The following is a 57,671-nucleotide window of genomic DNA, read 5'->3' as shown; positions in this document are numbered from 1 at the left end:
GTTATTACGGCGGCTGCCAGTATGTGGACGTTGTGGAAGACATTGCCCGTAAACGCGCCTGTGAGCTGTTTGGCGCGGAACATGCAAATGTACAGCCCCATTCCGGTGCGCAGGCTAATCTTGGCGTTTATTTCTCTATGCTGGAGCCCGGCGACACGGTTTTGGGTATGAACCTGGCGGAGGGCGGCCATTTGACGCATGGCTCCCCGGTTAATATGTCTGGTAAATACTATCATTTTGTTTCTTACGGGGTCAGTCCTGAAACCGGTAAGATCGATTATGATGCATTGATGAAGCAGGCCCTAGAGGTAAAACCGAAGCTGATTGTGGCGGGAGCAAGCGCCTACCCGCGCGTCATCGATTTTGAAAGGTTCCGTGAAATTGCGGATGCCTGCGGCGCTTTGCTGATGGTCGATATGGCGCATATTGCCGGCTTGGTTGCCGCCGGACAGCATCCCAACCCGGTGGAATGGGCGGATATTGTCACCACTACCACGCATAAGACATTGCGCGGTCCCCGCGGCGGCATGATCCTCTGTAAGGAGCAGTACGCGAAGGCCATTGACAAGGCGATATTCCCGGGAACTCAAGGGGGGCCGCTGATGCACGTAATCGCCGGCAAGGCGGTGTGCCTGGGCGAGGCGCTGAAGCCGGAGTTTAAGGACTATGGCAGGCGTGTGGTGGAAAACGCCAAGGCGCTTTCAGAGGGATTGCTGAAGAGAGGCGTCAAGCTTGTATCCGGGGGTACGGACAATCACCTGATGCTGGTGGATCTGGGCGGCCTGGAACTTACAGGTAAAGAACTGGAGCGCCGTTTGGATGCGGTTTATATTACGGCGAACAAAAACACAATTCCCAATGAACAGCGCAGCCCGTTCGTGACCAGCGGCCTACGGCTGGGTACACCGGCAGTGACCACACGCGGCCTCGACACTGGGGATATGGACCAGGTTGCGGAATGCATTGCGCTGGCTATTCACGATTTCGAGCCGAACGAGGATAGGATTCGCGGAATGGTAAATGCAATCTGTGAAAAACACCCCCTGTACGAATAAATTTGTGATGAAGCAACAGACAGGGCAAATGCATGGGCATTTGCCCTGCTTTTATATCCCTGGAGGGAAAGAGAGGGAAGAGAAATGGCGGCACCGCTCGCAGACAGAATTCGCCCGAAAAGCCTGGATGACATTGTGGGCCAGCGGCATCTTTTGGGTGAGGGAAAGGCGCTTAGAAAAATTATTGAGTCCGGCGAGATCCCGAATATGGTCTTTTACGGCCCCTCAGGTGTGGGGAAAACAACGTTGGCCTCTTATATCGCCGCGCGGACGAGCCGTAAGCTCTGTAAGCTGAACGGAACTACCGCGGGAACGGCGGATATCCGTGAAGTAGTCTCAGGCCTTGGCGGCCTGGATACGGTTAACGGCGTGCTGCTCTACTTGGACGAGATCCAGTATTTTAATAAAAAGCAGCAGCAGACGCTTCTGGAATTTATTGAAAACGGCAGCATTACTTTGATTGCCTCGACAACGGAAAATCCTTACTTTTATGTCTATAACGCTATATTGAGCCGCTCCACCGTGTTTGAATTTAAGGCAGTTGAGAAAGAGGAGGTGGAGCGTGCGGTGCGGCGCGCTTTCTGCTTTTTAGAAGCGGAAAGAAACTGCGCCTATACGCTGGAGGAGGGTGTAACCGCCCATATTTCACAGGCCTGCGGCGGCGACGTGCGCAAATCTATGAATGCGGTGGAGCTCTGCGCACTGTCAGCGGACCGCCAAGAGGACGGAAGCTTCTTGGTGACGCTGGAACTGGCAAGGGAGCTGACTCAGCGCAGTGCGGTCCGGTATGACAAGGAGGGGGACGAGCATTATGATCTTGTTTCTGCATTTCAGAAATCGATGCGTGGTTCGGATCCCGATGCGGCGGTATATTACCTGGCGCGGCTGCTGGAGGCCGGGGACCTGCCTTCTGTCTGCCGCAGGTTAATGGTTTGCGCCTGTGAGGATGTTGGCCTTGCCTATCCACAGATTATTCCCATTGTCAAGGCGGCAGTGGATGCCGCGCTGATGGTGGGGCTGCCGGAAGCGCAGCTGCCGCTGGCCGACGCTGTCATTTTAGTGAGTACCAGCCCTAAATCTAATACGGCGGACGTTGCAATTGGGCGGGCGATGGCGGATGTACGCGCAGGAAAGACCGGGCAGATTCCCCGCTGCCTGCAAAATAAGCACTATGATGGCGCTGACAACCCGGTTAAAGGCCAGTTCTACCTTTACCCGCATGATTACCCGGACCGTTGGGTCCCGCAGCAATATCTGCCGGATGTGGTGAAGGATGCCCATTATTATGAGTACGGCATGAATAAAAATGAACAGGCTTCCAAACTATATTGGGAGAAGATCAAAAACGGCCGGGATAAAAAGTAAATTATTTGTTATTTTATCTTGTCTCATACAAGATAAGATGGTATTATTAAAATTAAAAGGAAATTCATACCGGAGGTGCTGCAATGAAAAACGAAACGCTGTTCAAGCTTTCCTATGGAATGTACGCGATCGGCGTCAGAAATGAGGAAAAGGTCTCCGCTTGTATTGTCAACACGGTTTTTCAGGTGACCAATACGCCCAACACGCTGGCGGTCAGCATGAATCATGATAATTACAGCCATGAGTGCATAAAGAAGACAGGCCTTTTTACGGTTTCGGTTTTGTCAGAGGATACACCGGGAACGGTCATCGGCGCCTTGGGCTTTACTTCGGGTAGAGATACGGATAAGCTGGTAAATATCCGCCACCGGGTCCTGGAAGAGGGCCTTCCGGTTATTAAGGAAAATTGCTGCTGCTGGTTCCTGTGCAGAGTAATCAACTGTGCGGAAACACCGACGCATACAGTTTTTATCGGCGAGGTTATTGCCGGCAGTGACGTGGCAAAGGGCGAACCGATGACCTATGACTATTATCACAAGGTTATCAAGGGATCCGCGCCGAAAAATGCACCGACCTACCAGGAGCCGCCCCGGCAGAGCAATGAGGCGGAAAGCTGGGTTTGCACGGTGTGCGGTTATGTTTATAATGACCCGGACGTTCCGTTTGAGGAGCTTCCGGACGATTGGGTTTGCCCTATCTGCGGGATGTCAAAGTCAGCGTTTAAGCGTAAGTAACCGCAAAGTTTCATAAAGCTCATTTCACCGCATCTTTTGCGACGGATGAGCTTTTTTTTCGGGTCTGTTGCAGGACAGGCCCGGCGTTACAGGGGAAGTAAGCGGAAGACAGCTTTTGGCGACCGCTTCAATATAAGAAATGAGGGATGGGAAAATGGCTAAGAAAATCATCCAGGTAAATGAACGGCCTCCACTGCGGCAGGCGATCCCGCTGAGCATACAGCATATGTTTGCAATGTTCGGCGCATCGGTTTTGGTGCCTTCTTTATTTGGAATCAACCCGGCAATTGTACTGCTCATGAATGGCTTGGGCACGCTGTTCTTTATCTGGATCACAAAAGGGAAGGCGCCTGCCTACCTGGGTTCCAGCTTCGCGTTTATTGCGCCGGCCCTAATTATCATCCAAAAGTATGAGGAACAGGGAATGGACCATATGGAGGCCTTCTCCTATGCGCAAGGCGGCTTTGTGGTGGTGGGCCTTCTCGGTTGTGTGCTGGCTTTCATCATCTATAAGTTTGGCTCACGTTGGATCGACATTGTTCTGCCGCCTGCGGCAATGGGCCCGGTTGTTGCGCTGATTGGCCTGGAGCTTGCCGGCAATGCCGCCTCTACTGCGGGGCTTTTAACCACAACGGAATACACACCGGTTGAGGGAACTGCGGATCAGTTTATTCAAACCATTACCAATGTGGATATGCGCAATGTTATTGTATTCCTGGTGACCATTGGCGTTGCGGTGCTAGGCTCCATTCTTTTCCGTAAGTTCCTGGCGGTCATTCCGATTTTAATCGCCATTATATGCGGTTACATAGCGGCTTGCTGCGTCGGCCTGGTCGACTTTCAGGCGGTTAATGAAGCGGGAATTTTCTCTATGCCGAATTTCCAGATTGCAAAATTCAACCTGGATGCGGTGATCACTATGATTCCGGTGCTGCTGGTAATTGCCTCCGAGCATATCGGCCATCAGATTGTCACCAGCAAAATTGTCGGAAAGGATCTGCTGAAGGACCCCGGCCTGCATCGTTCCCTGCTGGGAGATAATATCTCCACGGCGGTTTCCGGCCTGGTGGGCGCTGTCCCGACCACAACATATGGCGAGAACATCGGCGTTATGGCGATGACGAAGGTGTACAGCGTATGGGTGATTGGCGGCGCGGCTGTTCTATCTATTCTTTGCTCCTTTATCGGCAAATTTTCCGCACTGATCGCTACGCTTCCCGGTGCGGTGATCGGTGGAATTTCTTTCCTGCTCTATGGGATGATCGGCGCCTCTGGCCTGCGTATCCTAGTAGATTCTAAGGTGGATTTCGGTAAAAACCGCAACATTACATTGACTTCGGTGATTTTTGTCGTCGGTCTTTCCGGTGTAAGCATCACGCTGGGGGATGTACAGCTTAAGGGAATGGTTCTGGCTTGCGTAGTCGGCATGATCCTTGGTATTCTCTTCTACATCTTTGACCGCCTTCACTGGACAAATGACCGCGAGGACGCAGAGCCGGAGCAGGAAGAAAACGCTGTTCCGGCGGAAAAACAGATTTAAATTTTCCGGCAGGCTTTCAATCATAAAAAAGGCATGCAGCAGGTTTTTATTGGCCTGTCGCATGCCTTTTGTGATACGGGATATATTTTTTTATTGAGCTTATAGACGAAAATCCCTTTATAATTTTCTGTAGACGCTGATAAAACTCTTCAAAACCGTTTGAAATAAAGTTTTTCGGCAATATAAATATTTATATATTAATAGGTGAAGAAACCGATGTTTTAACGGATTTTATGATGGCACATCCATACTATCTTTACCTCATAAAAACGTCATTGGCCCTCCATGTAGGGCAAGGCGCCATAGCGCCCTTCCATGTACTGCTTTTCGAGTGCGGCGTTTGCACGCACAAGCTCGCCCTTGGCATCGCGGATTCCCCACAGCGGATATAGGGTGCTGCTTTCCTGATTATCCAGCTCGGTAAACCAAATCTCATCCCGCCGCAGCAGGCTGCTTGACATGGAGCCCGTGTTCTGTGCAGAGAATAAAAGCTGTGCTCCTTTTGGGTTGCTAACGGATGTTTGAAATAAAGAAATTAGCTTGCGCTGTACCAAAGGATGCAAATGGCAGTCTAAATCATCGACTACGAGGATTCCACCCGTTTTTAGCGTGGTAAGCAATAAGGGGGCCAGGCAGAATAAAACCTGAGTACCGGCGGCCTCCTGAGAAAGGGGCAGCTGCCAGGTCCGGCCGCCTGAATGGTGGACAGTGAAAACCCCCTCGCTGTTCAGCACGTAGTCCTTGACGGAACAGCCGGCCTGCGACAGCAGGCTGCATATGTGCTCCCGGTCGGGCTGCGTGCCGGGCAGAGCGGGGGCGTTTCCATGGTGAGCGTCATAAGAACGGCAGGAGCGGAACCAGCCGGCGGCGTCCTGTGCATCAGCGAGTCCGTTCTCCGCTAAAACCTTCAGATAGGGAACCCCCATCGGCGGCGCCGAAAGCTTGTTGTATTTCTTTGAGATGCTGGGGCCGAGAATCAGCTGATTTCCCGTACGCGTAAATATTTTAGCGGATTTTTTTCCAGTGAAGGAAATGCGGGAAAGTAGCTCGTCCAGTACAACACCATCCGCGAGGATTAAGCGGTAGCGGTATTCATACTGTTCTGTTTGAAAAAAGACTTCAAAGGCGCCGGAGGCTTGAACAGGCGGCTGTAAGATGGCAGTTTGTAGGGTGAGGAAAGCCGATAATAAATTGCTTTTTCCGCTTCCGCTCGGGCCATAGATAGCCGCGACGGGCAAAAGGGGACGTCCCGTTTTTCTGGGGTCGCGCAGGGCTGTTGCATGCTCGTCAATATTAGCGGGCTGCATGCTGATGAGGGCCTGCGACCGGTATGACCGGTAGGAGTGCACGGAAAACTGAGAAAGCATTTTGGTTCCCTCCAAGATGTGGAATTTGTTTAAAGTTATCATACCACAAAATAAAGAGAAAGTCGAATCCTTAATTTTATGGACGGCATAGAAAAACACCCCGCTTACCTTCGGTATACAACTGCGCAAGCGAAGGCCGGCAGGACGATATTGCAGGAAAGGACCGGGCTTACTCTTTTGGTGTGTTAGCTCGCTGTAATAAACGGTAGGCGAGCAAAAGAGAAGGGCTTAAAAGCAAGCCCGGTCCAGCCGTTGGCAGTCAAATAGGCCGGAATATAGCCGAAAAAGCTGCACCGGGCAACAATCACGGCATAGGGGATTTGAATAGAGACATGCTCAATGTGGCTGCCGCCGTTTTATTTACCTTCCAGTCTTGGCGGTCAACGCATCACGGCCTGATGAATCGCCTCTCCGGATAGGCGGTAGGTGGTCCACTCGTCCAAAGCGGTGGCGCCCATGTGGCGGTAAAATTCAATAGAGGGTGTGTTCCAGTTTAGGCAGGCCCACTCCATACGCTCACAGCCACGCCGCTCCGCCTCGGCGGCAACAGCTTGGAAAAGCGCCTTGCCGAATCCCTTTCCCCGCATGGCGGGGTCCACAAACAGATCCTCCAAGTGGATGCCGGCCCGTCCGTTAAAGGTGGAGAAATTTTCAAAGCATAGGGCAAACCCTACCGGGGCCCGCCGAAATTCTCCAATAAAAACAAATGCGGCACGGTCCTCAAAAATAGACTTTTTCAACAATTCTGCCGTTGCGGTAACCTGGTCGGACATATGCTCATATTCCGCAATTTTTTTAATAAAGCTTAGAATTAATTCGGCATCTGCGGGAACGGCGGTGCGGATATTGAAATCTTCCTGCATAAAAAACCTCCTCGGTCGTATAAAAATAGATAGAATTATGAGTGGCTGAAAATAACCTTATCAAAAAAATGGATAATTTTCAATCCATAAATCGATTATAGAAAGGTCTTTTGAAAAATTATCAAAAAAGCGGAGCTTAAAAAATCTTGAGCCTTTGGGGAAGCTAAAGAAGCCGGCAGCCATTACAGGTTTTGCCAGTAGTATCGGTCATTTTAAAGGGGAAGCTATAGAAAAAGAAGGTGAAAAAATGCGTAAATTCCTCTGTTTTCTTTTAGGCGGCTGCCTGATGTTTGCCTGTGCCTGCTCCTCCGGGGAGGAGGAACAGACGAGCAGTGCGCTGAGCAGTACAGCTGGGACGGCGAGTGAAAATGAGGATGAGATCTCAAGCCCGCTCTCCTCGGCCAGGGCGCTTGAAAGCAGTCCGCCTGCCGGGAAATCCGAGCCGGAGAGTAAGGAGGATCCTCCTCAACAGGAAAACCCATACCCGGACCAATTAGCCGCCTTTTCGACAATAACAACCAATGAAGCGGCTGCCAATTACAATATGAGTAAGGCTCTGAACAGCATCAACGAAACAGTAGTGGAACCGGGCGCCGTATTTTCTTTTAATGCCTCGGTAGGCCCTGCGGACGGAGAACACGGATACAAGGAGGGGGATTCCCTCATAAACGGGGAACTGGTTAAAAGCTATGGCGGCGGTATCTGCCAGGCGGCCACAACGGTTTATGGCGCGGCAATCCGGGCCGGAATGAAAATAGTAGCGCGGAGCAGCCACTCTAAGCCGTCCATCTATTGCCCGATTGGCCTGGATGCCGCGATTGCTCAGCCAAACGTGGATTTAAAATTTCAAAATATACTTGCCGATCCGGTAAAGCTGATCTGTACCATGGAGGGAAATACCCTGACGGTTACAATAATGGGAACGCGCCCTCAAGCGTTTGATTCCATTGAGGTGTCCTCGAAATATTTGGGTGATAAGAAAGCCGGCGCGGTGCGTACGTATATAAAAAATGGAGAAGCGGTTTCCTCTGAAGCGCTGCCGGATTCCTACTACAAAAACTATGAAAAATAAACAAACCAGCAGGCAGCTGCAAGGCTGCTTGCTGGTTTATCTGCACAGTATGCCGTCTCAATGCAGTATTTGCCGGTAGAGATCGTCCATAATATGGGCCTGCATTTCTTCCGTCAGCTTTTCCATGCTTTTACTGACAAGCCCCTTCATAAGCTGCAGCCCATGTAAGTCAAGGGTAGATAGCTTTTGGACCAGCTGCTGGAGCTCTTCCGCGTTTGCATACAAAAATCCATTTTTCCCCTCTTTGATAAAAGCAGCATTGGCACATTTCTTGGGCAGAAGGGCCGGAAGCCCGCTAGAAATGGCCTCAAGAGGGGCCATCTTCATGTTTGGGGAACGTGAGGCACTGATAAAAGCGGTACTCAGGTGAAAATAACGGCTAAGCTCCTCGCGGGGAATTTTACCCAGCCACATTATTTGACTATTGATGCCAAGGACCTTGGCTTTTTCGACAAGAGCGGCATGGTCGCGGCCGCTGCCGGCAATGAGCAGACGGACGTCGTCTTTTTGTGTGACAGACTGTGCCCACAGGCTCAGCAGCTCGTCAATACGTTCTGTGTGCTCAAGGTTTCCTACATAGATGAAAAATTTGGTTGAAGAGGAAAGACTGTATTTTGACAGGAGCTCGCCGCTGTTTTGGTCATAGCGGTCGTAGAAGAACAGCCGCTGATCCACGCACAAGGGAATGCCCTCCAGCTGGTAATTGAAGCCGTGTTGCTTCAGCAGCCCCTGAAAGAGCGGGGAGGTGGTCGTAAGCAGCCGGGATCCTTGCAGAATTTTTGAGAGCGCGGAACGGCTTTTTGACGCATTAACCTTTCTGGAGATTGGGTTTGATCCATAGCCTGTAAAGGCGTTTGATAAGCTGTGAAAGGTAGTAACGGCAGGAATTTTATGCTCCCGAGCGTAGCTGAGGCCTGCAAGCCCGAGATGTTCGGTTGAATGGAGGTGGAGCAAGTCGGGATGAAATTCGTCTAATGCTTCCTGAAGCGGGCCCGCCTTTCCAGGGATCAGATCTTGTCCCCAGACGCTTTCGCTGGGGCGCGCGGGACAGAAGACCACACCCTGCTGCTCGTAAAGCCGGTCGGTTTCCGGGTCTGTGGTGACTATTAAGATGGAATGGCCCAGCTTGCTGAGCCCTCTGGCTAAAATAAAGCAATGGATTGCGGCAGTCGTTTCCTGGGCAAGATAATTTTCAATAAAAAGTGCAATTTTCATCTATGCTCCTCCGTTGGCGGAAGTGTTTTTTCTTTTGATTATATCACAGAATAGGCAGGGTTCAAGAAGAATTTATGGAAGAATTCATCGATTACACTTTAAACTTTTCCATTCTTAAGATATAATAATAACATAACAACAAATCCAAATGTTTATTATTGAATGAAAGTAGGTGTGTAGTTTTGGCTACTGCTTTTACCGTTCCGCTTTCTAAGGTGATGAAGGAATTTTCCTTGGAAGTGATTAGCTTGGACGGAAATCCAGACGAAATTTTAATCTCTTCAATGGACGTAAACCGGCCCGGCTTGGAGCTGAACCGTTTTTACGACCATTATGACACCAGCCGAATTATGATTTTCGGCAATGCGGAAACAGCGTTTCTTGACTCCTGCACCAAGGAGTACCGGGCACAGATTTTAGAGGAAATATTTTCTAAAAAGCCGCCTGCTGCTATTATTGCCCGGGATCTGAAGCCGACGGAGGAGATGCTGGAGGCCGCGAAGCGCAACAGGATTCCGTTGCTGAGCACACCGGACACAACATCCAGCCTGGTTGCCGCGCTGGTTTCATTTATGAACGTGGAGCTGGCTCCGCGCATCACCCGGCACGGCGTTTTAGTGGAGGTTTACGGCGAGGGTATTTTACTGCTGGGCGACAGCGGCGTCGGCAAAAGTGAAACGGCTATTGAGCTCATTAAGCGCGGACATCGCCTGATTGCGGATGACGCGGTGGAGATTCGCAGGGTTTCAGCAAAATCCTTGGTTGGGCAGGCGCCGGAAAATATCCGCCATTTTATTGAACTGCGCGGCATTGGTATCATCAACGCGCGGCGAATCTTTGGCATGGGCGCGGTTAAGCTGACCGAAAAAATTGATATGGTAATCAACCTGGAAATCTGGGATAACCAAAAAATCTATGACCGGATGGGGCTGGATGAAGAGTATACCGAAATTCTCGGCATTAAGGTTCCGGTTTTGACCATCCCGGTTAAGCCCGGCCGTAACCTGGCGGTGATTATTGAGGTTGCCGCGATGAATAACCGGCAGAAAAAAATGGGATTCAACGCAGCGACGGAACTGCTGTCCAGCCTGGGTATGGATGTTTCGGTAGTCAAGGAGGAAGAAAAGAAGCTGAAGTTTTAATGGTATGAAGGCCGGATGAGAGTTGAAAAGAATGAATAGGAAGGCGTAAAATAGAAATGAATATTATTGCAGACACCCACACGCATACCTCCGCGTCCACCCATGCATACAGCTCCTTGTCAGAGGTCGTACATGCGGCGGCACTGAAAGGGCTTTATGCGGTTGCAATTACAGACCACGGAGAGGCGATGCCCGGTTCGCCGCAGCCATGGTACTTTCACAATATGCACGTTATTCCGCGCATACTCGAGGGCGTTATAGTTCTGCGGGGGCAGGAGTGCAATGTGCTGGATTATGAAGGGCATATTGATCTGCGGCAGGATGACGAGCCGGTGATGGATTGGATTGTGGCCTCCATGCATACGCCGACCATGCCCAAGGGTCCCCATACGGTGGAGGACATTACCCGGGCTTGGCTGGCAGTGGCACGCGACCCAAGGGTACACGTCATTGGTCACAGCGGGTCGGACCAATATGTGTTCGATTATGAACGGGTGATTCCGGAGTTTGGGAAAAACGGAAAACTGGTAGAGCTAAATGAAAGCAGCTTCATCAACCGCCCTTCCTTTATTCCCAACTGCGCCAGGATTTTGTCATTGTGCAAAAAGTACGGTGTACCGGTAATTTTGAACACCGATAGCCATTTCGCTACCCTGGTGGGGGATTTCTCACACAGCCTGGCCTTGCTGGAGCAGATGAATTTCCCAGAGGAATTAGTGGTGAATTCCAGTATTTGGCGTTTTAACGAGTACCTGAGAGCGCATACACATGTATTGGAAGAACCTATTTTTAATGAATTTGCTGGAGGTAAGAATGGAAGCCATTGAACAGCTGGAACGGACTGCGGTTTCAGCCTGCTGCCTGACGACGCGTGACGAGCCAATGAGCCGCCACACGACATTTCGCATTGGCGGGCCGGCGGATTTGTTTGTAGTGGCGCATACCTATGAGGCGCTGTGCGCAATCCTGCAAGAAGCCGGTCGGTTGGCCTTACCGGTTATGACTATAGGCAAGGGGTCGAATCTTCTGGTTGGGGATGGCGGCATTCGTGGCTGTGTTGTGTCTTTGGCCGGCGATTTCGAAAATATTCATTTGCGCAATGGAAATGAAGTTGTTGCCGGCGCCGGAACGTCTCTGGCGGGCCTGTGCAATTTTGCAAAAAAATGGCAGCTTTCCGGCCTCGAATTTGCCTGGGGTATCCCCGGATCGGTAGGCGGTGCAGCCTTTATGAATGCCGGGGCCTATGGCGGGGAAATGAAGGATGTTGTCCGCACTGTTGTCTACGCAGGCGCCGACGGCGTAAAGCGCAGTGTTGAGGGAGAGAAACTGCGCTTTGCGTACCGGCACAGTGTTTTTATGGATGAAGGCGGCGTTCTTTGCAGCGTTACGTTTCAGCTTCGGCCCGGCAATACAGATCAAATAGCGGCGCTGATGGAGGATTATTATAGCCGGCGCAAGGCCAAGCAGCCGCTCAATAAACCGAGTGCGGGCAGCGTTTTTAAACGTCCGGAGGGCCATTTTGCCGGGACACTGATTGAACAGTGCGGGCTGAAGGGGTGTGCTATTGGCGGCGCTATGGTCAGTGAAAAGCACGCGGGCTTTATAGTGAACCGCGGCGGCGCGACCTGTGAGGATGTATTGCGGCTGATTGAACATATCCAGCAGGTAGTGGCGCAGCAGACGGGCGTTCATTTGGAATGTGAAGTAAAAGCAGTGGGAGAGCGGAGGAAGTAAGTATGGAATTTGTGGTAGTGACGGGGATGTCCGGCGCGGGAAAATCCAGGGCGATCAGTGCAATGGAGGATATTGGATTCTATTGTGTAGATAATATCCCGCCACAGCTTATACCGACCTTCCATCAGCTTTGCCGCAGTGCGAAGCAGCCCTTTAGCCGGGTTGCCGTGGTAACGGATATTCGCGGCGGCGATATGTTCAACACATTGTTCGACTCTCTGGAGCAGCTCAGAAATGAGCGGATGGATTATAAGATCCTTTTTCTGGATGCCGCCGATTTTGTTCTGAGCAACCGCTTTAAGGAGACGCGGCGCAAGCATCCGCTGGCGGACAGTTATATGGGCAGTTTGGAGCAGGCCGTTAAGCTGGAGCGAGAGGTGCTGCGCCCGGTGCGGGAGCGCGCGGATTTTATCATCGACACCTCCTTTCTTTCCCCGGCCCAGCTCAAGGAACGAATCTCCAGCCTTTTCCTGGGAAATGCCTCGGATGCGCTGATGATTCACTGTGTTTCCTTTGGCTTTAAATATGGCGTTCCTGCGGAATCGGACCTGGTCTTCGACGTTCGCTGCTTGCCGAACCCATTTTATGTGGAGGAACTAAAAAATCTGACAGGGCTGGACGAGCCGGTCCGCAGTTATGTCATGCGGTGGGAGCAGACAAAGGGGGTTGTCCAGCGCCTGATCAGTCTAATTGATTATATGCTTCCCCTGTACTGCGATGAGGGCAAGAGCCAGCTGATGATCTCTATTGGCTGTACGGGCGGGAAGCACCGTTCGGTGACCTTGGCGCAGCTGCTCTATAACCATTTGGTTGAGGCCGGACGGCGTGCCAGCGTGAATCATCGGGATATTCGGAAGTTATAAGGGTGTGGGTGAAATGTCCTTTTCAGCGGATGCAAAGCGTGAACTGGCAGCGGTGGACACTCAAAAGATCTGCTGCCAAAGAGCGGAGTGTTACGGCCTGTTCCTTTTTGCAAAAGCCTTTTCATTTCAGGAAATTGCACTGGTGACCGAGAGCGCGCCGGTTGCCCGGGTTGCGGCCCAACTGGCAGCGGAGCTGTGCGGATGTATGGCGGACATATCGTCGGCCCTGGTACATCGGGGAAGGGAACGGCTGTCTTTTACCGTCACCATTCCCGGCAGGGACCAGCGCGCGGAAATGATGCATTTTTTTGCGCAGCCGCTGAATGCGATTAATTTGAGGTTACAAATGGATATGCTTGAAAAGCCCTGCTGTGAGCGCTCCTTTCTCAGAGGGGCCTTTTTAAGCTGCGGAACCGTTACTAATCCTAAAAAGGATTACCGGCTGGAATTTACAGTACCGTTTATGAAGCTGGCAAACGACCTGCAACAGGTGCTTGCCGGGCTTGATGGCATAGCGCTGCAGCCCGGCATCGCCAACCGGAAGGGAAATTTTGTCGTTTACCTGAATGGAAGCGGCAACGTGGAGGACCTTTTGACCTTTATGGGCGCACAAAATGCCTCCATGGAAGTCATGCAGGAAAAAATGCTCAAAGAGGTGCGCAATAACGTCAACCGCAGGACAAATTTTGAGACTGCAAATTTAGATAAGACTGCCTCGGCCTCGGCGCGCCAGCTGCTGGCGATTCAGGCTGTCATTGCGGGGCCGAAGGGGTGGGAGGCCTTCCCGGAGGAATTGCGGGAACTGGCATGGCTGCGCTACCAGAACCCGGAAATGACGCTGCGGGAACTGGAGGGGCGTTTGACGGAGCGTGTGAGCCGGTCCGGCATACACCGCCGTTTTCATAAAATTTTAGAAATGGCTGAGGCCTTGGAGCATAAAAAAGAGTAGGAGGAACGGACGATTGTTTGTACATCTGCATTTACATACAGAATATAGCCTGTTGGATGGCGCCTGCCGAATCAACCGTCTGTTGGATACGGCTGCGGCAAGAGGGGACCAGGCGGTAGCAATCACGGACCACGGTGTCATGTATGGTGCGGTGGATTTTTACAAGGCAGCGAAGAAAAGGGGGATAAAACCCATTATTGGCTGTGAGGTTTATGTGGCTCAGCGCACCCGGTTCGACAAAATTCATGAATTGGATGCAGAGAGCCGCCATCTGGTGCTGCTGTGCGAAAATGAAACCGGTTATCAGAACCTGATTGCTATGGTCTCGCAGGCTTGGACAGAAGGCTTTTACAGTAAGCCGCGTGTAGATTTTGAGCTTTTGGAGCGGCACCATGAGGGCTTGATTGCTCTTTCCGCCTGCTTGGCGGGAGAGATCCCCCGTGCTTTGGTGCGCAACGATTATGACGCCGCCAGAGAGGCGGCGCTGAAATACCGCGGTATTTTTGGCGAGGGCAATTTTTACCTGGAGCTTCAAGACCATGGGATTCGGGATCAACAGCTGATAAACCCTTCCATTATCCGCCTGTCGGAGGAAACGGGCATTCCCTTGGTGGTTACAAACGACTGTCATTACATTGAAAAAGAAGACAGTAAAATGCACCATATCCTGCTGTGCATCCAAACGAACCACACGGTGGAGGATGAGGACGGGATGGAGTTTGCCTCCGATGAGTTTTATTATAAGACCGAAGAGGAGATGCGCGCGCTCTTTCCAAATAATCCCGAGGCCGCGGACAATACCGTCAAAATTGCGGAGCGCTGTAATGTTGAGTTTGAATTCGGCAACACAAAGCTGCCCAAATTTGAAACCCCGAATGGTCAAGAGAATACGGCTTACTTTCGCACGCTTTGCTATGAGGGCCTGCACCGTCACTATGGAGAACAGCCCGAGCAAATGCTGATTGACCGGCTGGAGTATGAAATCAGTACTATTCAGCGGATGGGGTATGTCAATTATTATCTGATTGTTTATGATTTTGTTCACTACGCCAAGAGCGTTGACATCCCGGTTGGCCCGGGCCGTGGTTCCGGCGCCGGCAGCATGGCGGCCTATTGTATGGGCATCACCGACATTGACCCCATTCGCTATAGCCTGCTTTTTGAACGCTTTTTAAACCCGGAGCGTGTCAGCATGCCGGACTTTGACATTGATTTCAGCGATGAACGCCGATCTGAGATGATAGACTATGTGGTGTCTAAATATGGCGCCGACCATGTGGCACAAATCGTAACCTTTGGCACCATGGCAGCGCGTGGTTCTATCCGCGATGTTGGGCGGGCAATGGCGGTGCCTTATAATGTGGTGGACAGCGTTGCCAAGCTGGTGCCGATGGAGCTGAATATCACGCTGGAGGCCGCCCTGAAGAAATCGCAGGAGCTGCGCCAGCGGTACGATACAGACCCTAAAATTCATGAACTGATTGATATGGCTAAAAAGGTCGAGGGCATGCCGCGCAACACCTCGACGCATGCGGCTGGTGTTGTTATTACGGACAAGCCCGTCAGCGAGTATGTGCCGCTTGCAAAAAACGGGGACTCTGTGGTGACACAGTTTACCATGACAACGCTGGAGGAACTCGGCCTCTTGAAAATGGACTTTTTAGGCCTGAGAAACCTCTCGGTCATGCACGATGCGGAGGAAATGATCCGCAGGGAAGCGCCTGGTTTTTCCCTGGAGGAAATTGATCTTGACGACCCGAAGGTTTATGAGATGCTCACGGCGGGAAATGTGGAGGGGGTTTTTCAGTTTGAATCTGCCGGTATGCGCAGCGTAATTATGCAGCTGCGTCCGGAAAGGCTGGAAGACCTGATCGCGGTGATCTCGCTCTACCGCCCCGGTCCCATGGATTCGATCCCGCGCTATATCGAGTGCCGCCATCATCCGGAGAGGATTCAGTATAAGCACCCGTTGCTGAAGGACATTCTGGATGTTACTTACGGCTGTATTGTTTATCAGGAGCAGGTCATGCAGATTTTCCGCAGCCTGGCGGGCTATTCCCTGGGGAGGGCCGACATTGTGCGGCGGGCGATGAGCAAAAAGAAGCACGATGTAATGGAGCGGGAGAAGGAGATTTTCCTGCATGGGCTGCTCAACGACGATGGGTCCGTGGCGGTGCCGGGCTGTGAGAAAAACGGCGTGCCTGCAAAGGTGGCCGAGGATATCTTTAATGAAATGGAGAGCTTTGCGTCGTATGCCTTTAATAAGCCGCATGCGGCTGCTTATGCAACCATATCATACCGCACCGCCTGGCTGAAATGCTATTATCCCCGGGAATACCTGGCGGCGCTGCTGACCAGCGTGCTGGATAACAGCAACAAGCTCTCCTCTTATATTGCCGAATGTACGCGGCTGAATATTCAGGTGCTTCCGCCGGACGTCAATGAGAGTAAGCTGGGCTTTAACGTCTCAGGAGAGGATATCCGCTTTGGCCTGTTGGCTATTCGCAACCTGGGGCGCGGCGTCATTGAGAAGATTCTTGAGGAGCGCGATAAGGCGGGCAAATTTAATACGTTTTATAATTTTTGCAAGCGCATGTTTGAGTCCCTGAACCGCAGGGCGCTGGAGAGCCTGGTCAAAAGCGGCGCCTTGGATGGTTTGGACCATAACCGCCGTGAAATGCTGGAAAATGTAGGCGCGGTGCTGGAACATCTCGAGGCCGACCGAAAAAGAAATGTGGAAGGCCAGATTGGCTTTTTTGATTTGCAGCCGGCAGGGGCTCAGGAGGATTTTGTCATCCGGCGGCTACCGGATTATTCTGCATCGGATAAATTAGCCTATGAAAAGGAAGTTACGGGCATGTTCCTCTCGGGCCATCCCATGGCTGAATATGCTTCGGTTTATGGAAAAATACGGGTTGCCAGAATCGGAGATTTATTGGATGAGGAACAGGCCGGCCATTATCCGGACGGAAAGATGGAGACGGTCCTGGGGGTGCTTGTGGGAATAAAGATGAAGGTCACAAAAAATAATAGCACAATGGCGTTTTTGACCCTTGAGGATATGTTTGGCGCGATTGAGGTGCTGGTGTTCCCGAAAACCCTGGGTGAATACGGACAATATATGGTAGAGGGAAAAATCATCAGGCTGACGGGCCGTATCAGCCGCCGCGAGGACGAGGAGGCCAAGCTGGTTTGCAGTCGGGTCGAGGAAGCGGGCTCCCCTCAGGAGCTGCTGCAGAAAAAAACGGATGGGCCCGCCGCAAAGCCGCAAAAAAGGCCGGGGCTATACTTAAAAGTACCGGGGGAACAGAGCAAAGAGTACGACAAGGCTAAAAAGCTGCTGGCTGTTTTTGACGGGATGACACCGCTGTATATCTACATGAACGATACCAAAAAGCTGATGATGGCGCCCTTTTCTCTCAGGGTAGACGTGAATGAGGTTTTGCTGCGTGAGCTTAAAAAGGTGCTGGGAGAAAAAAATGTGGCGGTAGTTCAGGAGGGACAACAATAGTCCATATCCAAGAAACTAACATCCATAGTTTTTAGGTTGATAAATACCGGAAGTACCGATATAATGATTATGAAGAATTATGAATTGTAGAGACAGTCTAGGGCTGAGTAATAGGAGGCTGTAAGATGAGCAAAAAGACAATTGCGGTTTTAACAAGCGGCGGCGATGCGCCGGGAATGAATGCCGCTATTCGTGCCGTAGCCAGAACGGGCTTGACCTCCGGCATGCGTGTGCTGGGAATCCGGCAGGGATATAATGGGTTATTGGAGGGGGACCTGTTTGAGATGGATCTCCGCAGTGTTTCGGATATTATTCACCGCGGCGGTACCATGCTTTATACGGCGCGTAGCCCCAAATTTAATTCCCCGGAGGGCGTCAGGCAGGCGGCGGAAATGGCCCGCAAGATGGGTATTGACGGAATTGTCGTTATTGGCGGCGACGGTTCTTTCCGTGGCGCCCGTGACCTGACCAGCGAAGGGATTCCCTGTGTGGGAATTCCGGGTACCATTGATAATGATATTGCCAGCAGTGAGTATACGATTGGTTTTGATACGGCGATGAACACGGCGATTGACATGGTAGACCGCCTGCGCGACACCATGGAGTCCCATAGCCGGTGCAGCGTGGTTGAGGTGATGGGGCGTAGATGCGGCGATTTGGCCTTGCAGACGGGCATAGCTGTCGGTGCAACGACAATCCTGGTGCCAGAGGTTCCGTTTGACCTCGATAAGGATGTCGTTGAACGTATGCGCTTTACGAAAAAAACGGGGAAAAAACATTTTATCATTGTCGTGGCGGAAGGCGTCGGCGGAGTGGATAGGCTGGCAAAGGATATTGAAGCCAGAACGGGTATTGAAACCCGCGCTACAGTGCTGGGCCATGTGCAGCGCGGCGGTTCCCCGACCCGGCGTGACCGTGTGGTAGCCAGTGAAATGGGATACCGTGCGGTGACTCTGCTGGCCGAGGGAAAGCAAAACCGTGTTGTCGTTATGCGGGATGGAAAAATTACGGATCTAGACATTACCGAGGCCTTGGCAATGGAGCGGACATTTAATAAAAAGCTTTACGAAATCGCCCTTAAAATTTCCATTTAATGAAACAATATGCCGGTTCGGTTTCTCCTTCAAGATAGTAAAAAGGAACCCTGTTTTAAAGCAGGGTTCCTTTTTTTGCAGGGCATTATTTGCCGCAGTTTTGCTTATGGATGTTGTTTTCGCAGCCGCAGTCCCCGACCTTGGGCGGGAAAAATTCATCGGTTGGGAATTCGATCCGGCGGAACATCTCGCAGGGGTTATCCGAGGTCGTAGTGCACTCCTTCTCCGGAATACAGAAGTCATAAGCGGGAATCAGCATCTGAACGTTGCGTACAATCTGTACAATGGTGAATAGGCCGAGGGTGACGTACACTGAACGGCCGCGGCAGGTTTCAAATTCGCCGCCGTACCGTCTGCAGATGCATTCGGGAATGCGGCAGCAGCATTCGCCGCAGGGCGGGGCGTCGCAGATGCGTGCGGAGAGGCCGATCGGTTCTGCCACCTGTACGGTCGCTTTGGGCAGAACCCTGCCGCAATAAGACGCGTCAATTTCGTCAAAACTGTTGTCGGAATTGAACATTTTTACGTTGCCCTCGCTGCCGTACAGAACCACCTTTTTATTGAAGATGGAAATACCGCTGACAATGACGGGGCCGGATGCCGGTGCACAGAAGAGATCCAGACAGACATCAAAGAAAAATGTCATGTCGACAGAGTAGAAGCCCTTGTTGAAGGGAACGGGCTCAAGATCTAGGTAAACGGTGATGACGTCGACACTGCGCAGGCGGACGTTGGCTGCCTGCTCAATGAGCTCGTGCTTATCAGGGGTGAAGTAGACGCGCAGGTCCTCCAGGCAGCTCTTGTCTCCACAAGAGTCGTACACCCGCATAGCGTCGATACAAACAGCCTCTTTAAAGCAGTTTGGCGACTCTGTTGCTGAACCAAAGTTATTTTCGTCCATAACGAAACCTCCTAGCTTTCTCAATTGAAAACGCTGGCGACCTTCCAAAGTTCTCATTCCATTTTATGGAGCTGTCTAAATTGTGTTACAGAAAAATAAGGGGCCGTTCCGGCGTTTGTGCTTATATAATATTCTATGAAGGCGTTATCAAAAGGGACAGTGGGAATTGAATTTTTCATAAAACAATTTGTTTTATTGACTAATAATTCTTGAGCGCAAACTTGGATTTTTTCTGTTCCTTCTAGTAGATTTCAGGCGGAAAAGGATGCTATAATTAATCGCTGTAGCTGAGATTTAAATTTAAAAGGTGTCCGCCGGACCGGCCATAAGGAGGAATAGATCATTTGACCAGGGATTTAACGCAGGGAAGCCCTGTAAAGCTAATGCTGGCATTTTCTGTGCCGTTGCTGATAGGCAATGTTTTTCAGCAATTTTATAATATGGTGGATTCTATCATCGTCGGCCAATATCTGGGAATGCAGGCATTGGCGGCTGTAGGTATATCGGGTTCCATCATCTTTTTGATATTGGGCTTTTGTACGGGGCTTACCGGAGGTTTTTCAGTGGTGATTGCCCAGCGGTTTGGGGCAGGGGATGAGGACGAGCTACGGCATTCCGTGGCGATGTCTACGGTGCTGTGTATTCTCATTTCTGTAGTTTTGACAGTAATCAGCGTAGCGGCCACCTGGCCGCTACTGGAGCTGATGAATACGCCGGAGGACACGATCCAGTTTACCTACGATTATGTGGTGGTTATTTTTTATGGGATTTCAGCCTCTGTGTTTTATAACATGATTTCCGGCGTTCTGCGCGCTTTAGGGGACAGCAAAACACCGCTTTATTTTTTGATCGTGGCCTCTGTTCTGAATGTCGTGCTCGATATTGTTTTTATACGCTATTTTTATATGGGCGTTGCAGGCGCTGCCTGGGCCACCATTATTTCCCAAGCAGTTTCCGGTTTTTTATGCCTATTTTATACGGCTAAAAAGTTTCCCGTATTGAAATTCCAGCGGAAGGATTGGAAAATTCGGGCTTCCACCTGTGGGTTGCTGATGAGAATTGGATCGCCAATGGCCTTTCAGTTTTCAATTACGGCGGTGGGCGTTATTGTACTGCAGGGAGCGATTAACCGGTTTGGCTCTGTCATGGTTGCGGGCTTTTCTGCGGCGGCCAAGGTGGAACAGTTGATAGAACAGCCGCTGGCAACAATGGGCGTGACAATAGCAACCTATGCCGGGCAGAATTATGGGGCCGGAAAAATAGACCGCCTGAAGGAGGGCGTGCGCAAATGCGTATGGCTTACCCTGGCGGCGACGGCCCTTGGCATGCTGATTGCTTTCTTTTTCTGGGAGCCTCTGGTGCGCCTGTTTATTACCGGTACAGATGATCAGACCATCGGTATAGCGCTCAATGCTGCTCAGCAATATCTTTATATTGTCATTATTTTTCTGGTATTCCTTGGGCTGCTGTTTGTGTACCGCAATGCCCTGCAAGGCGTTGGCCGGTCGTTTATGCCCTTGATGGGTGGGGTTGCAGAGCTGGTTATACGCGTTGCGGTTGCGCTGATGGCGCCGCTGATTGGCTACGCCGGTGTGTGCTTTGCCACCCCAATAGCCTGGGCAGCCGCAGCAATACCGTTGATAATCACCTGGTTTATATATGAGAAAAAAATCCTGCTGGAGCCTGCAGGCTAAATGTTTTTTATAGGATTGGTATGTTCCCCTATACAAGGCTTTCCTAATTTGCTATAATAAAAGGCGTCAGAGTAGAGGCCGAGCGTTAAGTGCTGCCGGATGGGAAGTTGCCGGCGGACGAAAAATTCAGGATTGAATTTGCGGTTCGGCCTCGCGTCCGCTGCCACAGCCTTCTTAATGTGGCAAGATAAGGAGGTCTTTTTTATGTCGAAACAGTCTAAATTGCAACCCCGCAACCTCGCAATTCTCGCCCTGCTGCTGGCAATGGAGATTATCCTTTCCCGGTTTTTCTCCATCCAGTTGCCAATCATTCGGGTCACCTTTGCCTTTATTCCCATATCGGCTACAGGTATTTTGTTTGGACCGGTGCCTGCGGCGCTGGTTGCGGGCCTGGGTGATTTTATGGGGGCAATCCTTTTCCCGGTAGGCGCGTATTTCCCTGGCTACACTGTAACAGCATTTCTGACGGGCTTAGTCTACGGCCTTTTTTTGCACCGCAGAGTGGTAACAGTTTGGCGGGTAGCCTGTGCAGTGGGAATTATTGCGGTTGTCTTAAATCTATTTGTGAACACTATTTGGATTCAGATGACCACAGGGAAAGCCTATTTAGCGTTATTACCGACGCGGATTGTTAAATCCGTTATGATGGCGCCGTTCCAGATTGTAGTCATTCGTTTACTTGCCGGTAGGCTTCAGGGGCTTGAAAAGTATCTTTTTCCCCGAGCAGCGGGATGATGAATAGCATATACTTCAGATAAAAAGCAGCGCTCTGTCTCATAAAGAGACCAGAGCGCTGCTTTTATCTGAAGGGTTTAGACCCGGCTGATTATGCAGTCTATTTTTCCTTTAAGAGAATAACTGCCGATGCCAGCGGGAATGAAATAGCTGTCTCCCTTTTGAAGGGGATAGGAACGGCCGCCGTAGCATAACGTTCCACTGCCGTCGATGGCAAGAACGGCATGAAAGGATTCCGGCGTTGCATTTAGAGAAGCGCTTTGGCTGATTTCGTAGTGCTCCACCGTAAAATATTCGCACTGGTTCAGCAGTGTGTAAATATAGCCGTCCCGCTGCTCAGAGGGGCCTAACGGGCGGCAATCCCTGGTAGGGGGAAGGCGTTTTGTAACCTCTTTTGCTTTTTCAATGTGAAGCTGCCGGGGGTTTCCGTCTGCGCCCACACGTCCATAATCGTAAACGCGGTAAGTAGTGTTGGAATTTTGCTGGATTTCGGCTATGAGAATACCTTTTCCAATCGCATGAAGCGTCCCTGCCTCTATAAAAAATACGTCGCCTTTTTTGACGGGGACAATATTGCAGACATTCAAGAGAGTGTTGTCCTGAATCCTCCGTGCAAACTCTTCCGCGGAAATTTCATGGTCGAAGCCGTAAATCAGTGAAGCACCTTCCGCACAGTCGACGATATACCACATTTCCGTTTTGCCGTACTCTCCCTCAACACGTAAAGCGTAGTTATTGTCCGGGTGTACCTGAACAGACAGATTATCCTGGGCATCGATCAATTTAATTAAAATGGGGAAATAGTCAAACTTTTCACAATTTGTGCCCAGGACGCTTTTTCCCTGTATCTTGATATATTCCGGTAGGGTTTTACCCGCAAAATCACCGTTCTCAATCAAACTGGGACCGTCCTTGTGGCAAGAGAGTTCCCAGCTTTCCGCAACCCTTTCCAGTCTGGTGCTTTTTCCAAATTCTGTTTTTAGCCGCGTCCCACCCCAGATATAATCTTTAAGGGGTGAATTTAGGCGAAGTGGTTCCATGATATGCTTCCTCCTATTATTCATTTTGATTTTCATTGACAAGATTATAAAAATAGATGTAGATATCTTCATAGCCGCCGGATTTTGTATGGTAACCGCCTGGGATTTTGCCAATCCGCTGAAAGCCGCAGCTTTCATAAAGTGTCACAGCGCGGGTATTTGAGGCAACAACCGCATTGAATTGCAGCCCGCGAAAACCGCATTCCCGGGCTGTAGTTAGGGAATGCAAAACCAGCCTGCGGCCAATACCGTGGCCGCGCACAGCATGGCTTACCCCATAGGAGGCGTTGGCGATGTGAGCGCAGCGTCCAATATTGTTGGGGTGTAGGATATAGAAGCCGGCAACCTGTTCATCTAGGAGGGCGCATACGGTCCGTGTTTGTTCCTGAAACAAGGAGTTAATGCTTTCAGCTGTATATTCAATCTCCCCGGGAAAAGCGTTGCCGGTTCTAGTAATATCATTCCATATTTTTACGGCGCCAGCGGCATCCCGACGCTCATATGCCCGCAGTATAACCTCCGCCATCTTCTTATTACCTCCTTGATACAACGGTTATTCCAGCCCGATATAGAAAAAGAGCCCTAGCTATCATACTGCCGATTTTTTTCACTGTCAACTATTCGGGCTTCGATTACCGGTAATGATGCCAATATCGGAAGAGAAGCTTTTTCCATGCGGGCAATGTTTGCTCATATTCGCGGGCTGTTTTTTGGTAAAAGTCATAGAGTACTTTCTGTTCCTCCGGTGTTATTTTGTGGGCGCTGTAGCGCGCTTTTTGCGCAAGCTCTTGTGTAAAATCTGGCTCCCTTAGGCCGGCATAGGATAGTAATCCGACCAGCTTTTGGTGCATTTTCAGCAGGGATTTATTGGTATCCTCGGCTTGTAAGAGCTGTTGGAACCGTCTGACGGCAATAAAATGCCGGATAAAAATCAACGACAGCGGGATCAGGAGGATCAGAAGAAAAATGACAATGGGGAGAAAGTCGGCGGGCTTGGCTCCCTCTGCCGCAGTAGGTGTGGAGACCTCCTGAGCGGTAGGCGAAAAACTGTCTGTGGCAGGTAGGGAGGAGACCGAGGCTGCCGGGGAGGATTCCATAGAGGCGGAGGAGGGGGCGGGCTCTGAGGTAACAGAGGAAGGAGCAGGGCTCTGGACGACACCCGTATTGCCGGGGGCCGTGGTATAGCCCGGTGTGGCCTCCAGAGGAACCCAGCCGGTACCCGGAAGATAGTATTCAGCCCAGGCATGTGCTTTGGAGTCCGGGATATTCATCCAACCATCCGGCTGGGCCTGCTGTATTTCTTCATTTGTTATAATATAGCCTTCGGCATACCGGGCGGGAATCCCATAAGCGCGCAATAGGGCAACAGCGGCGCTGGCAAAGTGGACGCAGTACCCCTGACGGTTCTCAAATAAAAAATAATCCACAAAATCCCGGCCGTCCGGTGGGGTTCCCGGAGACAAGGTATAGGCAGCGCTGGTCTGTACCATTGTCTGAATGGCGGTTACAATAGCGTCCAGGGAAAGGTTGACATTTCCAGATGCGTCTGGTACAAATTGCATGAAATGTGTCTGCAAATAGCTGCGCAGCTTATTTTTAAGATTGTCCGGCAGAGTGGTGTAATGCTCATATGCAAAGCGAGAATAGGCGGTTTCCAGCTCCATAAGCGCCCGGGCCTCACCGTCGAGCTGAAGGAGAAGCGTATCTGAAACAGGGGCGCAGTAAAAGTGTTCCAATGCCTCCGTAGAATTAAGGGAAATAACCTGTGTGTTTTGAAAGTAATTTTCCGTTTCCCACCTGCCGTTCTCCAGAAAAAAAGCGGCGCTCATATCCCGGCTTTTCCGATTCAGGCCGAGAGAAAGGGCCTCCAGCCGATAGGTGGCGGAGCCCAGCGGCAAAGGAGAACGGATGAAATGGTCGCTTACAAATTGTCCCTGCGGCAAGTTCTGCGGCGTAGTTGAGAGAAAATAAGGGAAGTAGATTGTTTTTTGGTTGGTACGGATATTTTGCAAGCTTAATTCCTGGTAGGAGGTCCGCTGTATAAACTGTGTATTGTGGCGCTGAAGGATCGCCGTATCTAATTGGGCGGACAGATTCAGGAGTGATGAATCGGGTACGGCGGCGCTTATTTCGGAAAAGGAGGAATCCGGCAGCGGCTCCCAAGAAAAGCCGGTATAAACGGAGCCGGTAAATCCTTTCAGATACATTGGGGCCGGGCTTGTGGCCTTGACACGCAGGGCGGTTTCTCCGCTGAAGCTGATGTGTCCTCCCTGCGTCAGATCCGCCCGGTCCAATGTAGCTCCATAGGGCGTGATAGAAGCGCCCCCAGTCCATAGGGTTTGGACGGCTTCTGTAACCTGCGTCCGCCAATGGTTTAGAATTTGTGGCTGCCGCGGTTCATAACGGAAGAAAAACAGGGAAAGGGCTGCTGTAAGGCATATCAGCAGGGGGAGCCATAGCAACCGGCTTCTTACTGAGCGATGCCCGGATTCAAGATAATGGACGCTTATTTCTTTCTTAAGACGGTCCTTTGCTTTTTTATCACCAAGGGCGCCAATAAACAGGACCAGCCAAAATATCAGAAATAACAAGAAAATAAGCGGGTAAGGGGTGAAGTTGAGCAGTATTAGCGGCAGCGGAAAAGTTAGAAGAAAGGCCGGCAGCGTGCTCTTTTTTCGGATTACTACCCAGGCCAGCAGGCATAAAAAAGCGGTAAGCATAAAAAGGACAAACAGCGTACAGCGCTGCCGTTGAGTCGAATAGTCGCTAACCTCGGTCACATAGAGCAGAAAATGGCTGCCTAACAAATCGTTTAGACGCTCGATAACCTGGTTTACACAGAGAATGAGGCCCTGGGCTAGCTCCGCACGTAGAAGATAGGTGCACAGGCAATATAAAACGGCAAAGAAAAGAACCAGTAGATTCCCCGGTTTTGGAAAGACAAAGGCAACCGTAAAAAAGAGGGTAAAAAACAGGAGCATAGCCCCTAAAACCCAAAAATCTACGGCAAGCGGGAAAACAGAAAAGAAGATCAGTACGGTGCCGGAGATCGCTGACGCCAGCAATAAAAAGTCTAATATGAAGGCTGAAAACCATGCCTGTTTTTTTGCCCGAAGCACAGGAGGCTCAAGAATGAAGCCCGCCTGGCTGGTATCGATTTTTTTAAGGGCTCTGTTTGTTTTTTTCATCATGGTTGATCCTGTAGGGAGGAAAGTGCCTCCGATAAATTTTCTCTGATATGAGTTGCGGTAATTGTTTGGTGGCGGATGTGGCAATGGGGGGATCCGCTTTGAGGCTGGGCAGGGCTTTGCGGATTTATTGTCAGTAACAGGAGTGTGCGAAGCGTAGCTGGAAGCGAAAGGGATGACAGCGCTTTGCTATCGGCGGTCAGTACCGCCAGCGTATGGACCGGACTTGCCGGCAAATGCATAAGCGTATGGCCGGAGCAGGGAGGTTCTCCCAGCAGTAAGTGCAGGGCATGGGTTAAATTTTCGAGTGCCCATATGGCTTCACTTCGGACTCGCTGATCCTTTGCCGAGTACCATTGCAGCCGATAGGGAACATGGTTGAAGGAAAGGGTGCTCCCAAGGATTCCAAGCGCCTCCAAAAGGCAATCTAAATCCATATTTCTTCCGCAGAAATCTAAATAAATGGCAAGTCCGCAGTCCTGCGCTGCAAAGCTTTCACGAACCAGAATCTTTTCCTGCTTGGCGGAAAGCTTCCAGTGAACGGTACGAAGAGAGTCGCCGTTCTGATAAGGACGCACCTGAGAGGATTCTCCGTTAAAATTTCCTTTTTGCGCCAGAAGAAGGCTTTCTCCCGGGGAAGAGGGCCGGGCGGCGAAATCGAGCGCTGTCATATCAGGAAGGACCTCCGTATAGGCGCTGCATGGAACCTTTTTTGTAAAGGAAAAGAGCCCGAGATAATCCCAAAAACGGATTTGCTCCACCGTGCAGGAGAATTGCCCGCAGGTCAGTGGGGTGCACTTTTGGACCAGCGAAAAGGAGCGCATGCTCTTTACGGAAAAACAGATTTTTTCTGTGCTGCCTTCGGCGGAAAGGCTGCTCTGTATACGAAGAAGCAAAGTGATTCGGGCAACCGGCAGCCGGCTTCTTCCGGACAGCAGGAATATAAAGTCGACCGGAGAACCCTTGCGCCCGCTTGGTTGGTCGCATGTTAGCTGCGGCGCCGAGTTCCTGATTGCCAGCCATGTCAGCAGCAGGGAGAAAAAGGGTAAAATAAGTGTGGATACCAGCGCCAGCCAGAAAAAATAACCGGGGAAGAACAGGTAACCGGCAAATAGAGCGGTAACGACCGCCGCATAAAAAACACGGTATTTAGCCATGCCGGCCGCCTCCAATATGGAGGACCGGGGCTTTGGTTTCGGCCAGAATTTGCAGAGCAGCCTCTTCACGTGAAAGGCCTTGACTTCTGGCGGAGTTGTTCAAAACCAGGCGATGAGCCGCCACGGCGGGAAAGACAGCGGTAATGTCCGACGGGATGACAAAGTCTCGTTCAAGGAGATAGGCAGAGGCCTGCGCCATTTTAACCACAGCAATGGTACCCCGTGGGCTGAGGCCCAGGCGAAGCCCTTTGTGCCCTCGGGAGGTGTGGGCGAGCAGTGCGGCGTACTGGTATAATTCGTCCGCCACATAGACGCGGGCGGCTTCTCTTTGCATGTGGCACACTTCCTCCCGGGAGACCACTGGGGCAATGGCGGCCGGAGGTTTATCCCCGTGCTTTTGCCGGAGAATACGGACCTCGTCCTCATAGGTGGGGTAGCCCATTGACAGGCAAACCATAAAGCGGTCTATTTGAGACTCGGGCAATTCCTGTGTACCGGCAAAGCCCAAAGGATTTTGGGTAGCAATCACGGTATAGGGGTGTGGCATTTCATGGGAAACGCCGTCAACGGTAATTTTTCCTTCTTCCATGACCTCGAGCAGGGCGCTCTGTGTTTTGGAGGAGGTACGGTTAATTTCATCGGCAAGAAATAAATTACAAAGAGCGGCGCCCGGCTGGTATTCCAAACGCCTGCTCTCACGGTTAAAAACAGAAAAGCCGGTAATATCGGAGGGGAGCGTGTCCGGCGTGAATTGGAACCGTTTATATTGGAGTTGCATTGCCTGAGAAAAGGAAACGGCTAGTGTGGTTTTACCGACGCCGGGAATATCTTCCAGCAGAATGTGCCCGTTGGCTAATATGGCCATCAGGATTTTTTGAATAATCTCTTCCTTGCCAATCACTACTTTTTGAATTTCATCTATAATACGCCTTGCCTTTTGCTGCATAAGCCAAACCTCTCTTAAAATAGTAGGATGAAAACGCATAGCTTAAATTTTTGAGTGAATTGCTCAAATCTTTTCAGATAATACTTCTATTATAATAAATAACCATATTTAATGCAAATAAAATCAAAAAGCAGTATATTAGTACTGCAATGGGGGCAAAATTTGCTTGCCTTTCGCATATAAACGGCGTTACAATAAAATAGCAGCAGATCACAAAAGGATTATAAGGAGAAGAATAATGGAATATCACCTTGCAATAGAGAAGCAGCGGGCTTTTTTCCTGACGGGAGCAACCCGCCCGATCGGCTACAGGCTGCGGCAGCTGAAGCTTTTAAAGGGGGCCATTCAAAAATATGAAGCTGAAATTTTAGAGGCGCTGTGCACGGATTTGGGTAAGCCGGCGTTTGAGGGCTATGCCACAGAGGTGGGCATGGTTTATGAGGAAATTGGACATGCCCTGCGGTACCTGAAAAAGTGGGCGCGCCCGAAACGTGTTCGCGCGCCGCTGACACAGTTTCCCTCTTCATGCCGGCTATATGAGGAGCCCAAAGGAATAGCTCTCATCATGTCGCCATGGAATTATCCTTTTCAGTTGACGGCCGCACCGCTGGTTGCCGCGATTGCCGCGGGCAACTGCGTGGTGGTTAAGCCCTCCCGCTATTCCGAAGCAACGTCCGCAGTCCTCGAAAAGATGCTGGCTGAGAGCTTTGAGGCGGAGTATATCACTATTTTTCAAGGAGGCAGCGCGGTCAATACGGAGCTGTTGAGGGAAAAATTTGACCATATTTTCTTTACTGGAAGCCCGGCGGTAGGCCATGTAGTTATGCAGGCAGCAGCCCGCCATTTGACGCCGGTGACGTTGGAACTCGGTGGGAAGAGTCCGTGTATTGTGGATGAAACCGCTAACATTGGCCTTGCCGCCCGCCGAATCGCCTGGGGAAAGCTGATCAATGCGGGGCAGACCTGTGTAGCGCCGGATTATGTGGCGGTTCACAGTAAGGTGAAATCCCATTTCGAGGAAGCTTATAAAAAAGCGGTTCTTGACCTGTATGGGGATGCTCCGCTTGAGCAGAAGGATTATGGCAAGATTATCAACCGGAAGCATTTTGATCGCCTGCTTGGTTTACTGGAACAGGAAAGATCCGTGTGGGGAGGAAAATCAAATGCGGATACCCTGAAAATCGAGCCGGCGCTGCTGCAGGAGGCAACGTGGGACAGCCCCGCTATGCAGGAGGAAATTTTCGGCCCCATTCTTCCGATACTGACGTTTGATTCCTTCACCGGTTTATTTGAGGAACTAAAGCAGAAGCCCGTACCGCTGGCAGCTTATCTTTTTACAAAAAATCCGCAGCATGAGGAAATGTTCCGCCATGAACTGCGTTTCGGGGGCGGCTGTATCAACGATACCGTTGTACACCTGACTAATCCGCGCATGCCGTTCGGCGGCGCGGGGCAGAGCGGAATGGGAAACTACCATGGATATTACGGCTTTTTGACCTTTTCACACCAGAAAAGTATTTTGAAAAAATCGAATGTGGTGGATGTTCCGGTTCGTTATGCGCCATATGGAGACCGCCTGAGCACGATTAAAAAATTAATGCGCTGAAGCAAATGGAGGGGATTTTTTATGGATGAAATCCGGGCTTTACAAAAAATGGTGGATGAATGCGGACGAATCGTGTTTTTTGGCGGCGCGGGCGTTTCAACGGAGAGCGGGATTCCGGATTTTCGCAGCGTAGACGGCCTATATCACCAGCAGTATGCCTACCCGCCGGAGGAGATGCTCAGCCACACGATGTATGAGAAGAAAACAGAAGCTTTTTTCGAGTTTTACCGCGCCAAGTTGCTCTACCCGCAGGCCAGGCCCAACGCAGCGCATAAAAAGCTCGCGCAGCTGGAGCAGAAGGGAAAGCTTCTTGCTGTTGTTACCCAGAATATAGACGGTCTGCACCAGGCGGCGGGCAGCCGGAATGTCTATGAGCTGCATGGCTCCGTGCTGAGGAATCGATGCGTGCGGTGCGGGCGGGAGTATGGCATCGATTTCCTTTTAAACAGCACCGGAATCCCGCACTGTGGCTGTGGGGGTATTGTCAAACCGGATGTTGTGTTATATGAGGAAGGGCTTGACCAGAATATATTGAGGGGAGCGGTGCAGGCGATTTCTGCGGCGGATATGCTGATTATTGCCGGAACCTCCCTGGCGGTTTATCCGGCAAGCGGGTTGATTCATTATTTTTCAGGTAAATACCTAGTGGTAATCAATAAGACCGCTACCGCCATGGACCAGAAGGCGGATTTACATATTTGCGGCAGGGTTGGCGAAGTCCTTTCGCAGGTCGAGGCATAGGGAATGCCTGGTTTATTACAGGGTTATGCGAAGCATGCGAAATTCACGTACCGACAGGCCGGTATATTGTTTAAAAATCCGGCTTAAATAATTTTCGTCTTCGATGCCTACGTTTTCGCCCGCCTCTTTCAGGGTGATGGCGTTATTAATTAGAAGCAATTCTTTCACCCGCTCAATTTTGACACGATTGATGTAAGTGATGAGTGTCTGGCCGGTCATGGCCTTAAACAGGTGGCTGAGATAACCGGTGCTGATCTCCAGCTCCCGGGCAATTTCTTCAATGGTTATTTTCTGTTCGATATGGCTGGCAATATAGCGTATGGCACGCTGGCTGTATACAAAAAGACTGGGGTTGAGGCTCCGGTCTTTTTTTAACAGGACATGGCGGATGCAGGCTGTGGTGATTTCAGCGAGCAGCTCTAAAATCAATCCGCTGCAGCGGAGCAGGCGTGTCTCTGCTCCCTCCGAAAAACAGCGGATAATGGTCTTTACAGTCTGTTCCAGCTGAGGATATTCCTCACCCGGAAGATAGCGATCCGGTACTAGCGCCCAGTTTCCGTCAAAAGAGGAGCTGTGCGCCGCCTGCTGCACAAAAGGGAGCAGCTGCTCCTGCGGAACGAGTTCGGCCTCATAGAAAAGCCGAAAGCCAACCGTGGCATGGCGGTGAATGGGTTCTGAGCTTTCAAACCATTCTTCCTGTCTTTTCATGGAGATGCAGAAGCTCCCCGCGGGGATGGAGAGGCAGGTTCCGTCTGCCCGCCGGTTTTGTATAGATCCCTGCTCGACATAGAAGGCCTCCATAAAATTGGCATCGGATTTTAGATGCATGGCATAGCCGCTGGTTTGATAATGATGCGCAAATAATATGCGCGGGGTATTGGCGAGGGTGATCTTGTAATAATCCATGACAGATCTCTCCGTGTAAAAATTTGTTTTGTGGTGTAATATAGGGAAGCAGACGAAATTTCATGTTTTTTCTGCCTTTATTATAGCAGGATTATCCAGGTTTCTCAAGATTGTCTCTGGCTATTTTGCATGGGAAAAAGTATGCTTAGAAATAACAGGCACCGGACAAATTGGGGGGTGGCACAGGCCGAGAGCCTGAAAAAATAATGAGCGCTAATGAGCGCCGCAACAAGGTGAGGAGGTACCTGTGATGCTTGAAAATTTAAAACAGGAACTACAGTCATTGGATATCCAACCCAGGGATATCGGCGCCTATCTAAAATATCTGGGCTTTTCCGCGCATCTGGATGAACCGGCTGCTCTGGCAAGGGCCTATGCGGCTGAATCATTGTTTTGCGGGCACCGTAAACAAATCTATAGGCACGACCGGATTGTCGGGTCTATTTATGGGCTTGTTTGCGACGAGCGGGTCAGCCATCAGGAGCTGGCCTATGCGAAAACATTGGCGGATAGCTACGGCGCCAATTCTTTTGCGACGAATGCAGACCACTATGCGCCCAATTATGAGGCCTTTTTGAGTGCTGGGGTCAGCGGGATTCTACAGAAAATACAGCGTTCAATGCGGATGCATCAGCGGGATTCGGATGCGTCCAAGCGGCTTGAATTTTTGTCGGCTGCGGAGGTTACAATGAAGGCCTTTCAGCGCATGCTGATACAATACGGGGAGGCGGCAGCGGAAAAGGCAGGGGCGGAAGCGGATAATGCTTCCCGATCGGAGCTCATGGAGGCCAGCCGGATTTGTCATAAGCTTTCGGCTGAAAGGCCGGGGACATTCCGCGAGGCGCTTCAGCTGGTCTGGCTGGCATATGTTGCGTTTGTTTATGAGGGGCGCTATGCGATGGCCTTTGGCCGCATGGATCAATATTTATACCCCTTTTTTGAAAGGGACCTGGAGGCGGGGCGCATAGATCACGAGACAGCGGTGGAGCTGCTGTCGTGTGCTCTTTATAAAATCAGCGAGCACCGCTGGCTGGGTGGCGATGACGTCGTGAATATCGCCATAGGTGGGGTGAAAGCGGATGGCTCCGGCGGTGTCAATGAGCTGAGCTATTGTATTTTGGAGGCTGTGCATCGTTGCAATATTCCGGGCCCCAATCTATCTGCCCGTTATTATGAGGGGATGCCGGATTCATTTTTGGATGCCTGCCTGCAGGTAATAGGAACAGGGCTTGGCTACCCTGCCCTGATGAATGATAGCGTGAATATTCCGGCCCTGCATCGGCATGGCTACTCTTTGGAGGATAGCCGAAACTATTGTATGGTAGGGTGTATAGAAAACTTTATTCAGGGAAAACAGCCGCCGTGGACAGACGGGCGGTTTAACACCCCAAAATATCTGGAGCTGGCGCTTAATGATGGACGCTGTATGTTGACCGGAGTACAAATGGGCCCTAAAACCGGACCGGCTGAAAAAATGGCAACAATGCAGGAGGTTATAGAGGCGTTCCGCCAGCAGATGGTTTATGGAGCGGCGGACTATATGGCGCGGTTCCGCAATGAAAATGAACGCTACAATAGGGTGCGCTATGTACAGCCGTTTTTATCCTGCTTTTGCGATGACTGCATCGAACGCGGCTTGGATATCAACGACGGCGGCGCCCGCTACCCCTCTGTACATGGCGCCTGCTGCATGGGAACGGCGACGGTTGCAGACTCCTTGGCAGCTATTGAGCGCATTGTGTATGAAGAAAAGGCGCTGACACTCGCAGCGCTCAGAGATGTGTTGCTGGCCGACTACGCGGGGCATGAGGATATCAGGCGGAAATTGCTTTCCGCACCGAAATACGGCAACAATGATGACTTTGTAGATAAATACGCGGTGTGGTTTATAAAGGTGCAGGAAGAGATCTTTTCAAACTATCATACATGGGACGGGGGCCCGATTTATGTTGCGGTTGCTTCCAATGTGAGCAATATACCGGCGGGGGAAGAGGTGGCGGCGACACCGGATGGACGGAAGAGCCGGTCGCCTCTGAGCGATGCAGCCTCGCCGATGCACGGCAGGGATACCAACGGGCCGACCGCGGTGCTTCACTCGATGGCAAAGCCGGATTATACGTTGGCCTCCTGCGGTACGGTGCTGAACCAGAAATACAGTCCGGTCATGTTTACGGACTCGGTAAAAAGACAAAAGCTATTGAGCCTAGTCAAGGTCTATTTTCAGAAGGGCGGGCAAGAGATTCAAATGAATGCCGTCTCTCGTGAAATGTTGATGGATGCACAAAAAAGACCGGAGCAGTACCGCAATCTTGTTGTGCGGGTATCAGGTTTCAGTGCGTTTTATACAAGTCTGACCAAGGAAGTACAGAACGATATTTTAATGCGAACGGAGCATGATTGAAATGATCGGCAGAATCAGCAGGCTTCAGCATTTTTCTGTGGGAGACGGTCCCGGCATCCGCAGTACGGTTTTTTTTCAGGGCTGTAACCTGCACTGTGATTGGTGCCATAATCCGGAAACTATTCCCCTCAAAGCGGCGCTGCTGTTTTACCGGGAGCGCTGTACAGCCTGCGGGCACTGTGTGCAGGCTTGTTCAAAGAAATGCCACCGTTCAGCTTCAGGATGCCATGCATTTAGCCGCACGGCCTGCAATCTCTGCGGCGCCTGCGTTGAGGCCTGTACGCCGCAGGCACTGGAACGCTGCGGACAGGAGATGACGTTGGATGAGGTCTTCCGCTTTATTGAGGAGGATCAGGACTTTTACGCTGCCTCTGGAGGCGGAGTCACACTGTCCGGCGGCGAGCCGCTACTGCAGGCAGATTTTTGCGGGGAACTTGTAAAAAAATGCCGCGAAAGTAAAATAAACACGGTGATAGATACAGCGGGGAACATCCCGTACACAGCTTTTGAAAAAATATTAGCAGATACGTCGATGTTTTATTATGACATAAAGGCGGCGGAGGAGGATTACCAGGCTTGGACGGGCGGTGATGGAGCGCGCATTTTTGCAAACCTGAAGCAGCTGATTGCCGACGGTGCGGATGTAACAGCCAGGATTCCGATGATACCGCAGTACAATCTTTCACCGGAATATGCTGAAAGAATGATTTTAAGACTGCGCTCCTGTGGTGTGAAAAAGGTTCATCTGCTGCCCTTCCACCGGCTCGGCAGCGGCAAATATCAGGCTCTGGGGCGTGAGTATACCTGTGCCGGGCTGGCGCCGCCGCGTAAGGAGGACCTGGAGCAGCTGCTGATTTTGTTTTCAGCAGCATTTGAGGCTGCCATTGCGGGGTAATGGGCAATTATATTATTTCAGAAATGAGGTCAATGTATGAGAAAAGTAAGAGCAGCGGTGCTGACCGCAACCAACCGTCCGTTTGAAATTCAGGAGTTTGAGCTGACCAACCCACCGGAGGGGATGGCAAAAATCAGACTGATTGCCAGTGGAATCTGCGGAACAGATGTTCATATTTACAAGGGGAAAATTCCGGTGAATATGCCGGCCATTATCGGGCATGAATTTATAGGAGAAGTGGAGGCGTTATCGGCATCGGATAGTAAACAATATGGTATACAGGCGGGGGACCGCGTGATTGTAGATATTGCTTGCCCTTGCGGGCATTGCCGCTTATGCCGGGCAGGGGATGATGCCAATTGTGTACATATGGGCGTCACCAATGGCGGAGATCCGGCTATAGCGCCGCACCTATACGGCGGCTATGCAGAGTATAATTACTCACCTGTAAAGAATTTAATTAAAATTCCTTCTGAGCTGAACCCAGTCATGGTGGATGTGTTTGCCTGTGCCGGCCCTACTGTCCTGCACGCCTTTCAGCTGGCTGAAAAAGCGGGCTGTAAACTTCGGGAAATTTCAACGGCCGTGATACAAGGCTTGGGGCCGGTGGGCATGTTTGCTCTGCTATATCTGAAGGCGATGGGGGTTCCCAATGTAATTGCTGTAACCGGCAGCCGCAAGGAGGAACGCGACCAGTATGCGCGGCAGCTGGGTGCTGCCGCGGTCCTCAGCATGGCAGATGATGGGCAGGAGGGCATCCTAGCTGTAATAGAGCGCTATAATGACGGCCTGGCCGCGGATCTGGTGTTTGAATCTTCAGGAAATCCTCGGGCTGTTCCGCAGGGGCTTGGTATGCTGCGCAACAGGGGCGTCTACCTGATTCCCGGCCAATATTCAAACAGCGGCGCGGTAGAGATTGAACCGCAGAAAATTACGTTTAATGCCCTGCATTTGATCGGTTCCTCTCAGTATGCGGTAGAGGACGTCAAAGCCTATTTGCAGTTTCTGCAAAATAATCCCCAGCTTTATGCGGCTATTGACCGGCTGCATACCGACTATTCTGTCCCGCAAATCAACGAAGCGTTTCAGGCCGTCCAGGCTGGAAAAAATATAAAAACCCTGTTGGTCCCAGAGCGGTAAAACTATTAGGGGGCAAACAGCTGCGGGTCCCCTGGCAAGGCCTGGCTATGCTTGTTCCCGGGATTTTCCGGGAACCTCCAAACATCTTGTTTAGAGGCAGTTCTTACCGGTCCGCAAAGGCGTTCTTGCCGAGGGCAATGTAAAAGAGGGATGTCCTTCCTGGACATCCCTCTTTTGGCAGTAGAGGCGCAATATGACTTGCCTTTTACCGGCGATCAGAAATTTTGCGCGCGGCCTGAAACATGTGGATAATATTCTCGGGAGGAACGTCGTCTTGAATATTATGTGCTGCGGCAAAAATATAGCCGCCGTCCACATAAATGTCGTCCAGCAGGGCTTTTACCCCCTGCTCAATACTCGCTTGGTTTCCATGCGGAAGCAGGTCCTGGGTGTCCAGGCCGCCATGGAATACGATCTGGCGGCCGTAAAACTGCTTTAGATTAGCTGGAGACATAGAGGCATTGGTCGGCTGAATGGGGTTCAGAATTTCGACGCCGGCATCGATCAGATCCGGGATCAAAGGAAAAACGCTGCCGCAGCTGTGGTGCAGAAATTTTGCCTTGGTCAGCTTTTTTGTCAAGGCAATGCGCTCTTTAAAATAAGGCTTGATCATTTCGTTGAACATATCATTGGAGATAAACGTGCTGCTTTGGGTCGCAAAATCGTCTCCGCTGGAAGTATAATGGATGTAATCGCCGACTGCACTGTAGTACATCTCACTGACAACTTTTTGGTAATTGAAGATGATTTCAAAAAAACGAGTGACAAATTCGGGCTCCAGAGCCATTTTGATCATGAAGTCGTCAAAGCCGCACATCCAGCAGCCAAGCTCAAAAATACCATAGGTAGGGTGCGAGGCACAGATGATATAGTCGGTCTCTCGATAGAGCTTTTTAGCGGATGCGGCAATTTCGTCCAGCTCTTTTTGTGAAATTGTATATGGGTCCGGAAATGGGTAATTTTCTAAATCCATCAGGGTAGCGCCCCGCAGGGGATTTTCAACAATATCCCAGTACATGCCAGTAAAAACACGGCGCAGGCCCCATTCATCAATATACTCGGTATCTGATATTTTTTGGTAGACAGATTTTTCCGGCCGCAGAATCCATCCTACGCCACGGGTATCAATGTCGAGATACTTTAAAATCCGCTCGTCGATTCCATAGCCCATAAGGGTTTCATAGCCTCGATAACCCAGCAGGTCCGAGAGCTTTTTAGCGGCGTTTCCGTCCATGCCGGAGAGCGGACAGCCGCCCAAGTCCAAAATCAGGTGGTCAGGGTTTTGATGGTTTATTGTTTGCTCGAAGGCATTTCGTCTCATAGTTTACTCCCCATTATTTAAGATAAGGCCTTTATTATTTTTTATTTTATTCGTTTATCCAAGGAAGTCAATTCATTATGTTGTGTTTTTTAATAGTTTATTACGATGTGCTGCGTGAGCAGGAACAGAGCGGAGCGCCTGTGCTGCCAGACATGGGCAGTGTACAAGTAAAGTCTGTTTTTGTTGACAACCCGCCGGCATTGGGCTATATTATCAGCAGTAAGGGCGGCGCGCCCTGTTTGGGGCTCTTAAAAGGTAAAATGAGAAATTAAAGGAGTTGACAGGCATGGATAATAAGAAATGGTTTAAGGAGGCCCAGTTCGGCATGATGATCCATTGGGGGCTTTATACGCTCCCTGCGGGGGAATGGAAAGGTAAGCGCATGACGGGAATCGGTGAATGGATCCAGCAGTACTATCGCATTCCAAACGCTGAATACCACGAGCTGGCGAAAGCTTTTAATCCGGTGCTGTTCAATGCTGAGGACTGGGTGAAGCTGGCAAAGTCCGCCGGGATGCGGTATATGGTGGTGACTGCCAAACACCATGAGGGCTTTGCGCTATACCGTTCTCAGGTTAGTAGATTTAACATTTATGACGGCACGCCGTTCCGGCGGGATGTCATTGCTGAAATTGCCGAGGCCTGCTATAAGCATGGGCTCAAATTGGGCTTGTATTATTCGCAAGACTTGGATTGGAGCGAACCGAACGGCGGAGGCTGGCAGATGGGGAAAACCTGGAGCGGCTGCGGCCCGGAGGAGCGGGAGCTGCGGTATTGGGTGAATAACTGGGATTTTCCGGATGATGAGCATAAGGATTATGCGCAGTGTTTCCGCGATAAGATTAAGCCCCAGGTCAAGGAGCTGCTGACCAATTACGGCGATTTATGCCTGATTTGGTTTGACACGCCCTCCAGTATTTCCACAGAGCAGAGTATGGAGCTCTATCATATGGTAAAACAATATCAACCGGACTGCCTGGTTAATTCCAGAATCGGGAACGGAGTCGGCGATTATCGCTCAATGGGTGATAATGAGATTCCAGATGCCTATATGGCAGAGGAGCTTGTTGAGACGCCGGCGACGTTGAATGACACATGGGGCTATAAGAGCTTTGATAACAACTGGAAGGATGCCGCGCGCGTGCGGGCGATTAAGAAGCATTTAAACGACCGCGGCGTGAACTATCTGCTCAATGTAGGGCCGGATTCTTTGGGCAGAATCCCTGCGCCTGCAGCGGCAATTTTAAAAAACGCCGGCAAATAACAGACTGTGGAAAAAAATAAAAAGCCTCGATTATAATCGAGGCTTTTTATTTGTGGTACAAAATACCCTTTTGGCGGAGAGGATGCGACTCGAACGCACAATGCCTTGCGGCACACCACATTTCCAATGTGGCTCCTTACCAATTAGAATACCTCTCCATTTACAAGTTACTACTTGGCACAAGTGATATTATAACGAAAGCTAAAAAAAAATCAAGTAAAAAATTTAAGATCTTTTTTATGTTTTGAAAAAAACAGCAGAATAAACCTTAGAAAATATATTTTATTCTAATTTTTGTAAAATTTAACCGTTCTTTTCTTGTGTCATGCATAAACTATTGCTATAATTATAATATTATCCTAAAACAAGGTGGAATATCAATGAACCGCAAAAAATCAAGTAAAGCAGCCGCTGTGATCGATATTGGTTCCAATATGATTAAAATGGGGATTTCCCAGATCCAAAAAGGAGAAATTACCCAATTGGATTACCTGGAATATCCGCTCTCGTTGGGGCATGAGGTTTTCGCCGAGGGAAAAATAAGCTTTGAAAGCCTGCGGGAATTGTCTAAAATATTGCGTGGCTTCTGCGAGGTGATGGAAGAATACGGTGTTTCTAAATACCGCGTTGTCTCCACCACCGCCTTGCGCGAGGCCGAGAATAAGGCTTTCATTGCAGATCAGCTGAAAATACAGAATCATATGGATGTCGAAGTGTTTGAGGACGACCAGGAAAAAACGCTCATTTATTTCGAAATTCTGAAAACGGTTGATGTTTCGGAATTGGGAACCTGCCTGATTTCCCACATTGGGGCAGGCAGCATTGGATTGGCTATTTATGACGGGCAGCAGATGCGTTCATCACAAAATATCCCAATGGGTGCGCTTAAGCTTCATGATATGCTCGGCAGTATTCAGGATCGTACAGACGACTTCTATACAGTAGTCGCCGAGTATCTTAACGTCATCATGCGCCATAATAATATTTCTTCTCTGGAAAATATCAACAATTTGATCCTAGCTGGAAATGAAATTCAGCTGATTGCCAAAATATGCGGGGTGGAACCACAGGAAAACCGTTATATTTTAGAGTCCAAAAGAGTACGAAAGCTATTTCGGGAGATTCGCTCCTGCTCGACGGAAAAAATCAGCTACCTTTATGGCCTCAATGAGGAGACTGCCGAGCTGCTGTATTCCGCTCTGGCGATTTATGTCCGCCTTATCCGTTTGACAAAGGTGGAATTTATCATTGCACCCCGGGTAGAATTGTGGAACGCGGTTACACGTGAGCTGCTGGCGCCGCAAAGTGTGGCTCAATATGAGGAGCATGTACGGCGCTGCGCGCTGTCCTGTGCGGCAATGGTTGCCAAGACCTATCATTGCAGCAGCGAACATGCGGAACTCACGCATCGTTTTGCCTGTAAAATTTTCGATAAAATGAAAGGGGCGCACGGGCTCAACCAGCGGAAGCGGCTGATCCTGGAACTGGCGACCATCCTCCATGAGTGTGGGCATTATGTAAACTCGAAGCGGCACCTGATTAGTACTTTTGATCTGATAAAAAACATAGATATTTATGGGATGACAGACAACGAAATGCTGTACATTGCCTATGTTTCCCGCTATAATGAATACGATGTCCCTTCCTTTGAGGAGAGCGAGTTTCAATCGCTGTCGGACGAGGAGCGGCTGGTTATTTCCAAGTTGGTTGCCATCTTTTTAGTGGCGAATTCACTCGATAAATCGCAAAAGCAGAAACTGAGCGATATTAAGGTAAAGCTGGCTGGTGACAATTTAATTATTACAGCAGAGAGCAATGAAAACCTGTTTTTAGAAAAATGGGCCTTTGAACAGTCTGCCCCATTATTTAAGGAGGTTTTTGGCGTTACCCCGCAGTTGATAGTAAAATCTTTTTTGATTGATTGATGAATAAAAGGTGTTGGAATAGCATGACTAATGAAAAAAATAAGGTACCCTATCTAAACCGCGAATTAAGCTGGATGGATTTCAATGCACGTGTGCTGGAGGAGGCCTTTAAGAAGGATAATCCAGTCATGGAACGGCTGCGTTTTTTGGCGATTACAGCTTCCAATTTGGATGAGTTTTTTATGGTTCGTGTAGCCGGCGTCCAGGAGCAGGTGGCATCTGGCTACCAGACACCGGATGCCTCCGGGCTTTCTCCGAAGGAGCTGCTCCCGCTGCTAACGGAAAAAATTAAAAGCTTCTCAGAAAAGCAATATTCCTGTTATACGCGCTCCTTGCTTCCCGCGCTAAAAAGGATAGGCATTTCCTTTGCGCAGCCGCAGTCTTTGGATGAGGAGCAGCAGCATTTTGTCCGCGATTATTTTGAAAAAGTTCTTTTCCCTGTGCTGACCCCTCTTGCTGTGGACCGAAGCCGCCCGTTCCCCTTTTTGGCCAATAAGAGCCTGAATATTGCTGTTCATTTGACGGATATGCAAGGCGAGTCCAAGTTTGCCGTTGTTCAGGTGCCGGGCATTTTGTCCCGGTTTATGCAGCTTCCGCCGGCGGACGGTCGGCGTTGTTGTTTTATTCTGCTGGAGGATGTGATCATTCAGCAAATCGCGGAGCTTTTTGAGCTGCACGCAATTCAGTCCTGCGCGGCTTTCCGCATCACACGCAATTCGGACCTGGACATCGACGAAGAAGCAGAGGACCTGATGGCTGCGGTTCAAAAGTCCATAAAAAAGAGGAAACGCGGTAAGCCGGTGCGCTTGGAGCTGTCTCAGCATTGCGATGCGGAAACCAAGGAATTTCTTACGGAGATGCTGGACGTGGAAGAGGAGGAAATCTATCAGCTTCCTGGTCCGCTGGATCTGACATTTCTGTCTAAATTTGCCGGTCAGCACGGCTATGAGGATTATTGCTTCAAGCCAGTTCGCCATGTGAATCCACCAGCAGATTTCTGGGGATATTCCGATATTTTTGAGGCAATCCGTGAGCGTGACCGCATGGTCCACCATCCATATGAGAGCTTTGACTGCGTCGTCAATTTTGTACGGCAGGCGGCTGAGGATCAGAATGTCCTGGCAATTAAGCAGACGCTTTACCGAGTCAGCGGCAATTCTCCCATTGTTGCGGCACTGATCAGGGCGGCGGAAAATGGGAAGCAAGTGACCGTACTTGTCGAGCTGAAGGCCCGTTTTGATGAGGAAAATAATATCCTATGGGCGAAAAAGCTGGAGCAGGCCGGCTGCCATGTCATTTACGGTTTAGCCGGGCTGAAGACACACTGCAAAATTCTTTTGGTGGTTCGACATGATGAGGACGGCATCCGCCGCTATCTTCATGTCGGTACCGGCAATTATAATGACTCAACCGCAAAGCTTTATACCGACATTGGAATGTTTACCTGCCGGGAACCCTTTGGTGCCGATGCGTCCTCTTTGTTTAATGTTCTGACGGGGTATTCCCGTCCGCCTGAATACCACAAGTTTGTCGTCGCGCCGCATGGTATGCGCAGCTTTTTCGTGCGCATGATTCGGCAGGAAGCCGCGAATGCCGCCCAATCGCTGCCCTGCGGGATTACAGCCAAGGTAAATTCCCTGGTGGATCCTGAAATTATTGCGGAGCTGTATCAGGCCTCACAGGCGGGAGTTCCGGTGCGGCTGATTGTCCGCGGCATCTGCTGCCTGGTGCCGGGCCTGCCGGGTACAAGTGAAAACATCAGCGTACACAGTATTGTCGGGCAATTCCTGGAGCACAGCCGTATTTTCCGCTTTGAAAATGCCGGAACCCCTAAAATATATATGGGCAGCGCCGACTGGATGCCCCGTAACCTGGACCGGCGTGTAGAGCTTGTTTTTCCGGTTGAGGATCCGCTCGTGAAGGAACGCGCTTTTTCCATTTTGGACTTGATGTGGAACGACAATATGAACACCCGGGTGATGCTGCCCAGTACCAGCTATGAACATATTGACCGGCGCGGAAAGCTTCCCGTTAATTGCCAGGTGGAGTTTGGCCGTCTTGCCGCTAAGGCTGTTAAGGCACTGGAAGAGGATGACGAAAATAAACCCTTTAAGCCGATCCGCAGCTCCGACCTTATCCATTCCTGAGAGGACGGGCGGAATTATATTTGGAAAGCAAAATAGCGAAGGATGTTATTAGGAGGGCTATATTATGAAAAGATTTGGAATATTGACAAGCGGAGGCGATTGCCAGGGGCTAAATGCGGCTATTCGTGGAGTGGCTAAGGCATTGTACGAAGAGTTTGATGAGGAGGTTGAAATTTATGGCATCCAGGATGGCTATCGGGGCTTAATTGAAGGAATTTACTGCAAGATGAAGCCCAATGATTTTTCGGGTATTCTGACACTGGGCGGTACGATTCTGGGCACCTCCCGCCAGCCGTTTAAGCTGATGCGTGTCGTTGCAGAGGGCCAGGTGGATAAGGTCCAGGCCATGAAGGCCAATTATAAGCGCATGAATCTGGACTGCCTCATCATTTTGGGTGGTAATGGCACACACAAAACCGCGAACCTGCTGAGCGAAGAGGGCTTGAATGTAGTGACCCTGCCCAAGACGATTGATAATGACATTTGGGGAACGGACATGACCTTTGGCTTCCATTCTGCGCTTGAAATTGCAACGAATGTGATTGATTGCATTCATACCACTGCAACCTCTCATGGACGTGTTTTCATTGTCGAGATTATGGGGCACAAGGTAGGTTGGCTGCCGCTTTATGCGGGGATTGCCGGCGGAGCGGATGTTATTTTGCTGCCGGAAATTCCCTACAACATCAAGAGCATTGCCAAAACCTTGAAGGAACGCAATAAGGCCGGCAAGCGTTTTTCTATTCTAGCCGTTGCTGAAGGAGCTATTTCGCTGGATGAGTCAAAGCTTTCCAAAAAAGAATTTAAGGCGGCACGTGCCGCTATGACACAGCCTTCAATTGCCTATCGGGTTGCGAACGAAATTGAACAGATTACCGGACAGGAGATCCGTGTTACGGTACCCGGACATTTCCAGCGCGGCGGGCAGCCCTGTGCCTACGACCGGATGCTGTCAACCCGTTTCGGCGCGGCGGCCGCCAGGCTGATTATGCAAAAAAATTATGGGAATATGGTTGCGCTGCGAAATGGCTCTATTGTTCCTGTTCCTTTGTCTGAGGTTGCCGGTAAGCTGAAAACGGTGCCGGTTAGCTGTGAGGAGATTCAAGCGGCGCGGGATATTGGCATTACCTTCGGCGACTGAACCGTTTCCCCATACCGGGAGGGCGCAGCTTGCTCAGGAAAAATGCAAAAGCCCCTATTAGGCCATTTTATGCGGCCTAATAGGGGCTTTTTTAGACACGATTGACAGAGAGACTTTGATTTGACTTTTTGAGGGGACTGTGTTATGCTATTTAGACAGCATTTAGAAGGAGTAGCTTATGGCCAGTTCGCTGAAGACAATTGCACAAAACAAAAAAGCTTTTCACGATTATTTCGTTGAAGAGTCGATGGAAGCTGGCATTGAGCTGTGCGGTACAGAGGTGAAGTCCCTGCGAAAGGGCCAATGTAATTTAAAGGATTCTTGGTGCTCCATAGTCGATGGCGAGTTATTTTTAAACGGGCTGCATATCAGCCCCTATGAACAGGGAAATATATTTAACAGAGATCCTCTGCGCGTACGCCGTCTGCTGCTGCATAAGCGTGAGATTATGCGGTTATTTGGTTTGGTGAAGCAGGATGGCTTTGCGTTGATCCCGCTTTCCTTGTATTTTAAAGACAGCAGGGTTAAGGTTCAGGTTGGATTGTGTAAGGGCAAAAAACTATACGATAAACGTGCAGATTTAGCTGAAAAGGCCGCAAAGCGAGATATAGAGCGTGCGGTCAAGACAAGAAACAGGTAACCATATTTAAATCTATATGGGGATGTAAAGGTTTCGACGGGGGTTGTGAACCTTAGTAAGCGAGTAGCGGGGCAGGGCCGCTTTAAAACCTGCAACTTTAAAATTAAACGACAACAAAACTGTTGCGTACGCAGCCTAATTAGGCTGCCGTCTTATCCGGGAACACCACGGCCCGGAATAAGGCGTCGATGAGTGGTGAACGTGAATGCAACGCCGCCTTTGCTTGCGTCATGATTTAAGAGGCTACCGTGATGCAGAACTTGCCGTTGGGTGCTGCAAAGCGGGAATTTTAAAACATCGGCTACACTCGTAGAAAGCTTTGGCAGGCGATTTTCGGACAGGAGTTCGATTCTCCTCATCTCCACCAAAAGAGGAAGCGTCGAACTCTTCTTCATCAAGAATGAGTTCGCGCTTGTGTATAGATTTGGGGATGCCCTTTAGGGCGTCCCCTTTTCGTTTTCCTGACGTCGTATTTTGCGTTTTAAGACGTTTTAAGCCCGAAGAGGTACTCGTCTACCCTTCGGGCTTTTTTGTGGCTTAAAACGGCTTTTAGGGCATTCTGAAGAGGATGTGGGAGCACAACCAGCAATCTCGCTTCGCTCGATGCGGAATTAGATTCCGAGTACACGGTGGGGAGGGCATGCGTTACGGTGGTTTTTTGCATGTCACAACTTTTTGGCACAACTTTGTTGTGCCAGACATTTCCCGCAATTTCTCGGGGTTCGCGGGCGATTCGCAAAAAGGGTGGCACAACATTGAAAAAAAGTTGTGCCAGACATTTCTCGCATGTTCTCGGGGTTCCAACTTGATTGGCACAACAACACAACTTTTTTTAACCCTTACGTACGCGAGAAAAAATAAATATATAGCCTTTCATGTGCATATAGGTCATATAAATAAGACTTGAAAAATGTTGTGCAAGTTGTGCCAACCGCCCCGCAGTATCGAGAATATGCGGGAAAACCCCGGCACAACATGGTTTTGCAGTTTGTGCCACGGTTTGTGCAATCGAGCTGGAGCACCGATGGTTGTCGAAAAAAAGCCGGCACAACAAAGTTGTGCCAAAGTTTCGAGCTTCGACAATCCACCCTTTTCTTCTGTACGACGATTTTTGAGACGAGCAATTTTTTTGTCGGCGTTTCCGCTCATTTATGGCGGGAAACAGCGTCGGACAAGCCCCTGACCTGCAATTATATGACGTTTACTATTGCTTTCCGTCATTTCATGTTGTATAATATTCATATATTCGCGACATGATTGCCGATGGATAGCGGCCGGGAAATACCGACGTAAGCCTATCTGAGACCGAGCCTTAGGCTCGGGAGGAAGCCGATGAGGGTCCGCCCTCGAAACTGCATCGGTCTGACGAGCCGATACGGGATGGCAACAGCGTCTACCCGTCCGAATAGGACGGAAATCGCACGAACGTGACGAGCGGCGAATCAGATTTCAGCTTGATTGCTGGATTCTGGTTCGCCGCTTTTTTGCGTTTATAGGCAGGAAAAAGGAGGTTGCTTTATGGCAAATGCAAAACAGAAGAAGGGGTTCACGAAGAAGATTCTCGGCGGGAGCGAGCTGACGATGGAGGAATACGCGGCCTACATCACGGCTCTGAAGGCGAAGCCGTTCCTGACGAGTGCCGAGGCGTCGACCCTGTTCGAAATAGGAATCGGGCGCGTGCGTTCGCTGATGAAGGCCGATGACGCGGACTTCGTAGTGATGACTGACACGATTCGAAGTCGCCGTATTCACCGCGAGACGTTCGAGAAATATCTGGTGTCTCACGGGATTCATTAAGGAGGTGAGGTTATGAGGCAAAAAGAAAACCGCCCCGGCGCTGGCGACGCTTACGGGACGGTACCTAACAACTGTATAAATGATATCACAGATATGTGCGAAAGTCAATCCATAGCGTACGACGACCTGCTTGAGGCCGTGACGCTGGCGTATCTGTCGGATATCGACACAGATTTGTCGCCTGATTTCTCGACCGTCAAGGTCGAGTTGCTTGAAATTACAAATGATTGCATCGAGAAGTACAACTTGGGACGTCCGGATGAGAACGTGCCCCCGACCGCTAAGAAGAGCGAGCGTTATCCCGATGCGAAGAAACCGGAGGCGCGCTATCGCCGCCTGACGGCGCTCCACCCTTTGCAGATTGCGATTCTGATTAGGGAGTTGCACCACGGCGTGGGCATTCTTTGGAACAAGGCCGAGAACGAGGGGAACTTCGATATCGGAATCTACCAGACCGACGGCGAGAACGAGGGATGCTACGACACCCGAGACGAGACTCTGGAGCGCCTGATTCGCTCGTACGACAAAACGATGTCCTTGCGAGGCGTGGACGAGACGGTCGCAATCCTGCGTTCCATCTGCAAGCGGGTCGAGCGCTGTTCCGACCGTGATTTGATTCCGGTCAACAACGGAATCTTCGACTATGGGAGCAAGGTGCTCCTCGGTTTCGACCCGGAGTACGTGTTCACGAGCAAGTCGAAGGTCGATTTCGTCCCGAATGCCCAGAATCCGGTCATCCACAACGATGACGACGGTACGGATTGGGATGTGGTCTCGTGGATGAACGAGCTTTCGGACGACCCTGAAGTCGTCGACCTGCTCTGGGAGGTCATGGGCGCGACGATTCGCCCCGCAGTGAGCTGGAACAAGACCGCATGGTTCTACTCCACGTCGGGCAACAACGGCAAGGGAACGCTGTGTACCCTGATTCGCAATCTCTGCGGTCGAGGGACTTGGGCCTCGGTACCCCTGAAGGCGTTCTCCCAGCAGTTCATGCTGGAACCCCTCTGCCGTGTTTCCGCGATTATCACCGACGAGAACGACACGGGCACCTTCGTTGACGATGCGGCGGCGCTCAAGTCGGTAATCACGCATGACCCGTTCCAGATAAACCGCAAGTTCAAGGACCCGAGGACGCTCATGTTCCATGGGTTCATGATTCAGTGCGTGAACGAGTTCCCGAAGCTCAAGGACAAGTCGGAATCCATGTACAGGCGATTGCTCGTGATTCCGTTCGAGAAGCGATTCGAAGGACATGAGCGCAAGTACATCAAGAACGACTACCTGCATCGCAGGGAGGTCCTTGAGTACGTGCTCTACCGCCTGCTCTACGAGACGGACTATTACGAGTTGACCATCCCCCAGACCTGTAAGGACATGCTGGCGGATTTCAAGACGTACAACGACCCGATTCGCCAGTTCTGCGAGGAGGTCCTTCCCGCCGTTTCGTGGGATTTGCTCCCGTGGGATTTCGCCTACGAGCTGTACTGCGCGTGGATGCAGAAGAACCAGCCTTCGGGCCGCCCCATCGGCAAGTACGGATTCAAGAAGGATTTGGCCGCCCTTCTCGCGCTCTGGCCTGAATGGTCGTGTACGGAGAACGCGGTGCGCTCGCAGGGGCACATGGATTGCGCGGAGCCTTTGATTCTCAAATACGAGCTTCGCAATTGGATGAATCACGACTACCGGGGAAGCGACAAGATGCGTCTGGCGCAGCCCGAGGTGAAGGAACGCTATCGCGGATTGCTTCGCGATAAGACGGCGGCGGTTCCGGCATACATGGTGTCCGGAGAAACGACCGCCAATGAAATGGAAAGCGAATAAGGAGGTAAAGGATATGAGTTACAGATGGGAAAGCGAGAAGATTGCCCAGTGGCGCCTTAAAGCACGCCACGGTGGCCTCGATGAGAACGAGCGGCTGCTTTACGAGGACTATCTTCAGTCGTGCGCCCTCGCCGAGGCGGACGTCAACGCCTCCAAGGCGAGGTCCATGGGGAGGTTGTCGGAGAGGCAGTTGAAGAAGGGTGCGATTCGGCGCGGCGTCATATCGCTGGCGCTCGTGGCCCTGATTGGGATGTACGCCATGACGGGATGCAAGCTGTCGGAATCGATTCTGCTGGTCCCGTACGCGACGTACGAAATCAACTACAAGTTGACGGGCGAGCTGCCCGACACGAACAAGGCGTGGTCCAACATCGCGAACACGACGAAACTGCTGTCTGGCGGCGGAGGTTCTTGGGACTTGGGGAGCTTCATCCAAAACGGGCGTGCTTCAATCGCGATGCTCGATTCCGGGCAGGTTCCGCCGGACCAGTGCTTTTTCGACGAGGTGGTGAGCGGTCTTCGTGGCACGTCCGACATGACCGAGGTGCGCCGTCATATTTGGAGCAACGAGGCGCTGTGGAACTTCGCGGTCTATTTGAAGCAGAAGGAAGACCCGTCATACGACCCCGGTCCGTACGTCCCGTATGACGGGAACGGACATGACGGTCGTCAGACAATCGAAGACCTCGGTGCGAGCAATTAAGGAGGTGCGAGAGATGAGTCAGATTTACAAGGCAAAGAAGAAGGTTGTCGACAATGCGAACGTCGACGTTCTAAGTGACGGTGAGCTTTCCTGTCTCCGCACGAAGGCGGACGAGGGGACGCTCACGGCGGAGGAACGGGAGCTTTACGAGCGGCACCTCAAGGCGATGGAAAAGCTGATTCCCGAGCGCTCGATGCCCGGCAAGTCTGGGGTCGATGTCCTCGGACTCAGGGTCGCGAAGGCGCTGATTACCGTCGCTTTGGTGATGCTCGCCCTGCCCTTCGTCATCGGCGCGATTCAGCTTTGGATGTAGCGCGAAAGACGGCAGGAGCGAGGAGACAGATTCAGATTGATAAGGAGTGATTGATTATGGCTATCAAGAGATTCGATGACATAGACAAGAAGGCGCGTGAGCTTGAGGCTCAGGCGAAGAAGTTGCGCCGCGAGAAGCAGGCTGCGAAGACCAAGGCGTACGCCGACGCCCTCGTGGCGGTCTTCCCCGAAGTGAAGGAAATGGGTTCCGCCGAAGAGGTGCTCGCGTTCGTCAAGACGCTGCGCAGGGACGCCGGACATGGAAACGGCGGAAATCCTTCCGATGGTGACCCGAGCGCAGTCGTGCGCGAACCTGCGGGCGACGCCGATTCTTCGGACGGCGACCGCGGTTCTCTCGGCGTCGAGGGGTTCAACCCCGAGCGCCGTCCCTTCGATTAAAACACGCCGGAGGTTCGGACATGGGGAGTCGTCCCCGTGTCCGACATTCGGTCGCGTGTTTCTGTCGGACAGAACATGTTGAATCAGAAGGGACAGATTCGGGGGTTCGAAGGGGGCGGCTTCGCCGTCCCCTCGCAAGCTGACCATGGCGGGAAAAATGCGATATTCGCATTTTGTACGTACATGGTCAATGCTTGCTCCCTTCCCCGTTTCGCAGATTGCAGCAAAGTGCGACGAGAAATGCACATCGCATTTGGATTGCGAACAAGGAGGTGTTTTGCATGGCAAAAGAAGTTGAAAAAAGAAGCGGCAAGGCGACCCGCCAGCGCTACAAGAAGGACCGTCGCGAGACGGTTATTCAGGTGCGCATGAACGCCGAGGAGCTTGCCCTTCTGGATGGGAAGAGAGGCGGACGCACGCGCTCGAATTATCTGCGTGGCGCGCTGTACGGTTCCGCCGGTTCCCACACGGAGCACGAGGTCGTTGCGGACACTCCGCAGCTCGACCGGATGCTGATGGAATTGAACCGAATCGGCGTGAACATCAACCAGATTGCACGGGCCTTCAACGCCCGCGTGAAAGGGATGGGCATGCTTGAGGAAATCAAGATGGAGCCGGACAAGAAGGCGTTCGAAAGCCTGATGGAATCCATCGAAGGATTGTCGGACGAGGTCAAGGAACTTCGAGCCGATTTGCATGGCGGAATCACGGGAGGTGATGTCTGATGTCGACGACGTATGTGCAGGCATTGCCCGACGTGCGGGGGCGCATGTCGTACACCGAGTTCGGAGAGGGAAAGCGCAGACGCGACCACCTGCAAAACGGGACGGACCGCATCGCCGCCCAGATGGGCGACATGCCCTCCCGAGGTGAGTTCATCGCGTACTGCAACGGGCTTCATGCCGTCCATCCGAACATGGTCAACGAGGGTTACGAGCTTCGCGTCTCATGGGCGCTCGACGAGTTGAATCCGGGCAATCCCGACGATGTGCAGAGGGGCATGGAGCACGCCTACCTGCTCTGCCATAGACTCGCCCCCGACTCCCCGTGTTGGGTGACCATGCACGTGGACGGCGAGGGCGGATGCGTCCACGCCCACGCGACAATCGCGAACCACGATTGCCGCACCGGGCAGGTCATCAACAAGGACGACACGAGCCTGTTCGCCCCGCGCGTGCAGGCGGTGAACGACGAGCTGAGCCGCGAGTGGGGTCTGTCCGTGATAGGAGCGGACAAGGACAAGTCGACATGGGCGGAGAAACGGGACTCGTTCGAGCACGATTCCTTCGACCGCCATCTCGGCGATGCGGTGGCAAAAGCAAGGGACGACGCCAGCGATATTGATGATTTCAAGCAGCGTCTTGCGTTCGCTGGAGTGACCCTCAATGAGACATCGAAAATCGACAAGAAGACGGGCGAGAAGTCCGTCGGATGGTCTTACAGGATGCGGGACGAATGGGGTCCGAAGCGTAGGACCCGAAAGCGCCGCGCCTCCAACCTCGCAGACGACCTGACGAAGGAAGGCGTCGAGCGGTTCTTCGAGGAGAAGCAGGGACAGCAGACCCGTGAGGCATTGGAGACATCTCCAGTTCCGAAGCAGGATTCCCAGATGGTCGGCATGGAGGATACGCAGCAGGATTCCCCGGCCCAGCATGATTCCGACATGTACGAACCGAGCGAGTCCGACGTGAGGGACATGGCCTCCGATTTGAAGAGCGTGTACGCCCGCCGCAGGAAGAGCGAGGGCATGCATATCGCCGGGGAGCAGTACGATGCGCTCGCGAATGCAGAGAACGACCCGGAAGACGCCCTCGCCCAGCTCCGCGCCGATGTGGAACGCGCCCGCAGGGAGTTCCACGATTCCAAGGAGGCACGGGACGCCCTGAAGGGAGCCTGCCCGAGCCTCGCGATGGGATTCGGGCTGTACACGCTGGCGAGCAGGACCGGGACCGACCCCGTCTCCCGCATGATGTCGGATATGATGGCCCGGATGTTCCGCATGATGATGCTCCAGTTCATGGAGGACCAGCGCCGCAGGATGCAGGAGGACGCCGAGCGTCGTCTCTACGAATCGCGCGGCAACATGTGGGACGCCGAGAAGCGCCTGAAGGCCGCCGAGGAGGCTCTGGACAACGAGGCCGCCCGCACCGTCAAGCATCGCGGCGTCACGCCGAAGATGCAGCAGACGGCCGAGGCGACGGAGCGCGTGCGCGACGAGGACAAGTACCTCGGGGAGTAAAAAAATGGCGGCTCCCTTGCGGGAACCGTCATTCTCAGTGAATCTCGGGGGCGGGCACGCAGTCCCAGCCTGTACCGAAGTGGGTGATTCCCCAGACGTACAGGTCGAGTTCCTCGTCATGGAACACCGGCTCGTCCGTGTGCTCCATCAGGAAGTCGGGGTAGCTGATGATGTACCACTGGAATATCTCGTCCCATGGTGCGAAATCCCCGCTCACGAGTTTCAGCGGACGATGCGCCATCTCGTTGGCGAGGACCATCCCGCCGACCGTCTTGGCCAAATCCGCATAGGTCTCGATGCCGTAGCCGTTCATCTCTCGTCTCCCTTTCTTTCGGGCCTTCTCCTTCACGCGCCGACCCGATGCCGAAGGCATATCGACGGTCGAGAGCGCGGGTGGGCTTGGAAAAGACCTTTCAAGGGTCTCTCCCCGAAAGAGGCGGAAACGTCGAAAAATCGACTTCGGCTCGTCTATGGGACGATTCCCGAAAATCGTTCCGAAGAGGTTCAGGAGACGATGGAACGGTGGGCTTCGGAAAGCCCCTCGAAGGGTCTTGCATGGAACCCTTCGAGGGACCATATGACTGTAACTAAATACGTAAATGAGTAATTGATTAAATACATATGAGGTGAGAGATATGAAGACGATTTTGGTTTGCAATCAGAAGGGCGGCGTCGGGAAGTCCCTCGTCGCCGACGAGATTGCGTTCTCGTTCGAGCGCTCGGGAATCCCGATGAGCTTCTACGACTTGGACGCGCAGGGCGGGACCCTGCACAAGACCCGCGAGGTCGACGGTGCTGAGGTCGCCGTGGTGGACACGCCGGGGGCGTTGCAGGAGGCGCTTGCCGACTGGCTCAAGGAGGCCGACGTCGTGGTCATCCCCACCCGCACCACATCCCGCGACATCGAGCCGCTGATGCGCATGCGCAAGGCGGTGTTCAAGCACAGCCGCGCGAAAATCGTGTATGTCATGAACGGCTGGAACCGCTTCAAGGCGTCCCGTGACTTCATGGAGTGGTTCGGGGGTCTCGCTGGCGACCAGACGGTGGTCACGCTTCCCCAGTCCGAGGCGTTCGTTCAGGCGGGGGCCGGTGAACAGTCCGTCGTCGAGTACGACCGCAGGGGCAAGGCTGCGAAGGCGACTCTGTCGATGGTGAACACGGTGCGGGAGATTGCGGGGTTCCCGGCTGAATAACCGCAGGTCAGAGGCATGTTGGGTCTCGACAAATGAGATAAAATGATGTATAATTGTACAAATGATTAAATGATTAAAGGAGGCTAAGCCATGGCGAACATGTTCGAGAAATACGCTGCCGACCGCGAGGCCGAGCAGAAGAAGATAGAGAAGACGGTTTCCGCCGACGCTCCCGCCGCCGACGAGAAGCGCACGACCCTCTCGCTGTCCCTGACGGTGAGCGACAAGAAGGCGCTCAAGATGATGGCGGCTGAGAAGGAAACGACGATTGCGGCAATCATCCATGAGTGGATTGCGGAGCATGTGGAAAATGCAGGGAGGTGAAAAAAATGGAGGATGACGGTCGCATCGTATGCACGAGGGGGCTAATCGAACACATAGAGAATAGGCGGAGTCCAGATAATCCGACTTCTCCCCTTTTTTGGTATAACCGCCTGAACGAACTCGGGAAACAAGCCCAGACTGAGAGACTTGTGTATGAGGCAGTTAGTTCATTTAACGTAGTTGACCCGTATCGTTTGATACTGAAACTTGTGGCAAAAAAATATCTCACTCGCGAAATATGCGAAATCGCGGTACGCAAAAATGGTTTAAATTTGGAATATGTACCAGAGAATCTTCGAGATGAAGATATGTCTTTTGCGGCCGTAAGCAATAACGGCGACGCTTTGCGCAGTGTTCCGGATTCGATTTTGTGCGGTGAGAAGGGCTATGAGTTATGCTGTGTAGCCGTTCGCAATAGCGCTAAGGGTAATGCTGTTGAGTATGTACCCAGAGGTTTAATGAAAGCGGAAAAGGGGAAATTTATCTGCAATGCTGCCGTTCGAGCAAATGGTTATGCGATTAAATGGGTCCCAAGGAAGTTTTTGAGCAAAGAGCTTGTGCAGAGCGCCGTTGAGGCACCTGTTCCTGAGCGCCAAAACTTGTGGTATGAATCGATATTATCTCTGATTCCAGAAAAATATATATCCAAAGAGGTTGTTGCGACATCGGTACGACGTTGGCCGAAGAGCATTGAGGATGCTCCTATTGAGTGCATCACCCCCGAACTCTGTATCGAATTAGTTGAAAATGACCCCATGAATTTGAAATATATTCCTTTGAATATGATGAATCGGGGGCTTATTGATAATGCTCTGAAGAGAAATCCAAGAGCAATATTATGCCTGCCCAAAGAAAAGCTGACAAAAAAGCGTTGTCTTGATGCGTTTCGAAGGGACCCCACAATTCCCATCGATGGATTTCCAGATTCTATTTTCAATTACTTGGAAAAGAATATGGACGCATTTATTGGATATGAGCCTATAGAGCTTCGAACGCCTGATTCTAGCGTAAATAGCAGTTTGATTGCCCAAAATGATGATGCTAATTCGCGAAGTCATGATTTGACGGTTTTAGACGATTCTGTAAAAACAATTCATTACATCACAGATGTTCATTAGAACATCAACTTGCTAAACGACCACTTGATGTATGCAATATGTCCATTTATGAAATAAAACGTCGTACCGCGGAAAAGATTAGCGAGCTAATGGCTTCTGTTTCTGATTCCGATGCGAGAGGATTATTGCTCATAGGCGGGGATGTGGCAGATAGTATTGCATTGGAAAAGCTCTTTTATGAGCAATTATCCTCATGGGATGGATGGCGAGGAAGAATTATCTCCGTCCTTGGAAATCATGAACTCTGGGACGGTGACCCAACAGGGTGTAAACCTGCACGCCCGTTGGACGATATTGTTGACGACTATCGTCAAGCCGTATCGGAGTACGCCACTATATTGGAAAATGAATTGTTTCTTATCTACAAAGGTCAAACTAAAATCATTTTAGATGAGCAAACAATCTTGAATACCGATACTGAAGAGCTTCGCAATGTATGTTTGAATTCCACATTCCTGTTGCTTGGGGGCATAGGATTCTCCGGGCTGAACCCTATTTACAATGCAGAAATGGGTCTTTATCGTGCTGCGGTATCGCCGGAAGAGGATTTTGCACGCTCAGAACGATTCCGAACTGTGTATGAAAAAGTTTTGGCAAGTGCGAAAGAACTTCCTGTTGTCGTATTGACTCATACCCAGATGGAAGATTGGTCAAATGAACGCTATAACCCCAAATGGGTTTACGTGAACGGACATACTCATCAAAACAAACTACTGCTTGATGCTGTCGGAACTGCTGTTTTTGCAGATAATCAGGTGGGCTACAAGCCGAAAACTTGGCATCTTAATAGTTTTAGCGTTGATATGCGTAGATATGACCCATTTAATGATTACCCCGATGGCGTTCACGAAATATCACGTGAGCAATACATAGAATTCAATCGATGCCAAGGCATTATGATGCAGGGCATGAAATATCCCGGCAATTTGTATGCGATAAAACATGACGGCGTTTATATGTTTGTGATAAAAAGCGCAAGCAGCCTCTGCCTTTTAGAGGGAGGTAGGCGTCATAAGCTGAATCGTGATATTGACTACTATGATAGTCATCTTTCTCGGTATATAAAGAAGGTGCGAGATGCATTCGCACCGTATCAAAGAGCATTATCCATCATCTCAAAAGAAATACGCACCATTGGAGGTGCTGGCACGGTTCACGGCTGCATTGTTGATATTGATTGGTTCAATCATATATATCTGAATCCATTCGACGGCAAAGTCACTCCGTATTTTGCCATGGATATGACATACAAATTAGCTTATAAGGACACGAAGTCACTTCTTAAATCATCGCCTATGCCTCCGCAACTTTCTAATGGGAATTCTTTACTTGCGCGTTATTCGTCTGCGCTAGATGATGGGCTTATTCCCATACTGTCGCGCAATTCGAACGAGAAGTGGGAACTTGCCGTTGTTCCAGAAATTGTTTTAGATAGGTCGATGTACGAGCCATCCCGTATCATGCGTTCAATTCAATATATTTTTGACCAAAATGTATTGCGGGTATGGAATGACAAGATTCTTTCTATCGACAGTGGGATGGAATTGCCGGCGTCATCAACGAAATTGATTGAGCGATAAGGCGTATTCAGAAAGCCCGTCGCTCCTATGGACGGCGGGCATTCTTTTGAATTGACTAATTGTATAATTGATTAAATAAGTAATTTGGAGGTGATTCGTTTGGCGAGAAAGAAGACGAAACTCAACGACAACAACCTCGCCATCGCGTACTACCGCTACTCCTCCCACTCGCAGAACGAGGCGAGCATCGAACAGCAGCGCGAGCTTGCCCACGAATGGGCGGACGCGCACGGGCTGAAAATCGTCCGAGAGTACGAGGACGCGGCCATATCCGGCACGAAGGAAGACCGTCCGGGATTCCAGCTGATGCTGTCGGAGGTCGCAAAAATCCGTCCGAACACCCTCATCGCGTGGAAGACCGACCGTCTGGGTCGCGATAAGTACGTGCTGGCGATGGCGAAGAAGAAGATTCGCGACGCGGGGTGCGAGATACACCTGCTGGCGGAGAACATCCCGACGGACACCGCCGAGGGAATCCTCATCGAGGGGCTGATGGAGGCTCTGGCGGAGTATTACAGCCGGAACCTGTCCGTGCACATCCAACGAGGGATGGACTTCAACGCCGAGCACGCGAACTTCAACGGCCACAAGGTGTTCGGCTTCAAGACGGAGAAGGTGGACAAGAAGCGCAAGTACGTCATAGACCCCGATACCGCGCCGTTCGTGCAGTTGATGTTCGCGAAGTACGCCGAAGGAGAACCCATGCAGTCCATCTGCGACGAGTTCAACGAGGCCGGTCTGCGTACGTCGAGGGGCAACCCCTTCGGTGTGAAGACGATGCACAGGATGCTCAAGAACCGCGCGTACATCGGCGAGTACAGGCACGGCGAGTTCGTCGTTCCCGGCGGGATGCCCGCTCTGGTCGACGGGGAGACGTTCGACAGGGCGCAGAAGCGCCTCGCCGAGAACAAGCGCAAGGGTTCCCAGAGGGCGCGAGGAATGGACGAGGATGGCGCTCCTCGCTACTGGCTGACCGGGAAGCTGTACTGCGGCGAGTGCGGGGAGACGATGCAGGGTGTCTCGGGCACGAGCAAGACGGGGCGCACGTATTACTACTACTATTGCTCCGCCCAGCGGAAGAAGCTGTGCGCGAAGAAGAAGGTCAAGAAGGACTGGATTGAGGACCTCGTGACCGACGTCCTGAGGTACATCATCGACGACTCGGAGAACCTGATGTCCCTTGCGGTGGACGCCGCCGTGTACTACAAGGAGCATTACAAGGAGACGGGGTACCTCGAAGGTCTGGAGGCGAAGCGCAAGGAGGTAGAGAAGGGCATCGCGAACCTGATGAAGGCAATCGAGGGCGGTGCGCTCAGCGACACCCTCATAGAGCGCCTGAACCAGCTTGAGGCGCAGAAGGCATCCCTGAACGACGCGATACAGGCCGAGAACGTCAAGGTCTCGCTGTGCGAGGACGAGCACAGCATCAAGGCGTACTTCGAGAAGTTCCTTCACGCGGACTTCGACAACCCGGAGACGCGCGATAAGATATTGGAGTATTTCGTCGATAAGATTTATCTCTACGACGAGAAGCTGGTCGTGACCTCGTGGTATTCGGAGGATAAGACCGAAATCACGTGGGATATGCTGAAAGGAGCGGACGGCGACCCTTTTGTTAAAGGGGAAGCCGCCGAGTTCGACTGCTTCCCCTTAGGCTCCACCACAACAAACAAAACCGAACCATGTGCCGATTGGCGATGGGTTCGGTTTTGTTTTTATACTCGAAAAGTGAACTGTATTATACTAGGAGAAGCTGTAAGCACGTTAAGCTTACGGCTTCTTTTTAGCTTGTCTAATTGGAAGAAATCCTGTAAAATAGCAGTAGGATTACTTTAGAAATGGAGTATTAAGATGGAGAGAGCCGAATCCAATAGCTTTGAAAAGAAAATC

Annotated in this window: 49 protein-coding genes, 1 tRNA gene, 1 other RNA gene and 1 riboswitch (1 of these 52 running past the window's edge); of the genes, 38 read left to right on the top strand and 13 right to left on the bottom strand. The window is 51.2% G+C overall.

Annotated elements, in window-relative coordinates; genetic code table 11:
• The 4 genes from DPQ25_RS00255 to uraA form a co-directional block, all read left to right on the top strand.
• On the top strand, window positions 1-1,055 hold the 3' portion of the coding sequence (locus DPQ25_RS00255; protein WP_112331187.1) for a serine hydroxymethyltransferase. The gene continues 199 nt to the left of window position 1, outside the view; 1,055 of the gene's 1,254 nt are visible here — the last part of the coding sequence; its start codon lies off the left edge, out of view; it ends in the stop codon at window positions 1,053-1,055.
• A gap of 84 nt (window positions 1,056-1,139) precedes the next feature.
• Window positions 1,140-2,420 (top strand): replication-associated recombination protein A, encoded by a 1,281-nt coding sequence (locus DPQ25_RS00250; RefSeq protein WP_112331186.1) that lies wholly within the window; start codon window positions 1,140-1,142, stop codon window positions 2,418-2,420.
• An 83-nt stretch (window positions 2,421-2,503) separates the two neighbouring features.
• Window positions 2,504-3,154, top strand: coding sequence for a flavin reductase (locus DPQ25_RS00245; RefSeq protein WP_112331185.1), 651 nt, complete (start codon window positions 2,504-2,506; stop codon window positions 3,152-3,154).
• A gap of 154 nt (window positions 3,155-3,308) precedes the next feature.
• Entirely contained in the window at window positions 3,309-4,694 is a 1,386-nt protein-coding gene (gene uraA, locus DPQ25_RS00240; protein ID WP_112331184.1) for a uracil permease, read from the top strand.
• A gap of 272 nt (window positions 4,695-4,966) precedes the next feature.
• Here the strand turns inward: uraA and DPQ25_RS00235 are convergent, their stop codons facing one another.
• A complete protein-coding gene (locus DPQ25_RS00235; RefSeq protein WP_177576769.1) occupies window positions 4,967-6,061 on the bottom strand; it encodes an AAA family ATPase in 1,095 nt (364 codons plus the stop codon).
• Between the two features lie 380 nt (window positions 6,062-6,441).
• Entirely contained in the window at window positions 6,442-6,924 is a 483-nt protein-coding gene (locus tag DPQ25_RS00230) for a GNAT family N-acetyltransferase (RefSeq protein ID WP_112331182.1), read from the bottom strand.
• 247 nt (window positions 6,925-7,171) lie between these two features.
• On the opposite strand from DPQ25_RS00230, the gene DPQ25_RS00225 reads away from it, so the two are divergent.
• Window positions 7,172-7,996, top strand: a complete 825-nt coding sequence (locus tag DPQ25_RS00225) for a VanW family protein (protein ID WP_112331181.1) — start codon at window positions 7,172-7,174, stop codon at window positions 7,994-7,996.
• Window positions 7,997-8,053: 57 nt separating this feature from the next.
• Here DPQ25_RS00225 and DPQ25_RS00220 read toward each other — a convergent pair whose 3' ends face one another.
• The gene (locus tag DPQ25_RS00220; RefSeq protein WP_112331180.1) at window positions 8,054-9,211 is read right to left on the bottom strand and encodes a glycosyltransferase; all 1,158 of its coding nucleotides are present in this window, start codon (window positions 9,209-9,211) and stop codon (window positions 8,054-8,056) included.
• A 182-nt stretch (window positions 9,212-9,393) separates the two neighbouring features.
• On the opposite strand from DPQ25_RS00220, the gene hprK reads away from it, so the two are divergent.
• From hprK to pfkA, 7 genes are all read left to right on the top strand, one after another.
• On the top strand, window positions 9,394-10,353 hold the full coding sequence (gene hprK, locus DPQ25_RS00215) for an HPr(Ser) kinase/phosphatase (protein WP_112331179.1): 960 nt from the start codon (window positions 9,394-9,396) through the stop codon (window positions 10,351-10,353).
• A gap of 56 nt (window positions 10,354-10,409) precedes the next feature.
• Entirely contained in the window at window positions 10,410-11,180 is a 771-nt protein-coding gene (locus DPQ25_RS00210) for a phosphatase (RefSeq protein WP_112331178.1), read from the top strand.
• A complete protein-coding gene (gene murB / locus DPQ25_RS00205; protein WP_112331177.1) occupies window positions 11,167-12,087 on the top strand; it encodes a UDP-N-acetylmuramate dehydrogenase in 921 nt (306 codons plus the stop codon). The genes DPQ25_RS00210 and murB overlap by 14 nt, the downstream gene beginning before the upstream one ends.
• A 2-nt stretch (window positions 12,088-12,089) precedes the next feature.
• Window positions 12,090-12,950, top strand: a complete 861-nt coding sequence (gene rapZ, locus DPQ25_RS00200; protein WP_112331176.1) for an RNase adapter RapZ — start codon at window positions 12,090-12,092, stop codon at window positions 12,948-12,950.
• A gap of 13 nt (window positions 12,951-12,963) precedes the next feature.
• Window positions 12,964-13,899 (top strand): DNA-binding protein WhiA, encoded by a 936-nt coding sequence (gene whiA, locus DPQ25_RS00195; protein WP_112331175.1) that lies wholly within the window; start codon window positions 12,964-12,966, stop codon window positions 13,897-13,899.
• 13 nt (window positions 13,900-13,912) lie between these two features.
• Entirely contained in the window at window positions 13,913-17,410 is a 3,498-nt protein-coding gene (locus tag DPQ25_RS00190) for a DNA polymerase III subunit alpha (RefSeq protein ID WP_242978167.1), read from the top strand.
• 125 nt (window positions 17,411-17,535) lie between these two features.
• Window positions 17,536-18,504: a 6-phosphofructokinase gene (gene pfkA / locus DPQ25_RS00185; protein WP_112331173.1), complete on the top strand. Its 969-nt coding sequence runs from the start codon at window positions 17,536-17,538 to the stop codon at window positions 18,502-18,504.
• Between the two features lie 85 nt (window positions 18,505-18,589).
• Here pfkA and DPQ25_RS00180 read toward each other — a convergent pair whose 3' ends face one another.
• The gene (locus DPQ25_RS00180; protein WP_242978166.1) at window positions 18,590-19,405 is read right to left on the bottom strand and encodes a hypothetical protein; all 816 of its coding nucleotides are present in this window, start codon (window positions 19,403-19,405) and stop codon (window positions 18,590-18,592) included.
• Window positions 19,406-19,749: 344 nt separating this feature from the next.
• Here DPQ25_RS00180 and DPQ25_RS00175 point away from each other — a divergent pair, with 344 nt between their 5' ends.
• Together DPQ25_RS00175 and DPQ25_RS00170 are read left to right on the top strand one after the other, a co-directional pair.
• On the top strand, window positions 19,750-21,099 hold the full coding sequence (locus DPQ25_RS00175) for an MATE family efflux transporter (RefSeq protein WP_112331172.1): 1,350 nt from the start codon (window positions 19,750-19,752) through the stop codon (window positions 21,097-21,099).
• A 65-nt stretch (window positions 21,100-21,164) separates the two neighbouring features.
• A riboswitch (THF riboswitch) is annotated at window positions 21,165-21,264 on the top strand.
• A gap of 39 nt (window positions 21,265-21,303) precedes the next feature.
• Window positions 21,304-21,834, top strand: coding sequence for a folate family ECF transporter S component (locus DPQ25_RS00170; RefSeq protein WP_112331171.1), 531 nt, complete (start codon window positions 21,304-21,306; stop codon window positions 21,832-21,834).
• A 77-nt stretch (window positions 21,835-21,911) separates the two neighbouring features.
• Here the strand turns inward: DPQ25_RS00170 and DPQ25_RS00165 are convergent, their stop codons facing one another.
• The 5 genes from DPQ25_RS00165 to DPQ25_RS00145 all read right to left on the bottom strand — a co-directional run bounded on the left by DPQ25_RS00165 (window position 21,912) and on the right by DPQ25_RS00145 (window position 28,165).
• Complete coding sequence (locus DPQ25_RS00165; RefSeq protein WP_112331170.1) at window positions 21,912-22,874, bottom strand: type I phosphomannose isomerase catalytic subunit; 963 nt, start codon at window positions 22,872-22,874, stop codon at window positions 21,912-21,914.
• Window positions 22,875-22,890: 16 nt separating this feature from the next.
• Window positions 22,891-23,400, bottom strand: coding sequence for a GNAT family N-acetyltransferase (locus DPQ25_RS00160; RefSeq protein WP_112331169.1), 510 nt, complete (start codon window positions 23,398-23,400; stop codon window positions 22,891-22,893).
• 106 nt (window positions 23,401-23,506) lie between these two features.
• Entirely contained in the window at window positions 23,507-26,062 is a 2,556-nt protein-coding gene (locus DPQ25_RS00155; RefSeq protein ID WP_177576768.1) for a transglutaminase family protein, read from the bottom strand.
• A complete protein-coding gene (locus DPQ25_RS00150) occupies window positions 26,062-27,219 on the bottom strand; it encodes a DUF58 domain-containing protein (RefSeq protein ID WP_112331167.1) in 1,158 nt (385 codons plus the stop codon). Before DPQ25_RS00150 ends, DPQ25_RS00155 begins: the two co-directional genes overlap by 1 nt.
• A complete protein-coding gene (locus tag DPQ25_RS00145) occupies window positions 27,212-28,165 on the bottom strand; it encodes an AAA family ATPase (RefSeq protein WP_112331166.1) in 954 nt (317 codons plus the stop codon). Before DPQ25_RS00145 ends, DPQ25_RS00150 begins: the two co-directional genes overlap by 8 nt.
• Window positions 28,166-28,403: 238 nt before the next feature.
• Between DPQ25_RS00145 and DPQ25_RS00140 the strand changes: the two genes are divergently transcribed.
• Together DPQ25_RS00140 and DPQ25_RS00135 are read left to right on the top strand one after the other, a co-directional pair.
• Window positions 28,404-29,771, top strand: a complete 1,368-nt coding sequence (locus tag DPQ25_RS00140; RefSeq protein ID WP_112331165.1) for an aldehyde dehydrogenase — start codon at window positions 28,404-28,406, stop codon at window positions 29,769-29,771.
• A 21-nt stretch (window positions 29,772-29,792) separates the two neighbouring features.
• On the top strand, window positions 29,793-30,512 hold the full coding sequence (locus tag DPQ25_RS00135; RefSeq protein ID WP_112331164.1) for an NAD-dependent protein deacylase: 720 nt from the start codon (window positions 29,793-29,795) through the stop codon (window positions 30,510-30,512).
• Between the two features lie 15 nt (window positions 30,513-30,527).
• On the opposite strand, the gene DPQ25_RS00130 is transcribed toward DPQ25_RS00135, so the two are convergent.
• Window positions 30,528-31,418, bottom strand: coding sequence for a helix-turn-helix transcriptional regulator (locus tag DPQ25_RS00130; RefSeq protein WP_112331163.1), 891 nt, complete (start codon window positions 31,416-31,418; stop codon window positions 30,528-30,530).
• Between the two features lie 250 nt (window positions 31,419-31,668).
• On the opposite strand from DPQ25_RS00130, the gene DPQ25_RS00125 reads away from it, so the two are divergent.
• The 3 genes from DPQ25_RS00125 to DPQ25_RS00115 are packed head-to-tail and all read left to right on the top strand — an operon-like array spanning window position 31,669 to window position 35,854.
• The gene (locus tag DPQ25_RS00125) at window positions 31,669-33,819 is read left to right on the top strand and encodes a pyruvate formate lyase family protein (RefSeq protein ID WP_112331162.1); all 2,151 of its coding nucleotides are present in this window, start codon (window positions 31,669-31,671) and stop codon (window positions 33,817-33,819) included.
• A 1-nt stretch (window position 33,820) separates the two neighbouring features.
• The gene (locus DPQ25_RS00120; RefSeq protein ID WP_177576767.1) at window positions 33,821-34,714 is read left to right on the top strand and encodes a glycyl-radical enzyme activating protein; all 894 of its coding nucleotides are present in this window, start codon (window positions 33,821-33,823) and stop codon (window positions 34,712-34,714) included.
• A gap of 36 nt (window positions 34,715-34,750) precedes the next feature.
• Window positions 34,751-35,854: an alcohol dehydrogenase catalytic domain-containing protein gene (locus DPQ25_RS00115; RefSeq protein ID WP_112331160.1), complete on the top strand. Its 1,104-nt coding sequence runs from the start codon at window positions 34,751-34,753 to the stop codon at window positions 35,852-35,854.
• A 205-nt stretch (window positions 35,855-36,059) separates the two neighbouring features.
• On the opposite strand, the gene DPQ25_RS00110 is transcribed toward DPQ25_RS00115, so the two are convergent.
• Entirely contained in the window at window positions 36,060-37,175 is a 1,116-nt protein-coding gene (locus DPQ25_RS00110; protein WP_112331159.1) for a uroporphyrinogen decarboxylase family protein, read from the bottom strand.
• Window positions 37,176-37,252: 77 nt separating this feature from the next.
• Here DPQ25_RS00110 and DPQ25_RS00105 point away from each other — a divergent pair, with 77 nt between their 5' ends.
• Window positions 37,253-37,447, top strand: a complete 195-nt coding sequence (locus tag DPQ25_RS00105; RefSeq protein WP_112331158.1) for a hypothetical protein — start codon at window positions 37,253-37,255, stop codon at window positions 37,445-37,447.
• A gap of 14 nt (window positions 37,448-37,461) precedes the next feature.
• Window positions 37,462-38,439 (top strand): alpha-L-fucosidase, encoded by a 978-nt coding sequence (locus DPQ25_RS00100; protein ID WP_112331157.1) that lies wholly within the window; start codon window positions 37,462-37,464, stop codon window positions 38,437-38,439.
• Window positions 38,440-38,510: 71 nt separating this feature from the next.
• Here DPQ25_RS00100 and DPQ25_RS00095 read toward each other — a convergent pair.
• Window positions 38,511-38,597 (bottom strand) — tRNA-Ser (locus DPQ25_RS00095).
• A 222-nt stretch (window positions 38,598-38,819) separates the two neighbouring features.
• Here DPQ25_RS00095 and DPQ25_RS00090 point away from each other — a divergent pair.
• The 12 genes from DPQ25_RS00090 (at window position 38,820) to DPQ25_RS00035 (ending at window position 51,566) form a co-directional block, all read left to right on the top strand.
• The gene (locus DPQ25_RS00090) at window positions 38,820-40,364 is read left to right on the top strand and encodes a Ppx/GppA phosphatase family protein (RefSeq protein ID WP_112331156.1); all 1,545 of its coding nucleotides are present in this window, start codon (window positions 38,820-38,822) and stop codon (window positions 40,362-40,364) included.
• Between the two features lie 23 nt (window positions 40,365-40,387).
• Window positions 40,388-42,511, top strand: a complete 2,124-nt coding sequence (locus tag DPQ25_RS00085; protein ID WP_112331155.1) for an RNA degradosome polyphosphate kinase — start codon at window positions 40,388-40,390, stop codon at window positions 42,509-42,511.
• A gap of 64 nt (window positions 42,512-42,575) precedes the next feature.
• Entirely contained in the window at window positions 42,576-43,652 is a 1,077-nt protein-coding gene (locus DPQ25_RS00080; protein WP_112331154.1) for a 6-phosphofructokinase, read from the top strand.
• Between the two features lie 178 nt (window positions 43,653-43,830).
• Window positions 43,831-44,292: an SsrA-binding protein SmpB gene (gene smpB / locus DPQ25_RS00075; RefSeq protein ID WP_112331153.1), complete on the top strand. Its 462-nt coding sequence runs from the start codon at window positions 43,831-43,833 to the stop codon at window positions 44,290-44,292.
• 18 nt (window positions 44,293-44,310) lie between these two features.
• Window positions 44,311-44,659: a transfer-messenger RNA gene (gene ssrA, locus DPQ25_RS00070) on the top strand.
• A gap of 1,151 nt (window positions 44,660-45,810) precedes the next feature.
• A complete protein-coding gene (locus DPQ25_RS00065) occupies window positions 45,811-46,089 on the top strand; it encodes an excisionase (RefSeq protein WP_009270622.1) in 279 nt (92 codons plus the stop codon).
• Window positions 46,090-46,101: 12 nt separating this feature from the next.
• A complete protein-coding gene (locus DPQ25_RS00060) occupies window positions 46,102-47,913 on the top strand; it encodes a DNA primase family protein (RefSeq protein WP_112331152.1) in 1,812 nt (603 codons plus the stop codon).
• 13 nt (window positions 47,914-47,926) lie between these two features.
• A complete protein-coding gene (locus tag DPQ25_RS00055) occupies window positions 47,927-48,616 on the top strand; it encodes a hypothetical protein (protein ID WP_177576766.1) in 690 nt (229 codons plus the stop codon).
• Between the two features lie 13 nt (window positions 48,617-48,629).
• The gene (locus DPQ25_RS00050) at window positions 48,630-48,929 is read left to right on the top strand and encodes a hypothetical protein (RefSeq protein ID WP_112331151.1); all 300 of its coding nucleotides are present in this window, start codon (window positions 48,630-48,632) and stop codon (window positions 48,927-48,929) included.
• A gap of 56 nt (window positions 48,930-48,985) precedes the next feature.
• Window positions 48,986-49,327, top strand: coding sequence for a hypothetical protein (locus DPQ25_RS00045; RefSeq protein ID WP_065532251.1), 342 nt, complete (start codon window positions 48,986-48,988; stop codon window positions 49,325-49,327).
• A gap of 281 nt (window positions 49,328-49,608) precedes the next feature.
• On the top strand, window positions 49,609-50,052 hold the full coding sequence (gene mobC, locus DPQ25_RS00040; RefSeq protein WP_112331150.1) for a plasmid mobilization relaxosome protein MobC: 444 nt from the start codon (window positions 49,609-49,611) through the stop codon (window positions 50,050-50,052).
• The gene (locus DPQ25_RS00035; protein ID WP_112331149.1) at window positions 50,052-51,566 is read left to right on the top strand and encodes a relaxase family protein; all 1,515 of its coding nucleotides are present in this window, start codon (window positions 50,052-50,054) and stop codon (window positions 51,564-51,566) included. The genes mobC and DPQ25_RS00035 overlap by 1 nt, the downstream gene beginning before the upstream one ends.
• Before the next feature lie 34 nt (window positions 51,567-51,600).
• Here the strand turns inward: DPQ25_RS00035 and DPQ25_RS00030 are convergent, their stop codons facing one another.
• Window positions 51,601-51,879 carry a hypothetical protein gene (locus tag DPQ25_RS00030; RefSeq protein WP_112331148.1) on the bottom strand — a complete coding sequence of 93 codons (279 nt, stop codon included), beginning with the start codon at window positions 51,877-51,879 and terminating at the stop codon, window positions 51,601-51,603.
• Window positions 51,880-52,201: 322 nt separating this feature from the next.
• Here DPQ25_RS00030 and DPQ25_RS00025 point away from each other — a divergent pair, with 322 nt between their 5' ends.
• The 5 genes from DPQ25_RS00025 (at window position 52,202) to DPQ25_RS00005 (ending at window position 57,617) form a co-directional block, all read left to right on the top strand.
• A complete protein-coding gene (locus DPQ25_RS00025) occupies window positions 52,202-52,759 on the top strand; it encodes a ParA family protein (RefSeq protein WP_112331147.1) in 558 nt (185 codons plus the stop codon).
• 90 nt (window positions 52,760-52,849) lie between these two features.
• The gene (locus tag DPQ25_RS00020) at window positions 52,850-53,083 is read left to right on the top strand and encodes a hypothetical protein (protein ID WP_112331146.1); all 234 of its coding nucleotides are present in this window, start codon (window positions 52,850-52,852) and stop codon (window positions 53,081-53,083) included.
• Between the two features lie 5 nt (window positions 53,084-53,088).
• Window positions 53,089-54,201 carry a DUF4116 domain-containing protein gene (locus DPQ25_RS14890; RefSeq protein ID WP_207657283.1) on the top strand — a complete coding sequence of 371 codons (1,113 nt, stop codon included), beginning with the start codon at window positions 53,089-53,091 and terminating at the stop codon, window positions 54,199-54,201.
• A 38-nt stretch (window positions 54,202-54,239) separates the two neighbouring features.
• Window positions 54,240-55,781: a metallophosphoesterase gene (locus tag DPQ25_RS14885; RefSeq protein ID WP_207657282.1), complete on the top strand. Its 1,542-nt coding sequence runs from the start codon at window positions 54,240-54,242 to the stop codon at window positions 55,779-55,781.
• 90 nt (window positions 55,782-55,871) lie between these two features.
• Entirely contained in the window at window positions 55,872-57,617 is a 1,746-nt protein-coding gene (locus DPQ25_RS00005; RefSeq protein ID WP_242978221.1) for a recombinase family protein, read from the top strand.
• Window positions 57,618-57,671 lie beyond the last annotated feature (54 nt).

Source organism: Hydrogeniiclostridium mannosilyticum (assembly GCF_003268275.1).
Classification (GTDB): Bacteria; Bacillota; Clostridia; order Oscillospirales; family Acutalibacteraceae; genus Hydrogeniiclostridium; species Hydrogeniiclostridium mannosilyticum.
This window is presented reverse-complemented; position numbering and strand designations above follow the sequence as displayed.

What these genes read in the sequence shown, in the direction of transcription:
- DPQ25_RS00080 (WP_112331154.1), top strand. Translation starts at nt 42,576, where the DNA reads ATGAAAAGATTTGGAATATTGACAAGCGGAGGCGATTGCCAGGGGCTA.
- DPQ25_RS00105 (WP_112331158.1), top strand. Translation starts at nt 37,253, where the DNA reads ATGTTGTGTTTTTTAATAGTTTATTACGATGTGCTGCGTGAGCAGGAA.
- DPQ25_RS00050 (WP_112331151.1), top strand. Translation starts at nt 48,630, where the DNA reads ATGAGTCAGATTTACAAGGCAAAGAAGAAGGTTGTCGACAATGCGAAC.
- whiA (WP_112331175.1), top strand. Translation starts at nt 12,964, where the DNA reads ATGTCCTTTTCAGCGGATGCAAAGCGTGAACTGGCAGCGGTGGACACT.
- DPQ25_RS00045 (WP_065532251.1), top strand. Translation starts at nt 48,986, where the DNA reads ATGGCTATCAAGAGATTCGATGACATAGACAAGAAGGCGCGTGAGCTT.
- DPQ25_RS00025 (WP_112331147.1), top strand. Translation starts at nt 52,202, where the DNA reads ATGAAGACGATTTTGGTTTGCAATCAGAAGGGCGGCGTCGGGAAGTCC.
- smpB (WP_112331153.1), top strand. Translation starts at nt 43,831, where the DNA reads ATGGCCAGTTCGCTGAAGACAATTGCACAAAACAAAAAAGCTTTTCAC.
- uraA (WP_112331184.1), top strand. Translation starts at nt 3,309, where the DNA reads ATGGCTAAGAAAATCATCCAGGTAAATGAACGGCCTCCACTGCGGCAG.
- DPQ25_RS00135 (WP_112331164.1), top strand. Translation starts at nt 29,793, where the DNA reads ATGGATGAAATCCGGGCTTTACAAAAAATGGTGGATGAATGCGGACGA.
- DPQ25_RS00100 (WP_112331157.1), top strand. Translation starts at nt 37,462, where the DNA reads ATGGATAATAAGAAATGGTTTAAGGAGGCCCAGTTCGGCATGATGATC.
- DPQ25_RS00250 (WP_112331186.1), top strand. Translation starts at nt 1,140, where the DNA reads ATGGCGGCACCGCTCGCAGACAGAATTCGCCCGAAAAGCCTGGATGAC.
- DPQ25_RS00145 (WP_112331166.1), bottom strand. Translation starts at nt 28,165, where the DNA reads ATGCAGCAAAAGGCAAGGCGTATTATAGATGAAATTCAAAAAGTAGTG.
- DPQ25_RS00165 (WP_112331170.1), bottom strand. Translation starts at nt 22,874, where the DNA reads ATGGAACCACTTCGCCTAAATTCACCCCTTAAAGATTATATCTGGGGT.
- DPQ25_RS00150 (WP_112331167.1), bottom strand. Translation starts at nt 27,219, where the DNA reads ATGGCTAAATACCGTGTTTTTTATGCGGCGGTCGTTACCGCTCTATTT.
- DPQ25_RS00170 (WP_112331171.1), top strand. Translation starts at nt 21,304, where the DNA reads ATGTCGAAACAGTCTAAATTGCAACCCCGCAACCTCGCAATTCTCGCC.
- DPQ25_RS14890 (WP_207657283.1), top strand. Translation starts at nt 53,089, where the DNA reads ATGGAGGATGACGGTCGCATCGTATGCACGAGGGGGCTAATCGAACAC.
- DPQ25_RS00120 (WP_177576767.1), top strand. Translation starts at nt 33,821, where the DNA reads ATGATCGGCAGAATCAGCAGGCTTCAGCATTTTTCTGTGGGAGACGGT.
- DPQ25_RS00085 (WP_112331155.1), top strand. Translation starts at nt 40,388, where the DNA reads ATGACTAATGAAAAAAATAAGGTACCCTATCTAAACCGCGAATTAAGC.
- DPQ25_RS14885 (WP_207657282.1), top strand. Translation starts at nt 54,240, where the DNA reads ATGTCCATTTATGAAATAAAACGTCGTACCGCGGAAAAGATTAGCGAG.
- rapZ (WP_112331176.1), top strand. Translation starts at nt 12,090, where the DNA reads ATGGAATTTGTGGTAGTGACGGGGATGTCCGGCGCGGGAAAATCCAGG.
- DPQ25_RS00090 (WP_112331156.1), top strand. Translation starts at nt 38,820, where the DNA reads ATGAACCGCAAAAAATCAAGTAAAGCAGCCGCTGTGATCGATATTGGT.
- DPQ25_RS00030 (WP_112331148.1), bottom strand. Translation starts at nt 51,879, where the DNA reads ATGAACGGCTACGGCATCGAGACCTATGCGGATTTGGCCAAGACGGTC.
- DPQ25_RS00055 (WP_177576766.1), top strand. Translation starts at nt 47,927, where the DNA reads ATGAGTTACAGATGGGAAAGCGAGAAGATTGCCCAGTGGCGCCTTAAA.
- DPQ25_RS00235 (WP_177576769.1), bottom strand. Translation starts at nt 6,061, where the DNA reads ATGCTTTCTCAGTTTTCCGTGCACTCCTACCGGTCATACCGGTCGCAG.
- DPQ25_RS00160 (WP_112331169.1), bottom strand. Translation starts at nt 23,400, where the DNA reads ATGGCGGAGGTTATACTGCGGGCATATGAGCGTCGGGATGCCGCTGGC.
- murB (WP_112331177.1), top strand. Translation starts at nt 11,167, where the DNA reads ATGGAAGCCATTGAACAGCTGGAACGGACTGCGGTTTCAGCCTGCTGC.
- DPQ25_RS00115 (WP_112331160.1), top strand. Translation starts at nt 34,751, where the DNA reads ATGAGAAAAGTAAGAGCAGCGGTGCTGACCGCAACCAACCGTCCGTTT.
- pfkA (WP_112331173.1), top strand. Translation starts at nt 17,536, where the DNA reads ATGAGCAAAAAGACAATTGCGGTTTTAACAAGCGGCGGCGATGCGCCG.
- DPQ25_RS00125 (WP_112331162.1), top strand. Translation starts at nt 31,669, where the DNA reads ATGCTTGAAAATTTAAAACAGGAACTACAGTCATTGGATATCCAACCC.
- DPQ25_RS00210 (WP_112331178.1), top strand. Translation starts at nt 10,410, where the DNA reads ATGAATATTATTGCAGACACCCACACGCATACCTCCGCGTCCACCCAT.
- DPQ25_RS00140 (WP_112331165.1), top strand. Translation starts at nt 28,404, where the DNA reads ATGGAATATCACCTTGCAATAGAGAAGCAGCGGGCTTTTTTCCTGACG.
- DPQ25_RS00130 (WP_112331163.1), bottom strand. Translation starts at nt 31,418, where the DNA reads ATGGATTATTACAAGATCACCCTCGCCAATACCCCGCGCATATTATTT.
- DPQ25_RS00110 (WP_112331159.1), bottom strand. Translation starts at nt 37,175, where the DNA reads ATGAGACGAAATGCCTTCGAGCAAACAATAAACCATCAAAACCCTGAC.
- DPQ25_RS00180 (WP_242978166.1), bottom strand. Translation starts at nt 19,405, where the DNA reads ATGGACGAAAATAACTTTGGTTCAGCAACAGAGTCGCCAAACTGCTTT.
- DPQ25_RS00020 (WP_112331146.1), top strand. Translation starts at nt 52,850, where the DNA reads ATGGCGAACATGTTCGAGAAATACGCTGCCGACCGCGAGGCCGAGCAG.
- DPQ25_RS00225 (WP_112331181.1), top strand. Translation starts at nt 7,172, where the DNA reads ATGCGTAAATTCCTCTGTTTTCTTTTAGGCGGCTGCCTGATGTTTGCC.
- DPQ25_RS00245 (WP_112331185.1), top strand. Translation starts at nt 2,504, where the DNA reads ATGAAAAACGAAACGCTGTTCAAGCTTTCCTATGGAATGTACGCGATC.
- DPQ25_RS00060 (WP_112331152.1), top strand. Translation starts at nt 46,102, where the DNA reads ATGAGGCAAAAAGAAAACCGCCCCGGCGCTGGCGACGCTTACGGGACG.
- DPQ25_RS00155 (WP_177576768.1), bottom strand. Translation starts at nt 26,062, where the DNA reads ATGAAAAAAACAAACAGAGCCCTTAAAAAAATCGATACCAGCCAGGCG.
- DPQ25_RS00220 (WP_112331180.1), bottom strand. Translation starts at nt 9,211, where the DNA reads ATGAAAATTGCACTTTTTATTGAAAATTATCTTGCCCAGGAAACGACT.
- mobC (WP_112331150.1), top strand. Translation starts at nt 49,609, where the DNA reads ATGGCAAAAGAAGTTGAAAAAAGAAGCGGCAAGGCGACCCGCCAGCGC.
- DPQ25_RS00035 (WP_112331149.1), top strand. Translation starts at nt 50,052, where the DNA reads ATGTCGACGACGTATGTGCAGGCATTGCCCGACGTGCGGGGGCGCATG.
- DPQ25_RS00230 (WP_112331182.1), bottom strand. Translation starts at nt 6,924, where the DNA reads ATGCAGGAAGATTTCAATATCCGCACCGCCGTTCCCGCAGATGCCGAA.
- DPQ25_RS00065 (WP_009270622.1), top strand. Translation starts at nt 45,811, where the DNA reads ATGGCAAATGCAAAACAGAAGAAGGGGTTCACGAAGAAGATTCTCGGC.